The following is a 57,671-nucleotide window of genomic DNA, read 5'->3' as shown; positions in this document are numbered from 1 at the left end:
CGTGCCGTGGTGGGTACCTTGATAGAAGTGGGCCGACATCGCATGACCCTCGATGAGTTTGATGCCGTCGTTAGGAGTGGAAACCGTACCAAAGCAGGCGAGAGCATGCCCGCCAATGCGTTGTTTTTAGAAGACGTTGAGTACTGATGGAGTGGTTGTTGCTTGCCTTCTTGTCGGCATTACTGCTGGGCTTTTATGATGTTTTCAAGAAAAAAGCCTTGTCAGGCAATTCCGTCATCCCTGTATTATTTCTGAACACACTATTCTGTTCGTGCATTTTTTTGCCCTTCATCATCCTGTCTGCAACGACCGGTGTGTTGGACAACACCATTTTCCATGTTTCTTCTGGAGGGTGGGAAGCCCACCGATATATCCTATTGAAGAGTTGTATCGTACTGTCTTCTTGGATATGTGGCTATTTTGCCATGAAGCATCTTCCGCTTACCATTGTTGGTCCCATCAATGCCACGAGGCCCATGATGGTACTTGTTGGTGCCATGTTGGTGTTTGGTGAAGAACTGAACCTGTATCAGTGGATTGGCGTTTTGCTGGCCATCACGTCGTTCTACCTGCTGAGTAGGTCGGGCAAGAAAGAGGGAATAGATTTTAAGCACAATCGCTGGTTGTTCCTTTTGGTGCTTGCTGCACTGTTGGGAGCGGTGAGTGGTTTGTACGACAAGTATCTCATGGCTCCGGTAACAGCTGGGGGAGTAGGGTTGGACAAGATGATGGTACAGGGTTGGTACAATGTTTACCAGTGTTTCATGATGGGAGTGGTGTTGTTACTGATATGGTATCCTACTCATCATCATACCACACCCTTTCATTGGTCGTGGTCGATAGTGAGTATCAGTGTTTTTCTTTGTATGGCCGACTTTGTCTATTTCTATGCCTTGAGTAAGCCAGAAGCCATGATATCCATTGTCTCCATGGTGCGACGAGGCAGTGTATTGGTGAGTTTCTTGTTTGGGGCCTTTGTCTTTCATGAGAAGAATCTCAAGGGAAAAGCGGTCGACTTGGCTTTGGTGTTGTTGAGTATGGTGTTCTTGTTCCTGGGTAGTAAGTCGTAAATAAAATGTTTTTTTCTATCTTATGATTAGCTTTATCGGCTAAAAGTGCTATATTTGCAATTAAATCGTAAGATTAAAAGGCATTTATGAGATATCACATTTTTCGAGGACTTGGTGTGGCAGTAGTTACCCCTTTTACGTTGGATGGCGCAGTAGATTATCCAGCGTTAAAGCGACTGATTCGTTATCAACTGGATAGTGGTGTTGATTTCCTATGCATCTTGGCGACAACCGGTGAGACACCGTGTCTGACGTTGGATGAGAAAAACAAGATCACAGAGTTGGTTAAAGAGGAGAACAAGGGGCTGGTTCCAATCTTAAAGTATTGTGGAGGCAACAATACGGCACAAGTGATTGAAGAGATGAAAGCCACAGACTGGACTGGAATCGATGGCATCTTGAGTATCTGTCCCTATTATAACAAACCCTCTCAAGAGGGATTGTATCAACATTTCAAGGCCATAGCTTCAGCCAGTCCGCTTCCTGTCGTGATGTACAATGTGCCGGGGCGTACGGGTGTCAACATGAAAGCCGAAACAACGGTTCGGTTGGCCCACGACTGTGAAAACATCGTAGGCATTAAAGAGGCAGCTGGAAGTCTTGAGCAGGTGGACGAAATCATCAAGGGTAAACCCGATAGGTTTGACATTATCAGTGGGGACGACGCACTGACGTTCTCCATGATTGCCAGTGGTGCAGCCGGTGTGATATCAGTTATTGGGAATGCGTTGCCCAGAGAATTTTCCAGAATGATTAGACTTGAGTTCCAAGGCGAATATGAAGCTGCGCGGAGAATACACCACATGTTTACCGAGCTATATAGTCTTTTGTTCGTTGACGGTAACCCTGCTGGCGTCAAGGCTTTGCTCAACGACATGGGGTACATTGAGAATGTGTTGCGTTTGCCATTGGTACCCACAACGATTAAAACCAAAGAAAAGATGGCTGACATCCTAAAAGAGATAAGAATTTAAGGTATAGCTGGATTGTTGGATGAATGATTTGAATGCAATTTGATGGGCATGGAGGAGGAAACGTCCCTGACTGAAAGCATTCAAGATAAATGACAAGACTTTCGCATGTGCGAGTGAAGAGTAGACTGGATGGATATCAATAAGATGAAAGGCGATTATGACCGCTATGAGGTGGCGCAAGCTGACACGCTGTTAAACTGGTTGCTGAATCATGTTACCAACCTAAGCAAGAGTAAAATCAAAGCGACGTTGGCTGGAAAAGGCATCATCGTGAATGGCAAATGCATTACGCAGTTTGATTATCCGCTTGAGGCGGGTATGAAAATTGCTGTGAGCAAGTCTAAAAAAAACATCAACTTCAAAAACCGCTATTTGAAGATCGTCTACGAAGATCGTTATTTGGTTGTGATTGAAAAGCACGTTGGCATCCTGTCCATGGCTGCGGGTCATTCTTCATTAAACGTGAAAAGGGTTCTTGATGATTATTTTAGAAACAGTAAACAGAAATGCACGGCACACGTTGTCCATCGGTTGGATAGAGAAACCAGTGGTCTGATGATTTACGCCAAGGATATGGCGACAGAACAAGAGTTGGAACACAACTGGCACGACATCGTGTACGATCGCCGTTATGTGGCGGTGGTGTCTGGCGAAATGGAAGACGACGAAGGGGTTATCACGAGTTGGTTGAAAGACAACAAGGCCTACGTTACCTATTCAAGTCCGGTAGATAATGGCGGAAAGTTTGCCATTACCCATTTTCATACCTTAGATCGTACCACCGAACATTCGCTGGTAGAATATCGCTTGGAAACAGGACGAAAGAATCAGATACGCGTACATTCTGCGGATATAGGGCATCCTGTGTGTGGAGATTTCAAGTATGGCAATGGTGACAATCCCCTTGATCGGCTATGTCTGCATGCCTACATGCTTTGTTTTACCCATCCAGTGACTCGTCGGCCTATGGAATTTGAAACGCAGATTCCTCCTGCTTTCAGGAAGTTATTTAAATAAACGAATGAGTATTTGATGTTTGAAAATTTTATAGCAAACGCAAGTATGAACATGTTTTTAGCGTAATTGATTCAATGAGTTCAAACTTTTCTTTGTATATCTTTTGTATAGTTGCCATCGCTTTGGCCATTTTTTTTATTAAAAAAGTGACCAGCTGCTTAATCAAAACTATCTTATTCTTGATTTTACTTGCTGTGCTCGTCTATATTGCGTTCACCCTTGGGGTGTTGTAGGCATTCCAAGTAAATTGTTGGTTCTTTGAACGCCATCATACATGGGCGTGGTTCTTTGGGATATCTTAATAAATCTTAAAGCTATTGACGTGTATGATAATATTCTATATATTTGCAAAGTGAGCTATATTCTCATGCAAGTTGTTTTCCTGTTAGCCGATAGTTACGAATAACTACTTTGCAAAACGCATAAAAAACAATTTTAAAAGATTCGTGTAATCCTATTAATAACATATCATCTCGTTATGACAAATTGTGAATAGTGGTTTTTAGGAAATTTATTTTCATACTCTTTAATAGTTACGAAGAGTATTCTAAAATGTCAAGCGAGATACAAACTGACCTTATTCTTCAATAGGGTTTAACGGAGGTCGGTGGAGTGGAGCTGATATCATATCAAAGCTCCACTTTTTGTGTCAGATGGGAATTGGTTCATTCTTGATACTTGTTGTAGTTAGGAAATATTTATTTTGCTGGTAAAGGAACACATGTTAAAGCAAGCAATGTGCTTAATCTTTTCGGTAAATTCTTTATTAAATCTAAAAGAGGAACCGATACCGGCACCAATAAAGAGATACAAGCGATTTGGTTGTTAAATACATCTGATGACACTATTTGAGGCAGAATAATTTTTTCGCTGCCTCCATTTTTATTCTCCTGCTTTATTTCCTGCGTAGTGATTTTGCTCTGAATTTACTTGTTACAAAAAGGGAAGAGGCAGATATTTGTAAACTTTTGTTCTTATTTTCAAGTACATTTTTCCTCTGTTAAAGCATTGAGATAAGCCTAAGAAAATAGCTCGAGTTTTCTATGTTTTAGAATTTTGAGGGAGCCGAAATAGTGACTTGTTCTCTTATCTTATTGCTTTAAACTGCTTATCTGCATGCTTTTGGCATCTTAAAACGTTGCTTTAACACCCTAATTGCATGGTTCTAAGATGCCAATTTCGCCCCTTTTGATGCCTAAAGCATGGAGTTAACCTCCATGCCTTCTGCTATCTGGTTCGTAAGTCTTTCTATATCAACATTTTGTAAAATTCGCATATTTGTCGTCAACCATGAGGTTGGTGGAAAAAATCGCCAGGATTTCGCCCTAAAATCCGAGAGTTTTCTAATGTATTGTGTTAAGAATTTTCAAATATTATATACCTTTAAATACTATCAACTTTTTACTTTTATTTGTATGATGTTGGTGGAAGTTGAACAAGTGCATTGAAGATCAAAAAATAAAATAATTACTCGAGAATCTCATTTTGCAATCTGAAGTTAGCAATTTAACCTATTTTTTTTGTCATATCTTGTAAAAAATCTCAAAATAATGATTAACTTTGCATCGCATTTGTAAAAATGTATGTGTTTCGACAGAAAGCGAGAACAATTATAATTATAATAATTTTTATGAATTTTACTTTATTCGTTACCGTTTTGTTGACGGCCGTAACCTTGGTAGTGGCAGCTTATGTCATTGCAAAGTTGATAGGTCCGCGCTCGTATAATGCGGTAAAAGGCGAACCCTATGAGAGTGGTATCCCAACGAGAGGTTCTTCGTGGCTTCCCATGCACGTTGGTTATTACCTCTTCGCTATCCTTTTCCTCATGTTCGATATCGAGACTGTGCTGCTCTATCCGTGGGCGGTAGTTGTGCGAGATTTTGGAGCTATGGCTTTGGTTAGCATCGGTTTCTTCCTCGTGGTACTTGTCTTAGGCTTGGCGTATGCTTGGCGGAAAGGAGCTTTGGAATGGAAATAAAGAAACCGTATATCAAGAGTATTCCATACGAGGAGTTTAAGGACAACGAATCGTTGGAACGCATTGTTGACGAACTCCATGAAGGAGGCGTGAATGTTGTCACAGGGTCGCTGGACCAATTGATTAACTGGGGGCGTGCCAACTCGCTCTGGAGCTTGACCTTCGCCACCAGCTGTTGCGGTATTGAGTTTATGGCAGTGGGATGCGCCCGTTACGATTTCGCTCGTTTCGGATTCGAGGTAACGCGTAACTCTCCACGACAAGCCGACCTGATTATGTGTGCTGGAACCATTACCAACAAAATGGCACCTGCTTTTAGGCGTTTATACGATGAAATGGCAGAACCCAAATACGTTATTGCGGTAGGAGGATGTGCCATTTCTGGTGGTCCGTTCAAGAGCAGTTATCATGTGGTAAGAGGAATTGATGAGATTGTCCCTGTTGATGTCTTCATACCGGGATGTCCGCCACGCCCAGAGGCTATCATGTATGGCATGATGCAGCTGCAGCGCAAAATCAAAGTAGAAAAATTCTTCGGAGGTGTCAACCATAAGCAAGAGGCTCACCACCACGGATTGAGTAACGCAGAGGTGTACCAACAAAAACTGAAGGAAAACAAGCCTATCGTAGTGACTCACGTTCCCGAAGACTTTCATCCCCAAGAAGAGTTAGAACATCAACATTAAATAAGGTATATCGGATATGAAATTAGAAAATATAGAAATTGCATTCAGTAACTTGGCACAAGAGATGTCAAAACTGAAGAACGACAAGCATTTCGATTACCTTGTTACCATTGTTGGCGAAGACTTTGGCGAAGAAGGGTTAGGATGTATTTATATTTTAGAAAACACACAAACTCACGAACGTACATCGGTCAAGGCGATAGCGCAGCAAATAGGGGAGGAGTATGTTCTCGATACCGTTTCCAACCTATGGAAGGCTGCCGATATCTTAGAGCGTGAAGTTTACGACTTCTTAGGTATTAAGTTCTTGGGGCATAAGGATATGCGCCGTCTTTATTTGCGCAATGATTTCAAGGGCTATCCACTTCGTAAGAACTTCGATGTCTCGCCCGAGAACAACCAGTACACTTTGGAAGAGGATGTGGAGTTGGATTACACGTTCCAATATTCGCTCGACAAGAACGGTAACTTGGTAGAGACTCGCGTTCCGTTGTTTACAGACAACGATTTCGTTATCAACATTGGTCCTCAACACCCCAGTACGCACGGCGTACTTCGTTTGCAAAGTGTGTTGGACGGTGAAACCGTGAAGCGAATTTATCCGCATTTGGGATATATCCACCGTGGAATGGAGAAGATGTGTGAGGCATACACCTATCCTCAAACCTTGGCGTTGACCGACCGAATGGACTACCTCAGTGCCATGATGAACCGCCATGCGTTGGTGGGCGTCATCGAAGAGGCGATGGAAATAGAACTGACCGAGCGCATACAGTACATCCGTACCATCATGGACGAGTTGCAGCGTATCGACTCGCACTTGCTATATTTAGGTTGTTGCGCACAGGATTTGGGCGCTTTGACAGCCTTCTTGTACAGCATGCGCGACCGCGAACACGTGCTGAACGTCATGGAGGAGACTACAGGTGGACGACTCATCCAAAACTATTACCGTATTGGCGGTTGCCAAGATGATATCGATCCCAACTTTGTGGAGAACACCAAGAAACTGTGTGCTTATCTCAAACCCATGTTACAAGAGTACATGGATGTGTTTGGAGATAACGTCATCATGCAACAACGCTTCAAGGGGATTGCGCCCATGAGTCTCGAAAACATCATTAGTTACGGTGTGACGGGTGCCTCTGGACGTGCTTCTGGTTGGAAAAACGATGTGCGCAAGTATCATCCTTATGCCATGTACGACAAGGTAGAGTTTGAGGAAGTGCTCAACGAACATTGCGATTCGTTTGGTAGATACCTTAATCGTATTGAGGAAATCAAGCAAAGTATTCGTATCATCGAACAGCTCATTGATAATATTCCAGCAGGCGACTTCTATGTAAAGCAGAAGCCAATCATCAAAGTACCTGAAGGACAATGGTATTTCTCTTGCGAAGGCTCGCGTGGTGAAATAGGAGTTTACTTGGATTCCAAGGGAGACAAGATGCCTTACCGCTTGAAATTCCGTCCTATGGGCTTGAATCATGTCGCTGCCATGGATGAGATGTTGCGAGGACAGAAGATAGCTGACCTTGTTACTGCAGGTGCGGCGCTCGACTTTGTCATTCCAGATATTGACAGATAGCAGGTATATATAAGTTGAAAACTTGTAGCAATGCTTTGCTTCGTGTTAGCAACTTGTTCAATATAAATAACTTAAATAGATCATGTTTGATTTTAGTATAGTAACCACATGGTTCGACACCCTTCTTCGACAAACCTTAGGTTTGAACGATTTTTGGACGATATTCATTGAATGTGTTATCGTTGGTGTCGCCATTCTCACTGCCTACGCCTTGTTGGCGATAGTGTTGATATTCATGGAACGTAAGGTGTGTGCTTACTTCCAATGCCGTCTCGGGCCTATGCGTGTGGGCTTTTGGGGAACGCTTCAGGTGTTTGCCGACGTGTTTAAGATGCTCATTAAGGAAATCTTTGCCGTTGACAAAGCCGACAAATTCTTGTATTATATTGCGCCATTCTTTGTTGTGATTGCCTCAGTGGGCACCTTCTCGTTCCTTCCTTGGAATAAGGGAGCGCACATTCTCGACTTTAACGTGGGCATCTTCTTGGTGACTGCCATATCGAGCATTGGTGTGTTAGGCGTCTTTTTGGCAGGATGGGCATCGAATAACAAATATTCTGTTTTGTCTGCCATGCGTGGAGCGGTGCAGATGATTTCGTATGAAATGACCTTGGGACTGACCCTCATTGCGGCTGTTGCCTTGACGGGAACGATGCAGATGAGTGGAATTGTGGAAGCACAGACAGGACCATGGAACTGGTTAATTATCAAAGGACACCTTCCTGCTATCATTGCATTCTTGCTGTTCTTGGTAGCTGGCAACGCTGAAGCGAACCGTGGACCGTTCGACTTGGCAGAGGCAGAGAGCGAGTTGACTGCTGGATACCATACAGAGTATTCGGGAATGGGTTTTGGTTTCTACTATTTGGCAGAATACCTCAACCTATTTGTTATCGCAGGATTAGCCACTGCTGTGTTCTTAGGCGGTTGGGCACCTTTCAATATTGGTGTCGAAGGCTTCGATGCGGTGATGAATTATATTCCTGGTATTGTGTGGTTCTTAGGCAAGACCTTTGTTGTAGTTTGGCTTCTGATGTGGATTCGCTGGACGTTCCCACGTTTGAGAATTGACCAAATCTTAACTTTAGAGTGGAAGTATCTCATGCCATTGGCATTGGTAAATCTCATACTGATGACCATTTGTGTGGCTTTTGGTATCCACGGTTAAAACGTTTCATTTCTTGAAGATTCAGTAAGATGGAAAATAAACAATCATATTTTAGCGAAGTCTGGTGTGGAGTCAAGTCGCTTGTAACGGGGTTGAGGGTTACCTTGAAGGAATACTTCACCCCAAAAAGCACCGAACAATATCCAGAGAACCGCAAGACGACACTGCATGTGGCTCAACGTCACCGTGGACGCTTAGTGTTTAAGCGTAACGAAGACGGCACTCACAACTGTGTAGCGTGCACTATGTGCGAGAAAGCCTGTCCCAATGAGACCATACTCATTAAGAGTGAAATGGTTGTCAACGAAGAGACGGGCAGGAAAAAGAAACAATTGGTAGACTATCAGTACAAATTAGGCGATTGTATGTTCTGCCAACTCTGTGTTAATTCTTGTAACTTCAACGCCATTGAGTTTACCAACGACTTTGAAAACAGTGTGTTTGAGCGAGATTCCTTGACCATGCACCTTGACAAGGAAGTGTATCAAGGCGGAAGTTTGCCAGGCTTGATAGACGGTGGGGCACCGCTGACCATTGGACAATTTAATACCAAAACCAAATAAAAGTAGTAACGTATATGGCTAATTTAATCATGTTTTGCATTTTGGCAGTCGTCATTTTGGGCTCTGCCATTATGTGTGTACTAACAAAAAGGATTATGCGGGCGGCTACCTTTCTGATATTTGTTTTATTTGGTGTTGCAGGTATCTATTTCCTTTTAGGATATACATATTTGGGAGCAGCACAGATTGCTATTTATGCAGGGGGCATCACGATACTCTATATCTTTGCAATACAGTTGGTATCCAAGCGTACGCTCCAAGGATTAGTAGAACATCTCAAAGGTTCACGCGTCATTCAGGGGGCTTTGCTCTCATTGATAGGACTGGCTACCGTGATAGGTGTCTTGGTGAAGAACCAGTTTATTCATCAAGCAGCGCAGGTTGCCGACGCAGAAGTCCCGATGAATGTCATTGGACAAGCATTGGTAGGCTCTGAAAAATATCAGTATGTTTTGCCCTTTGAACTCATTTCTGTGTTCTTGTTGGCATGTATTATTGGCGGTTTGTTGATTGCCAGAAAGGAGGATGATAAATGATACCCGTTGAATGTTTGATAGGTCTGAGTGCGCTATTGTTCTTTATTGGCGTATTTGGCTTCGTTACCCGTCGTAATTTATTGGCTATGTTAATCTCCGTAGAGTTGGTTCTTAACTCAGCAGACATCAACTTTGCCGTGTTTAATCGCATCCTGTTCCCCGAACAGTTGGAGGGCTTTTTCTTCACGTTGTTCTCTATTGGCATCAGTGCTGCCGAGACAGCGGTGGCGATTGCCATTATTATAAACGTTTACCGAAACTTTGGTAGTGATCAGGTGAACAGTATTGAAAACATGAAATTATAAGATGATGGATTACAGTTATGTATATTTAATACTTCTTCTACCTGCACTCAGTTTCCTGATACTTGGACTGTTGGGTATGAAGATGAGTCATAAGGTGGCTGGACTCATTGGCACCGTGGTGCTTGGTACGGTGTTCTGTCTTTCTTGCTACACCGCTTATGAGTATTTTATAGGTGTTGGGCGTGGCGTTGACGGATTATATCCCACCATTACACCTTTTAATATAACGTGGTTGAAGTTTACCGAACTGCTTACCTTTAACATCGGTTTAAGGTTGACACCTATTTCTGTGATGATGTTGGTGGTTATCTCTACGGTCAGTTTCATGGTGCACATCTATTCCTTTGGCTATATGCACGGAGAGAAAGGTTTTCAGCGTTATTATGCTTTCCTTTCGCTCTTCACCATGTCAATGTTGGGCTTGGTAGTGGCAACCAATATTTTCCAGATGTATTTGTTTTGGGAGTTGGTGGGCGTTAGCTCTTACCTACTCATTGGTTTCTATTATCCTATGCACACAGCTGTGGCGGCTTCTAAGAAAGCCTTCATTGTGACACGCTTTGCCGATTTGTTCTTTTTAATCGGTATCTTGTTTTATAGCTTCTATGTAGGTACATTCAATTACGATTTAACCGCTACGCCAGAATTGGCAACTCATGCTGCTCATGCCGCTTGGGTGATGCCGTTGGCTCTGTTCCTGATGTTTATTGGTGGTGCAGGTAAATCTGCCATGTTCCCTTTACACATTTGGTTGCCCGATGCGATGGAAGGTCCGACGCCTGTTTCGGCATTGATTCATGCTGCAACGATGGTGGTGGCAGGTGTGTATTTGGTGGCAAGTATGTTCCCCTTGTTCGTGGCATATGCGCCCGAACAGTTGCATTGGATTGCTTATATTGCTGCCTTTACCGCCTTTTATGCGGCTGCCGTGGCGTGCGCACAGAGTGATATCAAGCGTGTCTTGGCATTCTCAACCATTTCGCAGATTGGTTTTATGCTCGTTGCCTTGGGCGTTTGCTTGCCCGATCCTGCCACAGGAGCGGTAGCAATGACCGAAGAATATGCCGACGTACAAGGCTTAGGATATATGGCAAGCATGTTCCATCTGTTTACGCATGCCATGTTCAAGGCTTGTTTGTTCTTGGGAGCAGGTTGTGTGATACATGCCGTACACTCCAATGAGAAGTATTATATGGGAGGACTTCGCAAGTACATGCCCATCACGCACATTACGTTCTTGATTTCATGTCTTGCAATTTCGGGCATTCCACCATTCTCTGGATTCTATTCAAAGGATGAGATATTGGTGGCTTGTTACAACTTCCACCCCGTGATGGGAATGGTGATGAGCGGTATTGCCATGATGACCGCCTTCTATATGTTCCGTTTGTATTACGTTATCTTCTGGGGTAAGAGCTATTACGAGTCGCATCAGGGTGAACCCGATGTACACAAGCCTCACGAAGCTCCAGCAGTGATGACCTTTCCGTTGATATTCTTGTCGCTCATCACTTGTACTGTCTTCCTTTGGGGGACACGTGCAGGACAGCTGGTGTCTGCCAATGGCATTGGGTTTAATACGCATACCAACTGGACGGTGGCGATTACCAGTACCGTATTGGCATTGCTTGCCATCGGTCTTGCTACCTTTATGTATAAAGGAGAGAAAACGCCAGTGGCAGACAAGTTGGCAAGTACTTTCCCAACCTTGCACCGCGCTGCTTACAAACGTTTCTATATGGACGAGGTTTGGCAGTTCGTGACACACAAAATTATCTTCCGTTGTGTCAGCCGCCCCATTGCTTGGTTCGACCGTCATGTTATCGATGGTTTCTTTAACTTCTTGGCATGGGGTACTCAGGAGGCAGGCGAAAGCATCCGACCTTGGCAGAGTGGCGATGTGAGACAATACGCCATTTGGTTCCTTACAGGTAGTGTGGCATTGACGTTAGCATTGATTTGCTTGTTGTAATGCTTTAGTTAGAAAGATTTAATGAATAAAATACAAAAATGAGTATATTAACATTATTCGTCGTTATTCCCGTCTTGATGCTGTTCGGGCTTTGGTTGGCTCGCAACATCCGTCAAGTACGTGGCGTCATGGTGGCTGGTTCTACCGCTTTGCTGGCACTCTCTGTTTGGCTTACTATTGCATTTATCCAAATGCGTCAGGCAGGAAATACCGAAGCCATGCTGTTTATGTACAGTGCACCTTGGTTCAAACCGCTTAACATTGCCTATACGGTAGGAGTGGATGGTATCTCGGTTGTCATGTTGCTCTTATCAAGTATCATTGTCTTTACGGGTACCTTTGCCTCTTGGCAGCTCAAACCCATGACTAAAGAGTACTTCCTTTGGTTCACCTTGTTGAGCACCGGTGTGTTTGGCTTCTTTATCTCTATCGATTTATTTACCATGTTCATGTTCTACGAGGTGGCACTTATCCCGATGTATCTGCTCATAGGTGTGTGGGGAAGTGGTCCCAAGGAATATGCCGCTATGAAGTTGACGTTGATGCTCATGGGCGGAAGTGCCTTGCTGATTATCGGTATCTTGGGCATTTACTTCTATAGTGGAGCCACCACGATGAACGTACTTGAGATTGCTGCCCTGCACAACATTCCCGTTGATGTTCAGAAAATATTTTTCCCATTGATATTCATTGGCTTCGGTGTGTTAGGTGCCTTGTTCCCCTTCCACACATGGTCACCCGATGGACATGCTTCTGCGCCCACTGCTGTTTCTATGCTCCATGCTGGCGTGTTGATGAAGTTAGGAGGCTACGGCTGTTTCCGCATCGCCATGTTCTTGTTGCCCGAGGCGGCACAAGAGTTGGCTTGGATCTTCCTTATCCTCACCACCATCTCTGTAGTTTATGGCGCTCTCTCGGCTTGTGTGCAAACCGACTTGAAATATATCAACGCCTATTCTTCGGTAAGTCACTGTGGTTTGGTGTTGTTCGCTCTGTTGATGATGACCAAAACCGCTTGTACGGGTGCGATTCTCCAAATGCTCTCGCACGGTTTGATGACCGCTTTGTTCTTTGCGCTCATCGGTATGATTTACGGACGTACGCATACACGTGATGTCCGTCAGTTGGGTGGATTGATGAAAATCATGCCTTTCTTGGGCGTAGGATATGTAGTGGCAGGTTTGGCGAACTTGGGATTACCTGGTTTCTCGGGCTTCGTTGCGGAGATGACTATCTTTGTAGGCTCGTTTGCCAACAACGACACCTTCCACCGCACCGCTACTATTATCGCTTGTACCTCCATTGTTGTCACCGCAGTTTATATCTTGCGAGTTGTTGGAAAGATACTTTATCAGAAGGTAGCCAATCCTCATTTTGAGCAACTCACTGATGCTACATGGGACGAGCGTGTGGCTGTGATGTGTTTGATATTCTGTGTAGCTGGCTTAGGTATCGCACCTCTGTGGGCAAGCAATGTCATCAATGATGCCGTAGGACCTATCCTACTCAATATAATACACTAAAGTTTAGAAGAAGATGAATTACAGTCAATTCCTATATATGATGCCAGAGGTCACCTTAGTGGTGCTTTTGCTGGTTACGTTTGTTGCCGACTTTGCTACATCGCAGAAGATTAGGACGCTTGCGCCCACCGACAAGCGTCGCTCATGGTTCAATCCCATGATTTGTCTGCTTATGTTTGCGCACATCCTCATCAACCTGTTCCCCATAGAGACGCACACAGTTTTTGGGGGAATGTACATCGCTACGCCTGCCATAGGGGTGATAAAGACGATTTTGGCTTTTGGAACGCTCATCGTTCTCATTCAGTCCAAAGAATGGTTGTCACGTCCCGATACCGCTTTTAAGGAGGGAGAGTTCTACTTATTGGTGATAGCAACGTTGTTGGGAATGAATATGATGGTAAGTGCCAACCACTTTTTGCTCTTTTTCTTAGGCTTGGAAATGGCGAGTGTACCTATGGCTTGCTTGGTTGCGTTTGACAAATATCGTCACGACTCAGCCGAAGCAGGAGCCAAATTCATATTGACAGCCACCTTTTCAAGCGGAGTGATGCTCTACGGTATCAGCTTTATCTATGGTGCGGTAGGCACGCTTTACTTTGAAGACATTGCCACACAGCTCACCGCCACACCGTTTACCATTCTTGGTATGGTGTTCTTTTTCAGTGGATTGGGCTTTAAGATTAGCTTGGTGCCTTTCCATTTCTGGACTGCCGACTCGTACCAAGGTGCACCAACCACCGTTACAGGCTATCTCTCGGTAGTAAGTAAAGGTGCAGCAGCTTTCGCCCTTTGCACTATTCTGATGAAAGTATTTGCCCCCATGGTCATCTATTGGCAATATATGTTGTACATCGTTATTGTGTTGTCAATCACGGTAGCCAACTTGTTCGCTATTCGTCAAACCAATCTGAAACGCTTCATGGCGTTCAGTTCTATCTCTCAGGCAGGTTATATTGTCTTGGCGATTGTTGGAAACTCGGCGTTGAGCGTCACTGCATTGAGCTTCTATGTGTTGATTTACGTGGTAGCCAACATGGCTGTATTTACCATTATCAGTGCGGTAGAGGAACATAACAACGGTACGGTGATGATGGACAGTTACAATGGTTTTTATCAAACCAATCCCAAGCTGGCGTTCCTCATGACCTTGGCATTGTTCTCGTTGGGCGGTATTCCACCGTTTGCTGGAATGTTCTCTAAGTTCTTTATCTTTATGGCAGCCGTGCAGGATGCCGATTTAAGTACTTCAGTAGGGGCATGGGCGTACATCGTGTTGTTTATTGCGTTAATCAATACGGTAATCTCCTTATATTACTACCTTTTGATTGTGAAGGCGATGTACATCAAGAAAAGTGAAAATCCATTGCCAACATTCAAGAGCCACACCAATACCAAGTTGGCATTGGCTGTATGCACAGCTGGTGTAGTGTTGTTTGGCGTGTGCTACATGGTGTTCGACTGGATACATGCGGCTTCGGTAGCCATTTCGTAGTTTTACGAATTTATATATAAATGAAGTCCCTATCCTTTGGCATTTGTAATGCCATCGGGTAGGGACTTTTTTTCGTTGCGTGATTGCCTTTCTATTTGTCAAGGGTTTTGTCATTTGCAAACCCATTGACTTTGGGCATCAAACCCGTTGACTTTGGGCACCAAACCCATTGACTTTGGGCATCAAACCCATTGACTTTGGGCATTAAACCCATTGACTTTGGGCATCAAACCCTTTGACTTTGGACATAAAGCCTTTTGACTGATTCGCCCAAACGCATTGACAGAAAGTTGTGGAAATGAAATATTGCTATTATTCGTATTGGTCTTATCTCATACACTTCTTTCATGCGTGCAGTCGACTTACACTCTCTCTATCGCAAGATATGCCGAACCGTTTTAAGCTATTTCAATGGTAAATGACAAGATATTTTGTCTACATTTTTGTCTAAATCAATTATACAAACATCAAAAACAAGACATAGTGTTATATATTTTATAATGCAATTATCACTAAAAAGCATATAGACGAGTTAAGACTATCCATTAAAAACGTTACCAATCCAATGCAGGTATTGTTTTAATCTGAATGTGATAACTACTTTTTTTAAGCAAAAAAAATGATTTTATGCTTTTCAAGTTCAAAATATAGAATAAATTATGTAGATTTGCAATATCAAACCTAAAGAAAATATGAAAAAAACACTACTAATCACTTACATTTTTTGCATGATAGTTGCCACTGGGCATGCCTGCACGGCCGCGGTAATAACGGGCAAAGCCACCAAAGACGGTCGGCCTATGATATGGAAAGTGCGTGATACAGATGCCCTACAAAACTGCATGCGTTTTTTCAAAGGACAGAAATATGACTTTATTGGCGTTGTAGATTGCCAACCTCGATCAAAAGAAGAAGTGTGGTTGGGAACAAACACGGCTGGATTTTCCATTATAAACACACAATCATTCAACCTTGAGAAAACGGTTAACGGTATAGAGCCGGGTGGGAAAAATGGTGAGTTCATGTACAAAACGCTTAGCGTTTGCGCCACCGTACAAGACCTAAGGCACTATCTTGACACCACTAAGCTCGAAGGACTGTGCGCCAACTTTGGTGTAATCGATGCTGAGGGTGGAGCCGTGTGGGTGGAAGTGAGCACCCGAAGTTATCGTTTTTTTGACGTAAACGACCCCAAAATAGCACCCAATGGATATGCCGTGAGAACAAATTTCAGTTTCACAGGAGAGCCCAACGAGGGGTTGGGATACGTGCGTTATAAAACGGCCGATGATGCTTTAAGCCAAGCCGCAAAAGCCAAAGCTATCACCCCCGACTGGATATTCGAACATTTAGACCGCTCTTTCCGTAACCCCAAACTTGGCATAGACCTACACGATGGCGCCCATAACATTCCCAACACATCCGGATGGTTTGTTGACCACGATTTCATCTCAAGAGTGGGAACAGCTTGCTCGGGTGTTATCGAAGGGGTAAAACCGCACGAAACCCCTGAGCTAACAACCATGTGGACCGTCATTGGCTATCCACCTGTGAGCACAGCGTTTCCCTTTTGGGTTAAAAATGCGGATAAATTGCTGCCAGCTTTATACACGATTGGGGCAGGCCAGAAAGTGACAGCTTTCGGAAAGAAAGTGGACACGCTGAAAGATCGGGTTTATTCCTATCACCAAGGAATTGGTTCTGACAGATATTTCAATTGGGAAATGCTCTACAACAAACAGGGCGATGGAATTATGCAAAAATTGAAACCTGTTGAGAAAGAAATTTTCAACAAGACCAACGCCGTGTCCATGAAATGGTATGAGAACGGTAAAGTTAACACAAAAGAGCTCGAATCATTATACCTTACGCTAACCAATTATGTCACATCAAGTTACAAGCATCTGTTCGATTTGTAACACACGACTGCTTAATGTATGACAAATAAGAAACGGATTGAAATATTTATATCTATCTTTGTCATAAGAGAGAGTGTGTAAGGTTATATCTCAAAGTATGGCAAAAAAATGAGAAATTATAATCTCTGAAGCTCTCTATGCATCCAAATAATTCAAGAAACATTGATGTTGTCCACATATAAAAACAAAAACTATGGAAACAAATTCTATTCATGAGGCATCGCCCAAGCTGTCGTTTACCGATGCCGTTCGTCAAGTTTTTAACAAGTATGCAACCTTTAAGGGGCGTGCGCGCCGGTCAGAGTATTGGTGGTTCGTACTATTTTAGTCTTTGGTTTTAATTGCAGCAGCTTTATTGGATAACCTTTTTGGCATCACCTTTGAGTACGCCTTTTACGGAGCGATTTATTGTCTTGCGGCACTCGTATTGTTCTTACCTAATTTAGCTGTTACAGTTCGGCGCTTGCATGACATTAACAAGAGCGGTTGGAATATTCTTTGGGGAATCATTCCGTTGATTGGAAGTATCTTATTGATTGTTTGGTGCTGCCAAGATTCGAAAGCAGAGGCCAATCAATACGGTGAATCTCCTAAATATTTGTAACATTTAAGTATAAAAAATAAAGAAGCAGGGACGTTCCTGCTTCTACAAAATAAGGCTGGCTCTATAGGAAAGGGAGTTAGCCTTTAAGTTCTTGTTTTAAGAATTTTGGGGTGTATCCCTTACTACTTTTGGCCACTTCTTCAGGCGTTCCCGTGGTTAAAACCATGCCGCCGCCACGTCCACCTTCTGGTCCCATGTCAATGATGTAATCGGCCAACTTGATGACATCCAGGTTGTGTTCGATGATGATAACCGTGTTACCGCGATCAACCAATTGTTGAAGCACGTCCATCAAGATGCGGATGTCCTCGAAGTGCAATCCAGTGGTTGGCTCATCGAGGATGTACAGCGTCTTTCCCGTGTCGCGTTTAGATAGTTCGGTAGCCAACTTCACCCGCTGACTCTCACCGCCCGAAAGGGTAGTGGAGGGCTGTCCCAGTTTGATGTAGCCTAAGCCAACATCCTGAATGGTTTTGATTTTGTGTAGAATGTTAGGCACGGCATCGAAAAATTCTACTGCCTGATTGATGGTCATGTCCAGAACGTCGGCAATGCTTTTGCCCTTGTATCTCACTTCAAGTGTCTCGCGGTTATAGCGTTTGCCATGGCAAACCTCGCATGGCACCATCACATCGGGCAGAAAATTCATTTCTATCGTCTTGTAACCATTGCCTCCGCAGGCCTCACATCGTCCACCTTTCACGTTAAACGAGAAGCGTCCAGGTTTGTAACCTCGTATTTTAGCCTCGGGTAGGTTGACGAAGAGCGAGCGAATGTCGCTGAACACGCCAGTATAGGTGGCAGGGTTGCTGCGAGGAGTTCGCCCTAACGGACTTTGATCTACATCCACCACCTTATCTATATAGTCGATGCCTTCTATCGAATCGTACGGCATTGGCTTTTTCAGCGAGCGATAAAAATGCTTGGACAGTATGGGCTGTAGCGTTTCGTTAATGAGGGTAGACTTGCCAGAACCCGACACTCCCGTCACGACGATGAGCTTTCCAAGCGGAAACTCCACGTCAATATCCTTCAAGTTGTTACCTTTCGCACCCTTTATCCAAATGCTTTTGCCGTTGCCTTCACGCCGTTTCGCGGGTAACTCAATGACTCGTTTGCCATTTAGATAATCGGCCGTGATGGTATGTTGCTGGAGCATTTGCCGCGGAGTGCCTTGAAAAACCACCTCACCCCCTTTGCGTCCAGCCTTTGGACCAATGTCTATAATGTAGTCGGCAGCCAGCATCATGTCTTTATCGTGTTCCACAACAATGACAGAGTTGCCCATGTCGCGCAATTCTTTCAGTGAGTGGATGAGTCGTTCGTTATCTCTTTGGTGCAAACCAATGCTGGGTTCGTCGAGAATATACAGCACATTGACCAGTTGTGAGCCAATTTGAGTGGCCAGTCTGATGCGCTGGCTCTCGCCTCCGGACAAAGAGGCAGATGCGCGGTTGAGTGAAAGATAGTCGAGACCAACTTCCAGTAAGAAGCTCACGCGTGCTCTCAATTCCTTCACGATCTCAGTAGCAATGGTTCTTTGCTGTTTGTCCAGATGCTCCTCCACATGGTCGAGCCACTCTTTCAGTTCGGTGATGTCGAGGTTGGCAATCTCTGAAATGTTTCGGTTCCATATCTTGTACGACAGAGATTCTCGCTTGAGCCTCATCCCGTTGCATTCGGGACAAGTGGTCGTGGCAAGAAACTGGTCAGCCCATTTCTGTCCGGCTGTCGAATCATCATTCTCCATGACCGTACGCAGGTATTTGATGATGCCTTCAAAAGTCACAAAATAGTCACTGCTGGTACGAACTAAATCTTTGGAAATCTTGATGTTTTCAAGGCTCCCGTAAAGTATTTCGTCAACTACATCCTGCGGTATGTCTTTGAATGGAGTTTTGAGTGTCAGGTCGTATTTGTGCAAGATGGCATCGATCTGCCAGAATATCATCTGGTTCTTATATTTCCCCAATGGAACGATGGCACCATCATGTATGCTGAGTTTGTCATTCGGAATGACTTTTGAAAGGTCAATCTCGTTGACATAGCCTAAGCCTTTGCAACGCTGACAGGCGCCCTCTGGCGAGTTGAAAGAGAAGATGTTGGGCGCTGGTTCTCCATAAGAAATGCCGCTGACGGGGTCCATGAGGCGTTTAGAGAAGTTGCGTATTTCGTCTGTTTCTTTGTCCATGATCATGATGACACCGTCGCCTTGCCTCATGGCTATCTGTACTGTTTTCTTCAGTCGCTCATCATCTTTTCCACGCACCTGCAACTTGTCAATCACCACCTCAATGTTGTGGTTCTTGTACCGGTCAACCTTCATGCCGCGAACAATCTCTTTGATTTCTCCATCTACCCGCATGTAGAGATAGCCTTTGCGACGCATACTCTCGAAAAGTTCGCGATAGTGACCTTTTCTTTGCCTTACCAATGGGGACAAAATGTAGATGCGCTTGTCGGCATAGTCGTTGAGAATCATCTCAATGACCTTCTCTTCGGTGTATTTTATCATTTTTTCACCCGACAAATAGCTGTATGCCGTACCGGCTCGGGCATACAGAAGGCGCAGGTAGTCGTATATTTCAGTGGTTGTACCTACGGTAGAACGGGGATTTTTGTTGGTGGTTTTCTGCTCGATGCTGATGACAGGAGACAGTCCTGTAATTTTATCTACATCGGGTCTTTCAAGGTTACCAAGGAAGTTTCTGGCGTATGCCGAGAACGTTTCAATATATCTTCGTTGGCCTTCGGCAAAAATAGTGTCGAATGCCAAGGATGATTTTCCTGAACCTGATAAGCCTGTAATAACGGTGAGTGCATTACGTGGAATCTCTACATCGATGTTTTTAAGATTGTGTACGCGTGCACCCCAAATATTGATTTTTTCGTCTTCGCGAGTCATTTGTATCCTGTTGCTTCCTAAATTGTTTTATTTACCCATATTGGAACCACCATCTTCATTGTATCCTCTCAGTAAATTTACGTCTGTTTTGATGTTGAACGTTCTTCCGTCGGCACCCTTTGCTTTGACTAAACAGAAGTAAACGCCTTGCTTCACGTCTTTGCCTTGGAACTTTCCATCCCAACCATCGGCTGGATTTGTCCACTCGAACAACTTTTGTCCCCATCGGTTAAAAATGTATGCCTTGAACTCTGTCAGGCTTTGCCAACCGTCTTTTGCTTTATAGATGTCATTGATGCCATCACCATTAGGAGAAAAAGCATTAGGCATTTCCAGCTTACTTTCTGAAATAGCAACAGTTATCGGTGATGCTTCAGCCCAATATTCCTCCGTATACTTCACCGAGTCAGTGCCATGAGTGAAGATGGCGTAGAGCACAACTCGATGCGATCCCGCCTTGGTGAAGGTCACTTCGGTATCTTGTTCGTAGCGTATGAGATATGGTTTCTCTTCACCTTCAAGGGTAAATCGCCATTCGTAATAAGCGTTCCAGTTGCCTTGGTTTGCTACATTTGCTGAAAATTTGGCCTTTAAGGGTGCTGAACCACTAAATTCTGTGACCGCCTCACTCGTTTCGCCATCTACTGTTGTGAAGATGGCAGATGGACTTATTGTGGGTGTTTCTTGTGCCATGATGTGCAAAGAGCTTAGCAGTATGAAGATGAATAGGGCTGTCTTAATTTTCATTTTTGATTCGTTTTGAACAACAAGGATAGTGCAATCCGAAGACAAAGATAGTAAAAGATTCATGACTAATGGTGAGGTGTTGAATATTTTTTTGTATTTTTGCAGTTAAATAAGGATGAAAACGATGAAGATGAAAACTATATTTAAATATATATTACTTGCAGTTTTAATGCTTTTCAGCATTGATACCATTGCGCAAGTCAATCAATGGCGTGACATATATGAAGCCAAAAAGAAAGATACTGTATTTGGTATTGCTCGAAAGTATGGTATTTCCGTTCCTGATTTGATGGATGCCAATCCTGAAATGAAAGAGGAAGGATATGAGTTGAAGAAGGGGGATACCGTTTTCATACCATTTGTTAAAAAACAGACTACTGCGACAACTGGGTCTGTCAAGGCACAAACACCTTCGTCAAAAGAATCTGCCAAACCGCAATCGGTTAGCAATATGGACATCACCAAGCGTGCCATTCGCATCGGTGTGATGCTACCTTTGCACGATGTTGATGGTGATGGCAGGAGAATGGTGGAATATTATCGTGGCTTGTTGCTGGCTTGTGATGATTTAAAGGCAAAGGGTATTTCAACCGATATCCATGCGTGGAATGTTCCAATTGATGTCGACATCCGCCAAACGTTGTTGGATCCGAATGCCAAAAGTTGTGACATTATTTTCGGTCCGTTATACACCAAGCAGGTAAAACACTTGGGAGATTTTTGCAAGAAATTTGGAATTAAAATGGTCATTCCGTTCTCTATCGAAGGTGGTGAGGTGGCCAATAATCCTCAGATATTCCAAATATACCAGTCGGCAGACAGTCAAGCACAAGATGCCATACGCGCTTACCTGGATCGTTTCCCTAATCATCATCCGGTATTCATTGACTGCAATGATGCTGCGAGTACAAAAGGTATCTTCACTTTTCCGTTAAGAAAGCAGTTAGAGGCCAAAGGCATCAAGTATAACATCACCAACTTGAAGTCCAGCGAGGAAGCTTTTGCAAAGTCGTTCAGCTTGTCAAAGCCTAACGTTGTCATTTTGAATACCGGGCGTTCACCAGAATTGAACGTGGCTTTGGCAAAGATTGATGGGCTGAAGGCAGCCAATCCCGCACTGTCTGTGTCGTTGTTTGGTTACACAGAGTGGCTGATGTATACGAAAGTGTACTTCGATTACTTCTGCAAGTACGAAACTTATATACCGACAGTTGCTTATTACAACGCCCTCTCTCCTCAAACCAAGCGGATTGAATATAAGTATCGTCAGTGGTTTAAGGAAGAGATGCAAGGCGCTCTTCCACGATTTGCACTAACTGGTTACGACCAAGCAAGTTATTTTTGTCAAGGACTTCATCGGTATGGCATGAACTTCTCAGGAAGCAAAGCGGAGAATATGCATACGCCATTGCAAACTCCATTACATTTCAGGCAGGTCGCTAACGGTGGCAGACAGAATGCCAATTTCATGTTGATTCATTATAAGAACAATCGAACCATCGAGAGTATCACTTATTAAAGAATCGCTTTTGAAAGATTTTTAAATGAAAAAGTCGGTATTTTCTCTACTGTTCATCTTGTTTCCTTTGTGGCTTTTTGCCCAAGTAGGGAACTATCGTAACGAGTTTGCTGTGGGCGTTAATGGCGGCTATGTCCTCAGTAATGTCGGCTTCGTACCCAAAGTTACGCAAGGCTTACATGGTGGTATGACGGGAGGACTCACGTTGCGTTATACTTCAGAGAAGTATTTCAAGACCATTTGCTCTATTTATGCCGAGGTGAACTATACACAAGGTGGATGGAAAGAAAACATCGTTGACTTGAAGGATCAACCAGTTGTGAACAGTGAAACAGGCCTCGCTGAGGAATATAGCAGAACCATCAATTATATACAAGTACCCGTTTTCGCCCATTTGGCATGGGGAAAAGAGGGTAGAGGCTTTCAATTTTTCTTTCAAGCTGGTCCCCAGTTCGGTTATATGCTGAATGAAAGTACCAGCGTAAACTTTGACTTGGACCATGCAAACATGAATGACAGAGCTAATAAAGAGACAACACAATATAGCATGCCCGTGGAACACAAGTTTGATTATGGAATTGTAGCGGGCATCGGCGTGGAGTATTCGTTGCCTAAGTTGGGTCATATCTTACTTGATGCGCGTTATTATTATGGTTTGGCAAATATCTATGGCGATACCAAGAGAGATTATTTTGCCAAGTCCAACTTGTCTAATATCGTCGTGAAGCTATCTTATCTTTTTGATATAACTAAAACCAATTTAAAAAATAAATCTATGTTTGAAAATCAACCTAAAGGCCTTTTTGCTTTGGCACTGGCCAACACCGGCGAACGATTTGGTTATTACACCATGATTGCCGTGTTTGTATTGTTTTTAAGAGCTAACTTTGGATTGGATCCTGGTACGGCTGGTATGATTTACAGTGTGTTCCTCGGACTGGTTTACTTCCTTCCACTGGTGGGTGGTGTGCTTGCCGACAAGTTCGGTTTTGGCAAGATGGTCACCATTGGCATCGTGGTGATGTTCCTGGGTTACCTGTTCTTATCCATCCCATTGGGCGGTGAGACGTTTGCACTCTTAGTAATGTTACTGGCTTTGCTGTTCATCAGCTTTGGTACAGGCTTGTTCAAAGGCAACTTGCAAGTAATGGTAGGTAATCTTTACGATGATCCGAAGTATGCCGACAAGCGCGATTCAGCTTTCTCCATCTTCTACATGGCTATCAATATTGGTGCTTTGTTCGCACCAACGGCAGCCGTCCGAATCAAGGAGTGGGCCGAGTCTGTTGGCTATGCCGAGAACGATGCTTACCATTTCTCTTTTGCTGTAGCATGTGTATCCTTGATTATTTCTATGGCTATATATTATGGTTTCCGTTCAACATTCCGTCATGTGGAAGGGAATGGCACGGCAGCTAAGACAGACGATGGTAAAGCTATCGAGACCGAAGAGTTGAGCAAAAAAGATGTAAGGGATAGAGTAGTGGCATTGTTGTTGGTGTTTGCAGTGGTTATTTTCTTCTGGATGTCATTCCACCAGAACGGACTTACCCTGACTTACTTTGCCAATGAGTTTACTCAAAAGACTTCTTCTGGTGTTCAGAGCATGGCTTTCGATGTGGTGAACCTTGTGATGATTGTCTTTATCGTTTATGCAGGATTCTCATTCTTCCAGTCAAAAACACAGAAAGCTAAGGGAATCTCTTTAGCTGTCATCGTGGCAGCAATCGCTGTGTTGATTTATAAGTACACACAAGTAGAGGGAGCTATTGATGTGAGTGCGCCTATTTTCCAACAATTCAATCCGTTCTATGTAGTTGCCTTAACACCTGTCAGCATGGCCATCTTCGGTTCGTTGGCAGCCAAGGGCAAAGAACCTTCGGCTCCGCGCAAGATAGCTTATGGTATGGTAATTGCAGCATTTGCCTATACCATCATGATTGTGGGATCACAAGGCTTGCTTACTCCTAATGAACAGGCGTTAGCTGCCGAGGCAGGTACAGCCAATTACGCATCTGCCAACTGGTTGATTAGTACTTATCTGGTACTGACGTTCGGTGAATTGCTGTTAAGTCCAATGGGTATCAGCTTTGTAAGCAAGGTTGCACCTCCCAAGCTCAAGGGAGCCATGATGGGTGGATGGTTTGCTGCTACCGCCATTGGTAACTTGTTGGTGAGTGTAGGTGGATATCTTTGGGGTGACTTACCAGTATGGGCTGTTTGGTCTGTATTCATTGGAGTCTGCTTACTCTCTGCTTTATTCATGTTCTCTGTGATGAAGCGATTGGAGAAAGTTTGTTAGTCGAATAACACCATTAAATAAAAAAGGCGTTTCGAACATCATACTTCGAAACGCCTTTTTATCTTGATGATTAAGCATCTATTCTATATCATTCAATATGATTCGTGTATCATTATTCAACGGTGTACAACCAGATAACCGCAATCATGATGAGTGCTGCAATGATGGATAAGGAAATGAACAGAACGTTACTAATCATTTTTCTTCGTTTCTTAGAAAAACGATTGTTGTTCTTAAACTTTGATGACTCGTGGGGGCTTCGATGGTGATGGTGTTGAGAATGAGAATAATGTCCATGAGCTTCATCTCTCGTTGTAGATTGATTAGGGTTGTGTTCTGTCATTGTCGTTGTCATTATTTCTATTGCAAAGATAATGAAATATTCTTTGCAAACAAGAATCACCCCAAGAAACTCATCCAATTTTACAACATTGATTGAGTTTCTTGGGGTAATTTCCAAGCATTAATATCCTATGTGTTTAGATCAAAGCTGCCGTAAGTCCAGCCATCACGATGCTGACCATAGACATCAACTTAATCAGAATGTTTAAGCTTGGTCCGCTTGTATCTTTGAAAGGATCACCTACGGTGTCGCCAACGACAGTAGCCTTGTGACACGCAGAGCCCTTGCCACCGAAGTTACCTTCCTCAACCATCTTCTTGGCATTATCCCATGCGCCACCTGCGTTTGCCATGAATATGGCCAGCGTAAAGCCTGCAGACAATCCGCCTACTAACAAACCTAACACGCCTGCGACACCTAATACGATGCCAACAACGATAGGAATGGCTATAGCCAGAATGGATGGTAACAGCATCTCGCGTTGTGCCGACTTGGTACTAATCTCCACACACCTGCTATAGTCGGGAGTAGCTTTGCCCTCTAAAATACCTTTGATTTCTCGGAACTGTCGACGAACCTCATCTACCATCGCACCTGCCGCTCTACCTACAGCACCCATAGTGAGTCCGCAGAACAAGTAAGCAGCCATGGCACCTATGAAGGCTCCTACTAAAACGCGTGGATTCATCAGGTTCACTTGGAAGAATTCCATGAAATCTGACATGCTTGCCGTGTTGGGTGTAAATACGTTGCCGGCAGCATTTACAAATTGATGACCTTCGTCTACCATTCTGACCATGGCTATTTTCACCTCTTCTATATAGGATGCCAAAAGCGCCAGCGCGGTTAAAGCGGCTGAGCCAATGGCAAAGCCCTTACCTGTAGCCGCCGTGGTGTTACCCAAAGCGTCGAGTGCATCGGTGCGTTCTCTCACTTCCTCACCTAGTTCGCTCATTTCTGCGTTACCACCTGCATTGTCAGCAATGGGGCCATAGGCATCTGTAGCCAAGGTGATGCCCAAGGTGGAAAGCATGCCTACTGCCGCAATGCCAATACCATACAGTCCATGACTGATGGATTCGGCACTCATGCTCATATCAAATCCGTTGGCACAAAGATAACTCATAATGATGGCAACGGATATGGTTACTACCGGAATGCTGGTACTAATCATTCCAGTACCAATGCCTTTGATGATCACGGTAGCTGCACCTGTTTGCGAAGAAGCTGCAATCTCTTTGGTTGGCTTGTAGCTATGTGAGGTGTAGTATTCGGTGGCTTGACCGATGATGACACCTGCTGCTAGACCTGTTACTACTGAGAAGCTAACGCCCAACCAGTTGGTGATGCCCAAGAAATACAAGATGAGGAAGGTAGCAATGGCAATAAGTACCGCAGCAACATTGGTACCAATGCTCAAAGACTTCAGCAAGTCTTTCATCGTTGCTTCTTCTTTGGTACGTACCAAGAAAATACCAATCAGGCTCAAGAAAATACCTACTGCCGCAATAATCATAGGAGCTACCACGGCTTTGAGTTGCATGTCACCGCTTGCCACAAAGGCTGTGGCACCTAATGCAGCCGTAGACAAGATACTTCCGCAATAACTTTCATAGAGGTCAGCACCCATACCAGCAACGTCGCCCACGTTATCGCCCACATTGTCGGCAATAGTAGCGGGATTTCGAGGGTCGTCTTCAGGAATATCTTGTTCTACCTTGCCCACCAAGTCAGCACCTACATCGGCTGCTTTGGTGTAGATACCTCCTCCAACACGTGCAAACAGCGCTTGTGTAGAGGCACCCATGCCGAAGGTCAGCATTGTTGTAGTGACGGTAACCAGTGCCATGTTGCTGCCATGATAAAGATAGGTGAGGAGTATAAACCACATGGCAATGTCCAACAGACCTAAACCAACCACAACGAGTCCCATGACTGCGCCCGACCGGAAGGCTATCTGCAGACCCTGATTTAAGCTCTTGCGAGCTGCATTGGCGGTTCTACCCGATGCATAAGTGGCGGTTTTCATGCCAAAGAAACCACAGAGTCCGCTAAATAAACCTCCTGTGAGGAACGCAACCGGTACCCATGGATTTTGAATTTTGAGCACGTAAGCCATAAAAGCAAACAGGATAGCTAATGCGATAAATACATACAGCACCACAGTGTACTGTTGTTTGAGGTACGCCATGGCGCCATGGCGCACATGTTGCGCAATTTCTCGCATACGAGGTGTGCCTTCATCATACTTCATCATACTTTGAAAGAAGTACCATGCCATGGATAGTGCAACCACAGAGGCCACTGGCACAAGCCAAAAAATAAATGGAATGTTCATGGTTTTAATGTGTTTTAAGTTAGTAGATTTTTCGCAAATGTAGTGAATAATTTTAAGTTTGCAAATATTTCTTACATATTTTCCCAATTTGAAAACCAGAAAGTTTAGAATGGCGAAATATGGGTTGTTCATTTATCGGGATGTGATGTACTGAACCAGCGTAAAAGAACGGAGTGAGCATTTGTTGATTCTTTTGCTCATATTTGGCCCTCAAAATGGCCCTCAGAATGTGCAATCTATAAGAAAATACTAGGCATGGAGGATGCACACAGGACGTCAAAGACGCTTTAGAATTGTGTTTTTGCTGCAATGTCAATGTGTTTTTCGCTGAATATGCATCATTTCGGTGGGCAAGTTGTAGCTTATTGCTCGCCAAAAGCATGTTAATTCCATGCTTAACTCAATGCTTTTGCCAGCAAAAGAGATATTGATAGGTAGATAAAACGCAGGAAAGATTTATAAACTATTGTGTATGAGGTATATACAAATAATGCTCATGCTTGCCGTATTTGCAACAACCGGCATGTTTGTTTGCAAATATGCGAAATATGAACGCGTACGTTGTCAAAAAAAATCAGTAACGTTGGCCGTCATGATTTGGGTAGGACCAACGAGCATATCTTTTGATAGAAAGGTGGCATTTAGATGGGGTTCTCAATGGATTAGTCCATCCAGTTGTACCAAGAATAGCTCATAGCGTTTTGATCGCTATTGCATGACAGGGGAGCGATTCATCATGTTCGGCCGACTGGTGGCTGATTTAAAAATTAAATGCCATACCGAATGAAAAACTGGGTTGATGCATGGGAGTCCGACGTTTAAAGGTGTCAGTAAGAAAAGTCCGTGTGCCATCCTGTGATTCTTGAACACGGTTCCTCAGTTCATAGGTGTATTCAGGTTCAGCGTAGTCATAATTAAGATTTGTCTTGAACGACATGCCATGCTTGTAGGCCCACGTCAAGGAGAGCCCCGTGCTGTATAGGGGCGTTTTGTTCGACTTAATCGTTAAAAACTTACCATCATGGATGCCTCGTCCATCGCCCAGGTCATCCAACCATCTTGTCAGCTCTCCCTTTTCATCTGGGCTCTTAAAATATTGTTTGTCATTTGCGGAAATTGGAGCAAGGGCATTGCGCAGACCCTCAACATCCACATCGGCGATGGCATCGATGTCATAGTCGGTCGTGTGTCTTCTACCAATCAGCACCTTGCTGCCTAAGCGCAATCGGCTGGTAAGGGGATAAGAGAAATAGGCACCCGTACTGAAATCGAACATGCCCACATGATTGGATTCCAGTCCTACGAAGTTCACGAATTTTTCTTTTAAATCATTTTGCAGGCCATGTGCGTATATATTATATTTGAACCCATGCGACAAATCAACGGTAGAAGTAACAGGCATGGTCGTTACGCGAAGTCTTCCGCCTATTCCGATGTAATCATTCAAGAAATAAGCACTCTCAACCGCTACGCCTATGCTGGCACCCAAGTTCAGTTTCAATCCCAAAGGATGACTTGATCCTTGTGAGCTGCCAGGAGCATAAGGTTGCATGTTCTTATCATAGTGGTCGTATACTTCTGGTGCTTTGAAGCGTTGCATCCTGGCTGCCATGTCTATGTTGATGGCAAAAAATGAGGGCCGGTTTGAGATGTTGGGTGTAATATCTTCCAGATTGCTTCGCCTCAGGCCTTTATCCTTGAATATCAGGTCACCCAGGGCATAGCCAATGTCTGTGGCTAAAATGCCTATTCCCGCTCCAACCAACACGTCGTTTACCCAATGCCTGTTGTTCAAAATGCGGCAAATGCCCGTTGCTGTAGCAACTGAATACCCAGCTATGCTGTACCATGGGCTACGCGTAAGTCCATACTCTTTGTGCAAGATGGTTGCAGCAACAAACGCTGTAGCCGTGTGCCCCGAAGGGAAAGAGTTGCGTTTAGTGCCATCTGGACGAAGCTCTTTTGTGGTGTGTTTCATGGTGTTGACTATTCCTGCCATCATGACAAACGACATGGCGTTGCTTACCGCAAGACGTTGAAGTGAGCTTCGTCCTTGAACGCCAGCCGTGTTCAGCACCCACGTTGTTAGCAGAGGGCTGTATTGTGCGTAGTTGTCCCAAGTGGTCTTGAACGTTGGTTGAAAATAATGTCGGAGAGAGCGAAAGTCTTCTTTGTGAGATTTCACGATAAATCCCGAGGCGATGAATCCCAATCCCATGTATGTGAAATCTTGTTTCAATGCCTTCTTCGCATTGAAATTAGTAACAGGTGTGAGGATGGGGGATGGTGTTAACGCCGTAGTGTCAGTCACAGCTGAAAAAACAGCTTTCGATAGCAGCAAGAACAGCGTCACGCATACAATGAATTGACGTGAAACAGGATGATGAATGTTCATTTACGATGATATAATAGTTGCTCACAGACCATTGTAGAATAATGGAATCTGTTTGAGTTTGCAAAGTTACATCATATTTTTGTAGTACGCAACCAGATGTAAAATGAAGAATATAAATTTGACACATTTCATGACATTATCAAATATTTTTTCTACTTTTGTACAATATATATTACTCGATAATACGAAAATGTCAATGCTACACCATGTAGCTTTCAGCGTTTTCTACATCAGTTCACGCACAAAACAGACATGCGATCATACCTATTTATCCTCAGTTGCATCATTGCTTTTTGCTCCTGTTCTCACAATAAAACAGAAGAGGGAATCGCTCCTATGGATACGATTCCAACCATGGTGATGCAGATACAAAAGTGTTCAAAACTGTATACCACAGAAGTGCATGTTCACAAGATTGTTACACATGACGACCAGCTGAAGCTCAACGGTTCTTTCATGAAGAAAGATTTTAGTGTCAACCTTCCATTGGGCAGGCGGAAGATTGCCATTCCAATGGATGCCACCCTGAAAGCATACATCGATTTCAGTAATTTCAGCGAAGAAAACGTGCAAAAGAAGGGACAAAAAATTGAGATTATCTTACCGGATCCTCGGGTGACACTCACGTCTACTCGCATCAATCATGAAGAAATCAAACAGTATGTAGCCCTCACTCGTAGCAACTTCTCTGACGAAGAACTCGCCAGCTACGGTCAACAAGGGCGTGACGCCATCATCCATGACATCAATTCACTGGACATTATTGACATGGCTCGTGAAAGTGCTGCTCGTACGTTGATACCGATGATAGAGCAAATGGGGTATCGCGAGGAAGACATCACCATCTCTTTCCGAAAGCAATTCACATTGGATGACATTAAGACTCTTCTTGACAAAACAACGATTGAACATGGAAACGAATAACAATAAAAGACACAACTTGCTCAACCGCCTGTCCAAGATATCAAGGAAGACTATTTTTTTCGTGATTACGATCTTGCTGTTGGTGGGCATTGTGTTAGTGTATCTTAATAAAGACAATAGGTTCGAACTGTCAAAGGATGACAAAATCAATATCACCCCCACGCAGATACAGAGTATTCGTGACATTGGACAATGGGAGTTTTTGACCATCAACAACGAAGAAATCATTGACACAGTTAGGCATGGCTTCTTCGGTGATGCCGAATTGGTTCGTATTTATTATGGTACTTTGCGGTTGGGTATTGACTTACAAGATGCAGGTGAAGATTTTATAGAGCCTCAAGGAGATTCTATCGTCGTTATGTTACCACCCGTCAAACTGTTGGATCACAACTTTATCGATGAGGCTCGCACCAAGTCTTTCTTTGAAAAGGGCGAGTGGAAGGCTAAAGATCGTGACGATCTTTACCGAAGAGCCTATCAAGCTATGATTGACCGATGCTTGACAACACCAAACATCAAGAGTGCAGAGCGCAACGCCTCACGCCAGTTCTACCAGTTGATGAAATCCATGGGATTTGAAAATGTCATCATTCGCAATAAGCCATATACAAAAGAAAAGCGCAGTCAATAAGCCATGCTCGATTGCTGAAAACACACAATAAGGCAACTGATTCTTTTCGGAAAAGTAAAGTATCTTGCGCATATTTTCGTTATTTAATTTGGTGGAGTCATTAAATTCGTTTAACTTTGTGCACATCTTGAAAGGTTTTATAACAAATAAATCTCATTGCCTATAGATATACATTTACTTAGAATCAAATTTTTAAGAAAATGAGGAAGCTGAATGAGCTGTCAGATGAGGAATTGGCAGTGGCCTATATCAATGGTAATAACTACGCTTTTGATTTATTATTGTCGCGCAATCAGTCGAAGATATTCTCTTATATCCTGTTTGTTGTAAGGGATAGGGATGTGGCTGACGATGTCTTTCAAGAAACCTTTGTGAAGGTCATCACCAAGTTACAGCAGGGGAAGTATACCGTTACGGGTAAGTTCTGCGCATGGGTCATGCGCATTGCCCATAATATCATCATGGACATGTACCGCGAACAGAAGTCTGAAAAGATTGTCGAGGCTACAGAAGACAATGACTTGTCAAACTTTGGCAGTAAGGAATTGTTGGACGAGAACATTGAGAGCAAGTTTGTCAACGAACAGATTCTCTGCGATGTCAAGAAGATGATGAACCTTTTACCCACCGCTCAGCGTGAAGTTGTGTACATGCGATTCTATCAGCAGCTGTCGTTTAAAGAGATTGCTGACACCACAAATGTAAGTATCAATACAGCCTTGGGGCGCATGCGTTATGCCATCATCAATCTGAGGAAGATGGCTCAGGAGCATCAGATGGAATTACGAATGATGTAATCAGGCCGCTCATGCACTCCAATTGAGCAAGAAGAATTCGAATTTTTCTTCTTCTTGCTCCATGATTATGTTAAGTTCTCGAGGGTCTTTCTTCACTTTCTTGGCTTGTAGAAAGTGACTTCAACTGTTTGATGGTATTCTCTGGATCCTCTGATTTGAACACATAGCTGCCACTCACCAGTACGTCTGCACCTGCTTGAACAAGTCGCGGAGCGGTTTCACCCTGTACACCTCCATCAACCTCAATAAGAGCTTTAGATCCACATTCATCCATGAGCTTGCGGAGACGCTTTACCTTATTGATGGTGTTCTCGATGAATGTTTGTCCACCAAAGCCAGGATTGACGCTCATAAGCAATACCAAGTCAACGTCACAGATGATGTCTTCCAGCAGATGAACGGGCGTGGAAGGATTCAATACCACGCCGGCTTTCATGCCAGCCGCATGGATTTGCTGAATGGTACGGTGCAGATGGGTGCACGCTTCGTATTGAACGGACATGATATAGGCGCCAGCCTTGGCCGTTTGTTCGATGTATCGCTCGGGTTGTACAATCATCAAGTGAACGTCGAGCGGCTTCTTACAGATTTTCGAGACGGCACTGATGACGGGAAAACCAAATGAAATATTTGGCACAAACACGCCATCCATGACATCCATGTGAAGCCAGTCGGCCTCACTGCGGTTAATCATTTCGACGTCTGACTTGAGGTTTGTAAAGTCAGCCGATAGGAGTGAGGGAGAAATAAGAATGTTCTTCATTTGCGTTTTTGGGCATTAATTGAGACAATAGGATGCCTTCTTGTTATCAATGTCAACTACCCTGTATGTGCGAGCCAACTGTCTGAGCAAGTTCAGCGTGACCTCCGAGGGTTTCAGTTCTTCCGATGTAAAATACTTCATAGGCTGTATTTTTGATAATGTCTTTGTTATTATCATAACGTTCCAGCTATATCTTTATTACATTCTTACTTCAATATTTTTGTGTGGCGGTTAATGATGAGCCTCTTATATAATAAGGTGAAAGTTTTTTTTGCGGCTCCAACCAGATTCATTTCATTCTCTTTCGCACCTTCTGTCGCCTTCTGTAGGGCTTTAGGATGCGGGGTAAGAGCCTCTAAATCCAATTTATATGAATCACTTCAAGATGTTTGTCGAAATAAATTCGTACATTTGTCGAGTTCAACATCATTTTAACATTGAATGAACAAAATGAAAATAAAAGTGTGCGGTATGCGTGATACCGACAACATTCGCGCCGTATCAGCCTTGGACATCAACATGATGGGCTTCAACTTCATTCCCCATTCTCCTCGTTATGTGGAGATGATCAGCAGCATGGCCGGCATCATACCCGATTATAGTGAAGAACGCTTGGCCAAAGGAATGCAAAAGCAGGAGCCACAGTCTGTCGCTGATCGCATTGAACGAGTAGGCGTGTTCGCAGACGACATGCCGCAGACCATCGTGACGCGCGTCTACAATTACAGTCTTGATTACGTTCAATTGAACGGAAACGAAAGCAGGGTGATGATAGAGAATCTGCTTCGTACACTCAAACCCGATATCCAACCAAACATCAAGATTATCAAGACCTTGTCCATATCATCCCAAAAAGATTTGGAACAGTGTAAAGAGTTTGAGGGCGTAGTCGACCTGTTTCTTTTCGTTCCGTCTGCCGAAGAGGAGGAATGCCAAGGTAAAAAGCCCAACTGGACACTCTTGGAGAAGTACGAAGGCACTACGCCATTCTTATTAGGAGGCAGCATTGGCCCCGAAGATGCGCAACGCATCAAGCTGTTCAATCATCCTTTGTTCGCAGGTGTTAACTTGAATCGTTGTTTCGAAACAGCACCTGGCGTGAAAGATGTGGAGATGCTACGCTCTTTTATCCAAGCAATACGGTCGTAGTTATGGAAAGCAAGCCAGATTGTCAACCAGGGGAAAATACGTCATCAGCTTCCATCTTTCCTCAACAGCATGAAGAAGATACGTTGCCATGGTTTGCCGTAAGGCTGTTCATGGCAAAGCCTCAGTTGGTGATGGATTATCTGACTGAGCAGCAGTTGCATTATTTCATACCGATGGAATATGTGGACGTTGAGGACAAAGACCATCACATCCGTCAACAACTGCGGCCTGTCGTTCGAAATTTGGTATTCATTAAGAAAAGCAAACCCGAAAAGGCCATACGGCAATTGCTGATGGATGCACCCTTCAAATCTTCTGTCATCCGTAAAAGCAAGGATGACAGTAAGTATTATGAGATTCCGGCTAAGCAGATGTTTGAGTTCCAAGCCATGTGCAATCCCGAGATTGCTATGCGTAAATTCTTGAGCGAAGAACAAGCAAAATTAAAGCCTGGCACTCCTGTTTATGTCAAGTATGGCCCGCTGAAAGGCCTGAGTGGCAGGTTGGTCCGCAGCAACAAAAAGTATTTTCTCTTGAAGGAGATACCCTGTATGGGCGTGATGCTGAAGGTGGCCCGCTGGTGTTGCAAGCCTTTGCAGCCTTGATGAAACCACAAATTAATCCAGTGTTAGTCAAGTATCTGCTGGGCGTGTTCCTTCACCTTGATTTCTTTCGGCGTGATAATGCGCTCTATCTTTCCTTCCTCATCAATGATGAAGGTGGTGCGGAAGGTTCCCATGTACTTTCTTCCATACATGTTTTTCTCGCCCCAAACACCAAAAGCATTATTGAGCGTCTTTTCTGTGTCAGCAATCAGCGGGAAGGGTAGCTGGTGCTTCTCAATGAACTTCTTGTGCGATTTCTCGTCTTGCACGCTAACGCCCACTACGGCATAGCCTTGGGCTAAAAAGCGTTCATAGTTGTCGCGCAGGTTACAAGCTTCGGTGGTACATCCGGGCGTGCTGTCCTTTGGGTAGAAATACAACACCAATTTCTGGCCTTTGAAATCATCCAACTTCAGTTCATTACCGTCTTGGTCGCGTCCCAATATCTCGGGCGCCTTGTCTCCTATCTTCATATTTATATTGTTTTTAAGCATTCGGGTCTATGCCCGAACGTGTGATGAATATTGATGTTACGAAGATAAGCAAAATATATGATATATCCTTTGTACGTTGCTCTTTTCTTTGAGTTTTCTGTATTTGTCCAAAAAAATAACCAAAAAACTACCTTTGAAAAATCTCCTTATAGAAAAAATCAATAGGCCAACAGGGAGTAAGAAAGCTCTTTTTTTGGGAAAAAAGACCGAGTGTTGGGACTAAAGCATAGAGATTATGCTGATAGATGTAGCTTTTTAGGAGCCAAGTGTCATGCCATTGAAGGACAATAGCTATGACTTTAGGCTCTTAAAGCAATGCTTTTGTTCCGTAACAGCGTAATGAACGGTCTGGAAATTAGGTAATGGCTCCGCAATGAATTGTGCTTCAATGTGATAGAAAATTGCGCCATATTTCGCTTATTTGAGCCGTGCGGACCGTTTGCTTGTTTACAAGCGAAATATGAGCAGGGTGTTGTCAAGAAAATTCAGCATTGAAGAAAGTTGCGAACATCATTCAACATCCATGGTGATATTTGCGGATGGATGCCATAACTTTCCTTGCCATGTGTTCCGTTCAATCATTCTTTGGGTCAACAAATTCATCCATTCATAAGGCTTCAGTCCCCATTTGGGTGCGACGACTCTGTTGGCTGGCGACGTGCTTACAAAGCGTTCGAGTACCAAGTCATTTCGAAGACGCTCTATGTAGCGGATGATGACGTCAATATATTGGTCTACCGTGTAGGTGTGGAATGGGGCTTCAGCGTATTGTTTTGCCAGTTGCGTATGCCGTATCACCTGCATTTGGTGAATTTTCAGCACATCGATGGGCAGCGATGAGATGATGGGAGCTTGCCCAATGCTGTCTTCGGTCGACTCGCCCGGCAGTCCGATGATGACGTGTGCGCCTGTCAGGATGCCCCGCCCGTGCGTCTTTTCGATGGTCGCTTTGCTGCATTCAAAGGTGTGTCCTCGGTGAATGCGCTGCAACGTGTCGTTGTTGGTCGTTTCTACACCATATTCTATTAAGAGAAAAGTGTGCTTGTTCAGTTGTTCCAAATAGTCCAACAGCTGGTCGCTCATGCAGTCGGGACGGGTTCCTATGACGATTCCCACGACGTCTTCCACCAGCAACGCCTCCTCATACATGCGCTTGAGTGATTCAAGAGAAGCGTAAGTATTGGTGTAAGCTTGAAAGTAAGCGAGGTATTTCATGCCGTGATACTTGCGTGAGAAGAATGCCTTCCCATCTTCCAACTGTTCTTGTATGGTCTTCCTGGGATCGCAATAGGAGGGATTGAACGCTCGGTTGTCACAGTAAGTGCAGCCACCTGTTGACAGTTTGCCGTCCCGATTAGGACAGGTAAAGCCCGCGTCAACGGAAATCTTCTGCACCGGACCATCAAAATACGTGCGAATCCACGAGCCAAAGTCACGATATAATTGTTTCATTCACTTGCAAAAATACGCAAAATTGCCTATCTTTGCAATCATTAGCATTAAGAAATCAAGCAGAATGAAAAAGATCATTTTAGGGATTATAACACTGTTCATGGCAACCTCAAACATCCATTCGGCCGAACGAATCACCCTGAAGGCCATCCAAGATGGCACTTTTGCGGCAGAGCGTTTGAGTGGAATCAAACCCATCGCGGGTACCGACCAGTATGCAAGAATCAGCAAAGACGGCGAACGTGTTGTCAGGTTCTCGTTCAAGACGGGGAAACAGACGGCCGTATTGTTTGACGTGAACCATACGATGGGTGCGAAAATCGATTCGTTCGACGGGTACATCCTGTCGCCAGACGGAGCGAAAATGCTCATCCAGACCAAGACCGAACGTATTTATCGCCGTTCGTTCAAGGCACAGTATTATATCTATACCATTGCCAGTACAAAGTTGGAACCCCTTTCAGAGGGTGGACCGCAGCAGGTTCCGGTGTGGTCGGCCGACAGTAGGCAGATTGCTTTCGTGCGTGACAACAACATCCATCTCATTAAACTCTTGTACGATAACGCCGAAAGTCAGGTCACGAAAGATGGTAAGTTTAACGAAATCATCAATGGAGTGCCTGATTGGGTGAATGAAGAAGAGTTTGGACACAATCTTTCATTCTGCTTCAACGCCGATGGAACCAAGATTTGTTGGATTAAATACGACGAGTCAAAAGTGAAGAGTTATGCCTTGCAGCTTTTCAAGGGCTTGCGACCTGAGCAGCCTCAATATGCTGATTACCCGGGACTATATACTTATAAATATCCCAAGGCCGGTCAGGACAATTCAAAAGTGACGGTGTGGAGCTATGATGTAAAGAGCCATCAAACCCGCCAGTTGCAGGTTCCGTTGGATGCCGATGGTTATGTTCCCCGCATCAAGCCAACGACTGATCCCAACAAGATTATCGTTTACACCTTGAACCGCCATCAGGATGAAATGCATTTGTATGCCGTTAACCCATCGAGTACCGTGGCCACGCTGTTGATCAAGGAGCGTGTGCCGAAGTATGTCAAGGAAGAGGCCATGGAAGGTGTCATCATTGGTGAGAATAGCATTCTGTTGCCCAGTGATCGGGACGGGTACATGAAAGGGTATCTGTATAACATGAACGGTCAGATGATTAGAACCATCGGGAATGGTTCCTATGACATTACCGCTTGGTATGGCTACGACGAAAAAACCGGTGATGTTTACTATCAAGCTGCCGCACTGAATGCTCACGACCGTCAGATTTATGTTTCGCACAAGAATGGTAAGACCGATCGACTGACGCAGCAACAAGGGTGGAACGTTGCGCAGTTCTCTGGCGATTATCAATACTTCATCAATACATGGAGCGATTACGATCATCCGTATGTATATACCGTTCGGGACAATAAAGGAAAGGTGATGTCCACGCTGATTGACAATGCTTCATTGCGGAAAAAAACAGCAGACTACGGTTGGACACCCAAGGAAACTTTTTCTTTCACCACATCTGAGGGCGTAAAGTTGGACGGATGGATGGTGAAACCCGCTCAATTCAATGCTTCTAAACAATATCCGGTTATCCTCTTTCAGTATAGCGGACCTGGTAGTCAACAAGTGATTAACTCATGGAATGCGGGTTCCTTGGGGCAGGGAGGTGCTTTTGATTATTATCTGGCACAACAGGGTTTCATTGTCGTTTGTGTTGATGGCAGAGGCACTGGCGGTAGAGGTTCTGAGTTCGAGAAAGTGGTTTATCAGCGGTTAGGAGAATTAGAATCCAAAGATCAGGTGGAAACAGCTCTGTGGCTTGGCAAGCAGTCGTATGTGGACAAGAACCGCATTGGCATTTGGGGATGGAGCTATGGCGGTTTCAATACACTGATGAGCATGAGCGAGGGGCGTGGCGTGTTCAAGGCTGGTGTTGCCGTAGCGCCTCCTACCAATTGGAAGTTTTATGACACGGTTTATACAGAGCGATACATGCGAACACCTAAAGAAAATCCCGATGGATATGCCGTTAATCCGATAGAGCGGGCGGCAAAGCTGCATGGCGCTTTGTTGATTTGTCATGGTCTGGCCGATGATAACGTGCATCCGCAAAACACATTTGAGTATGCAGAGGCATTGGTTCAGGCTGATAAAGACTTTAAAGAGATTTATTATACCAACCGCAATCATAGTATTTATGGCGGTAATACTCGCAATCACTTGATGCGGCAGATTGCAAACTTCTTTATTGACGAACTGAAATAACCCTATCGGGTGGTCTGTTGATTGAACGTTTGTAATCAGTAACGCCATGGCGTAGACATTTGTCTTATCGCCATGGCGTTACTGGTTAATAGATGAGAGGGAATGAACTATTCGCAAATTCCAGCTTCGAGCCATTGGTTGGTCAACGCTTGTGCGTCTTTGCGAGCCGTTTGTTCGTCTACATCATACTCTTGCGTGAGCAATTCTACCAAGTCGTCAACGGTAAAATCCTTGTCCTGAATGGCATTCCACAAGTAAGCTGAGGTTTCATTCATGGATATGATGTTACTGAAGTCGATGTTTTCTCTACCTTCAGCAACGATAACTTGCTCACCACAAACGTTGCGTAGATTAAATCCTGTTTTTGCTTTCATATTATTTATTATTGTTTTCTGATTAAATTGGCCCAAATAGCGGAATCCATATTCTTCTGTACGCAGCCAACAGGTAGCGTCTGATGGGATAAAGTGCCATCCAAATGTGCGAATAGGTGCGCCATTTGATGTCGTTTGTCTTATCGAGTTTGGTGCGGCCTTTGCGGTAAAAGCCAATCGCATACCCATGTACGTCATTGACATGACACACCTCTGTGCCTAAGTTTCCGTCTCCTCTTAGTGTGACCGTTTCTCCTTGAATCTTGATAATTCGGTGTAAGACATAATGCTTCGGGGCTGTTTCTGCTAAAACCGCATCACCCACTTGTATGTCTTTGGCCTTGGTCAGGAGTGCTTTGTCACGATTGTCCTCAAGAAAAGGGCGCATGCTGAAGCCTCTCAATTGCAAAGTTACCGTATGTCCTTCGTTCAAAAGTTTGATAACTTCAGGGAGAAACTTACGGTTTTCAATCTGCAACTCTTTAGCAGCAGGTTGATGACTATGCGTGTTTTTGGGATTTGAAGACATGGCCGCTCTCTTTTGTTATCCTCCTTTTTATTGTTTTGCAATAGCCTCATGGCAAACTTCGGCAGCCTCTTTGTTGGGCAGGCAGTGCAGAATGTAGATGCCAGTTGTTTCGATAATGTGGGTGACGGTGTCACAGATGCGGTTGAATATGTCTTTGTCCCATTTCATCATGGAGCATGAAACGAGCATGGAGGCAAAGGCTTCGACGGGTTTAAGTGGCTCAATGCTGTTTGCACTGGCACGGTCTATTTGTGTAATGGCGCCCAATTTGGCTTTCACATTTCGATAACAAGGCGTCTTCCCACTCCATGGACTGCCATAAATATAGGGCTTGCCATCGATTATTCGGATGACGGGGTTGTCGTCGTTCATCAAGTCGCAGCCTTCGAGGTATCGCAGCCACATGCTCACTTGTGTACTTTTTCCAGTTCCACTCTTGGCGATAAAGGCATATCCATAGCCTGCCTGTCGAACCAGTGAAGCGTGAATGAGGAGGGTTTCTTTGCGACTTCCTGCAAAAGCAAAGATTAACATAAGTGCGTTACTCAAGCCAAAACAGCGCATGTTGTAGTTCCCATTGAGTGCGCACTTGCAGTGTTTGAAGTCTTTGTCGGTTTGTAGCATGCAGCAATCTGCACCCTTTACATTCTTAATAATATACTGATAGCCGCCGTTGTCGAGCAAATCCACGGTGGTATCACCATTCCCTGTTTCGAACTTTCTGATGAGTTCGCGCTTGTCTTTGGCGATGGGTTTTAAGTTGTCATCTACTGTCAGTTCAAAAAAAAGCTCATCATCTTCTCCGAATTTTTCACTTCTGAAAGGTTCGAAAGAAGGGATGAGGTGCATACTATTCTTCTGTGATGGAAGAAAACTGATGCAGAGATGATGGTCAGCTATGGTGAAATAATTTGTTTGCAAGTCCATGAAAGCTGGTTTTCTTCAGGTATGAATCTATTGTTTTGTATCTTTAGCTGTCACAGGCTGGTTCGTTTCAATGATTCCTTTCTCTGCCAATTTTTGTTTTCTTTTGGCTTGTTTCTTCGCTATCTTAGCCGCTTTTTTAGCCTCTTTGGCTTTTCTTTTAGCTGCTTTTTCTTGTTCCAAGTCGCTCGCCTGAGGCATTATGCCCTGATACCTGAAGTTTGTTGCTGTAATATATTTGATGGTATACTTTCCACTCTTCTCATATTTCTTCCGCATGGAAAGATATTTTTTTTCAATTTTCTTCTGATCTTTGGCGAAAGTTGTGATGCAAGTGGGGGTTACAGCACCAATAGAACGTAGGTAATTTTGCAGTTGATAGGAATAATTCTCTCTGCTGAACAAGAAGTTTGATTTGCCAATATAGGCCGAATCAACATATTGTATCTCCGTGATGTAGATGGTAGAATCGTTAAACGATGCAGCAAAACCGAACATGTGCGTACCTGTTATTTCTTTTGCGGCATTGACATGTATGGAAATCACAATGGTGAAAATAATCAATAAGAGTTTTCTAACTTTCATATTTCTAACTGTAAAGATGCTTATCCATAGGTGAAATAGCATCTAAAAAAATAATCTTTTTACCTGTTTACGCTCATCTGCCTAAGTAGGCTTTGAGCTGTTTACTCTTCGTATTTTGTCTGAGCCGGCGCAAAGCCTTCTCCTTGATTTGTCTGACGCGCTCTCGTGTGAGGCCAAATTTATCCCCAATTTCTTCCAGTGTCATCTCTCTTTGGTTGATGCCATAGAAGCATTCGATGATGTTTCGTTCACGTTCATTCAGGACATTCAATGCACTGGCAACCTCTTCTCGCAACGATTCCATCACCAGCTCGTTGTCTGCCATGGGTGATTCCGTGTTAGGAAGCACGTCTAAGAGACTACTATCCGCTCCTTCCATGATGGGTGCGTCAACGGAGATGTGCTTGCCATTGACTTTCATGGCCTCTACAATCTTGTCTTCTGGTAGGTCTATCTGGTCAGCTATCTCATCAACATTTGGTCTTCTTTCGTGTTCTTGCTCGAATTTATTCAGAATCCGATTGATTTTGTTGACAGAGCCTACTTGATTCAAGGGTAGCCTTACGATTCTACTTTGTTCGGCTATAGCTTGCAAGATGCTTTGTCTAATCCACCAAACGGCATACGATATAAATTTGAACCCACGTGTTTCGTCAAATTTTTCTGCGGCTTTAATCAGCCCCAAGTTACCTTCATTGATCAAGTCAGGCAGACTTAAACCTTGATTCTGGTACTGCTTTGCCACTGAAACCACGAATCTCAAATTGGCTTTGGTCAACTTCTCTAATGCTTTTCGGTCACCTTTTTTGATGCGTTGAGCCAATTCAATTTCTTCTTCAATGGAGATTAGGTCTTCATGTCCAATCTCTTGAAGATACTTATCGAGAGCAGCACTTTCCCGATTCGTAATTGATTTTGTGATTTTCAGTTGTCTCATTGTTGGTTTGCCCAATTTGATGGATAGTTGCAAATGTAGTTGTTTTCAACGGAATGTACAAATTTTGTCCCATAAAATACTTATTAGCTATCTATTTTTGACTTTCGATTTTGAATCTACATTTATTTTCTTTGGCATCCATCAGAAAAAGTTTACCTTTGTATTGATAAATATTGAGTTTTATGACATATAGTATCGAAAAGGTTACCACACTCATAGGTGCGCGGCGTTATGGGACAAAAAATGCACAGATAGGCTTCATCTTGACAGACAGCCGATCGCTTTGTTTTCCCGAAGAAACTTTATTTTTTGCTTTGGTGACCGATCGTAACAATGGTCATCATTATATTCCGGAACTCTATCAGCGTGGTGTTCGCAACTTTGTGGTTTCGGCTGTGCCGGTTGGTTACGATAAACTTTATCCTGAAGCCAACTTTCTCAAGGTTGTTGACACGCGCAAAGCTCTGCAAAGGCTTGCAGAACGGCGTCGTGATGAGTTTGATATTCCCATCGTTGGCATCACAGGTTCCAATGGAAAAACAATGGTGAAAGAGTGGTTGTATCAGCTTCTTTCACCGCAATTTTATGTCACTCGTTCGCCTCGCAGCTACAATTCACAGATTGGTGTGCCTCTTTCGGTTTGGTTGATGAATGAACAAACGCAGGTTGGCGTGTTCGAAGCGGGAATTAGTAAGCCTGGGGAGATGAATGCTTTGCGTGACATCATACAACCCACCATTGCCGTGTTGACCAACCTTGGCGACGCGCATCAGGAGAATTTCGGACTCATCGAGGATAAATGTCGTGAAAAACTTATCCTCTTCCACGATGCTGAAACCCTAATTTATCCTGCTGACGATGAAATTATCAGCAAGGTCATCACTGAATACGACTATCCTGGCGAACGCCTTTATTGGTCGATGAAGGACAAAGAGGCACCGTTCTTTGTGAAATTTGTCGAGAAGAAAGAAACCATGACGACCGTTACCTATATTTATAAAGGTAAGGAAGATTGGTATTCGCTGCCCTTCATCGATGAGGCTTCTGTGGTCAATTCCATTGTCTGCGCCATCGTGTCACTACACTTAGGTGTAACACCAGACGTGCTGGATCAACGCATGCAGCAACTGGAACCTGTAGCCATGCGCCTTGAGGTGAAAGAGGGACAGCATGGGTGTACGCTCATTAACGACTCATACAACTCGGACATCAATTCATTGGACATCGCACTCGACTTCATGAACCGTCGCCCTGACCACCAAGGGCGTAGTCGAACGTTGGTTTTGAGCGACATTGATCAGAGCGGACGAGAGGCATCCGAACTGTACAGAGAGGTTTCCAACTTAGCCGTAAAGCGTGGCGTGACCAAGTTGATTGGTATCGGTCCGCAGCTTACTGAGCAGCAAGATGCCATCAAAGTGACGCAGAAGTATTTCTTTCCAACGGTAGAAGCTTTTATCAAGAGTGGCGTGTTCCAGGCGCTGCGCGATGAGGTAATCTTGCTGAAGGGTGCCCGCAGGTTTGGATTTGACAGTCTTAGCGAGTTGCTTGAGCAGAAAGTGCATGAGACAATCCTTGAGGTGAACCTCAATGCGGTGGTCGACAACCTGAATCATTTCCGTTCATTCTTGAAGCAGTCCACGAAGTTGGTCTGCATGATCAAGGCAGATGCTTACGGCGCGGGTGCGGTAGAGATTGCCAAGACATTGCAAGACCATCGTGTGGATTATTTGGCTGTGGCGGTTGCCGATGAAGGTGTGACACTCAGAAAGAATGGCATCACGGCCAATATCATGGTGATGAACCCCGAAATGAGCTCGTTTAAAACGCTTTTCGATTACGACTTGGAACCCGAAGTGTACTCGTTCCGCTTACTGGAAGCACTCGTCAAGGCTGCCGAGAAAGAGGGTATCACCGACTATCCTGTACATATCAAGCTTGATACGGGCATGCATCGGCTTGGATTTGATCCCAATAATGACATGGAGCGGTTGATAGAACGGTTGAAGCATCAGGATGCCATCATTCCTCGTTCGGTATTTTCGCATTTCGTAGGGTCGGATAGCGATGACTTTGACGACTTCTCCGCACGGCAGTTCGCATTGTTTGACATGGCAAGTAAACAGTTGCAAGCTGCTTTTCAACACAAGATTTTGCGCCATATAGACAACTCTGCCGGTATTGAACATTTCCCCGAGCGGCAGCTGGATATGTGCAGGCTGGGCTTAGGACTGTATGGCATCGACCCTCGAAACAACCAAGTAATCAATCACGTCAGTACCTTAAAAACCACAATTCTGCAAATGCGCATGGTCAAAGCTGGCGATACGGTAGGTTATAGCCGAAAGGGAAAGATTGAACACGATAGCATGATTGCTGCCATTCCCATCGGTTATGCCGATGGATTGAACCGGCGTTTGGGCAATCGGCATGGCTATTGTTTGGTTAATGGGCAACGTGCCTACTATGTGGGTAACATTTGTATGGACGTGGCCATGATTGACGTGACGGGAATTGATTGCAAGGAAGGCGACCAAGTGGAGATTTTTGGCGATCATTTGCCTGTGACCGTGCTCTCAGATACGCTCGAAACCATCCCTTATGAGGTGCTTACGGGGGTAAGCAACAGGGTGAAGCGGGTGTATTATCAAGATTGATGAATAAGTTTTGAATAAGTTGAAGTCAAGGAAGGCTTCAACTTTTTTGCTATAGAACAAGAGAAATGAAGACATGAACACACTGTGTTTAAAGTTCTTCGTTTCTCTTGTATTGTTTGTTAAGCCGATTATCTTGGCAGTATCAGAGGCACTCTTCATGTATGGATAGCCACTCATTCTCAATTCTTCAGCGATGGTTTCTCTGTGGCCGAATAGTTGATACGCAGGGCGTTAGCCTTTCTTAGTGCCAGCTTCACCTCGTTTAATGTGCTCATTCGCACTTGTCTGTCGGCTTTAATAGATACCGTCATCTGCTGCAAGTCTTCGGGTAACATGCGATGACGCTCCTCAGTGATGTAGTCCACAAGGTCATCAGGTGTGACAAACTTGTCATTCAATTGGATGCGGACATTTCTTTCATTGGCCGTCCCACTAGTAGAAAGGGGAACGCCAATGTAGACATACGAAACGGCCGACTTCTTGGTAAGTCGCGTTAATTCGGTTCCTTGCGGCACACGATACTTCACTTTAAGCGTCACCTCACGCATGTGAGTGACGATCATGAAGAAAAACAGCACCGTGAAAATCAAGTCGGGAAGGGATGACGTGTTCAGGTTCGGCACGAAATGTTGTCGTTTTCTGAAGCTGATCATGGCTTGGCTCCTTCCTCGCTCGTCTGGTATGTCTCTGCAATCCGTTGCGGACACTGTTCTAAGATGACATTCCGTTGAGCCTCGTTGCATGCTTCGAATGCTTGCCCATATTGTTGGCGGGCCAGGCGGTTGCGCACGTTTTTATACGCAGTCATCAACTCGTTTTGCAGATTGAAGTACGTTTCGTATGCCGCCTCGGGTGATGCGCTTACCGATATGAGATGCTCTTTGCCTACTCTTGTGATGAATTCCTCCGTCTTGATGCGCAACTCGTCCCTGTTGATAGGCTGCCCATTGAGCAGTAACACATTGTCTGCCGTTACTTTCAGCTCCATCAGTTTGCCCTTATCTACCAAGCTCTCTTGTTCAATCTTTTCCTGCTGTGCCGGTGGCAACTGCCTGCGCAGTCCTTTATCCACGTCCATAGAGGTGGTTACCAAGAAGAATATCAGCAGCATAAACGAGATGTCGGCCGTTGAAGTGGTGTTCAGTCCTGGGATGTCATGTCTTCTTTTCCTAATCAGCATGTTCTCTTTTTTGCTTACGATAATATCTTGTCATGCCAAAAGCCACGGCCAAGGCAGCCGCTATCAATAGGAGGATGGAGGTGTTAATGAACTGGTCGGCCATGCGAAGGAGCATGCCGTCCGTGAAACTCTTTCCGTTAGTCATCAGCGGTTGTGTTGAACCCGATACAAATGTCAGGACGAAGACCATCAGCGTTCCGCCCGCCACACAGCGGCTGATTAGTGACGTGGGTATGCCATTGCTTACCTTTGACTCGCTGCGCCGACGTTTTGTTTCACGCAAGATTGACCAAACACCGATGCCAACGGTCGTGGCCAACAACGTATACATAAATAAGAGTAGGGTGGTAGTGAGTAAAGGTTCGTTGAAATCGGGGTTCTCAACGTACGGCTGGTCATATCCAATAAGATAGTAGAGGGCGAACAGGCAGGCCGTCAGAGCAGACAAAGCGTACAGCACCCACCTGGAGAGCTGTTCCGTTGAACGATGCTGTAGGTCTAAGTGCTTCATTTCGATAGTTTGTGTTTCATCAGCGCATCAAGCAATGTGATGGCCGACTCTTCCATCTGCGCCGTGATATGGTCTATTTTTGACAGGATGTAATTGTAAAACACCTGTAAGATGAGGGCCACGATGATACCAAAAATCGTTGTGATGAGCGCCACTTTCATACCCGCAGCCACGATGGTGGGACTGATGTCGCCGGCCATCTGTATCTGGTCGAACGTCATAATCATGCCAATGACCGTTCCTAAGAAACCCAACGAGGGAGCCATGGCGATGAACAGGGTAATCCACGAACAGCCTTTCTCCAAGTTGCTGGCCTGGACAGATCCATATGATGCCACCGAACGCTCAATGTTCTCAATCGGCTCATCTACACGGTTTAACCCCTCGTAGCACAGCGAGGCCACGGGACCGCGTGTTGTCTGGCACTGTTGCTTGGCTCCTTCCAAATCCTTGCTCTCAATCTTTGTGGTCACATCGGTCATGAATCGCTTGGCATCTATCTCTGACAAGCTAAGGTAAATGATACGCTCGATGCAGAACGCCAAGCCCAAGATGAGCACTAAGGCCACCAACGACATGAAGCCGGCGTTGCCTTCTATAAATTTTGTTTTCAAAAACTGATGCACGCCATTGCTTTCTGTGACCATGCCCATACTGTCGGTTGCGGCCTCCAGGTCTTCGTTCATCGCAGCCTGTATGACACTGTCGTTTTGCGCAACTGATATAGAATCTGCATGGCTGGGCTGTTGGGCTGACAAAGCCATGGTATGAGCAAAGATGAAAAATGAGGCTATAAAGAGCTTGGTAAACAATATTTTCATTTTCAAGTTATTGTTTCAAGGTGCAGACGGTACGGTCTGTTTACCTTATTTTATAATGAGGTCAAAGGTACGTATTTTGACTAATAACGCCAAGTGATGTTCTCATAAATATCTTTAAACGCCTTCAATTCGAGCGAATGCACAAGAACGGGATAGCGCTATTTTAGTAGAATCTGATAAAAAGACAGGCTGAAGGGCTGCGTGTATCTCCGCATTCAAAAGTAGGAATGTTTTATTTCGAGGGTGAAGAGTTGTCATTACGGGATAAATTAGATTTTCAAATCTGTTGATTAGATGTTGGCATTTGTAATCGTCTTATTATTAGCCTCTTACAAAGAAGTTTAATCTGATGGTTGATGAACGCTTGCTTTAGCCTTCAATGTCAATGACTTTGGTAGTTAAACTCAATGACTTTGGTCTTCAAACTCAATGACTTTGGTCTTCAAACTCAATGACCTTGGTCTTCAAACTCAATGACATTGTCTTTTTTCTAAAATCGGTTTAAATTCCAAGCACTTTGACTAAAAGTAGGAAAAATGAAAAAAGGATGGCCTTCAAGACCATCCTTCTGTGTGACTCCCGCGGGATTCAAACCCACAACCTTCTGATCCGTAGTCAGATGCTCTATTCAGTTGAGCTAGGGAGCCGTTAGCAATTCTCTTTTTGTGATTGCGAGTGCAAAGGTAAAAGGTTTTTATGTAACCGCCAAATCTTTTTCTGATTTTTTTTAGAACTTTCGTGAAAATAGGTGCAAAATGTCAGCTGGTGGGATGGATGCTGTCTGGCTTCACTTTTCGTCTACTTGCTCGTACAAATAAAAACGCCACCCGTAGAGGATGGCGTCTTATTTGACTTGGGTTTATAAATCTTACTTCTTCCGTATTGATGACCGTCTATTTAATCAAATCAACACTGCGTTTGAGGAAGGCGTCGAGTGATGCTCCCTTGAGCATGCCATTCTGCAGCAGGCCAAGGTCGATGAGTTGATGCACCACTTGGTTGTCCTTGGCAGCCTTGGCGATGACGGCCGTTTTCTTCTCTTTCTGCTCCTTGAGGGCTTTTTCTGTGTTCTGCAAGTCGTCTTTTTCTTCTTGCGTCACCTCTTCCGGCTTCTTCTTGTCTTGACTCTGGTGCAGTGCGGCCAAGCGAGCTTCCTGACCTTTTATCTCACTGAGTATCGGTTTCAGCTCTGCTTCGGTTGCCTTGTTGCTCTTGGCAAGAACGTCCTGAATGAGTCGGTGGTCGCTGTTCAGCACCAAGGTGTACATGTCGGGCATGCTACCATAGAAGGCCATGCCAGCCTGGAACTTGCTCATGTCCTTCATACGACGCATGTACTCGCTCTGTGTGATGACCAACGGAGATGCTGTTTCACCCAAAGGCTGAACTTCTACGTTGAACTCAACCTGGACCATCTTTGGCATTTGCGACTTGAATACTTGTGACAGATTGTCGCTTTCCTCGCTCGACAGTTTGTTTTGTTTGGCATCCTCCTTCACAATCAGACGGTCGATGATGTCGCCATCCACACGTGTGAATCGGCATTTCTCGAATTTTTGTTCATACATGGATACGGTGGCCACATCCAATTGTCCGTCGAACAGCAAAACATTATACCCCTTAGCCTTGGCAGACTCGATGAATGAGTACTGCTCATCCTTGTCGGTGGCGTAAAGATAAATCAGTTGTCCGTCCTTATCTGTTTGCTCATCCTTAATCAAGGTCTTGTACTCATCGTATGTGAAGAACTTCCCATCAACATCCTTGAACAATGCGAAGTCTTTCGCACGCTCATAGAAATCTTCCTGTGTGAGCATTCCGTAGTTGATGAAGATTTTGAGGTCATTCCATTTATCCTCATAGTCCTTGCGGTTTTCCTTGAAGATAGCCTGCAAGCGGTCGGCCACTTTCTTGGTGATGTAGGTGGAAATCTTTTTCACGTTCGCATCACTTTGCAGATAACTTCGGCTCACGTTCAACGGGATGTCCGGTGAGTCGATGACGCCATGGAGCAGCGTGAGGAATTGCGGAACGATGCCTTCTACCTGATCGGTGACATATACCTGATTGCTGTAGAGTTGTATTTTGTTTGGCTGCAATTCGATGTTCGACTTTACTCGTGGGAAGTAGAGAATGCCGGTGAGGTTGAACGGATAGTCAACGTTGAGGTGTATCCAGAACAAAGGCTCGTCCTGCATGGGGTAGAGGTTCTGGTAAAATTTCTTATAATCTTCATCTTTCAGCGTAGACGGTGTCTTTGTCCAAAGCGGTTCGGTGTCGTTGATGAGATTGTCTTCCTCGGTATCCACCTGTTTTCCATCTTCCCACTTGGTCTTTTTGCCAAAGGCGATGGGTACGGGAAGGAACTTACAGTACTTGTTCAGCAAGTTTTCGATGCGCGACTTCTCAAGAAATTCCTTGCAATCGTCATCTATGTAGAGCACGATGTCGCTGCCTCGGTCGGACTTCTCAACGTTCTCAATGGTAAATTCCGGGCTTCCGTCGCAGCTCCATTTGACAGCTTGCTCGCCATCGCGATAGCTTTTCGTGATGATTTCTACTTTCTTGCTGACCATGAACGCAGAGTAGAAGCCCAGACCGAAGTGTCCAATGATGGCATTGGCGTTATCTTTGTACTTCTCCATGAAGTCGTTCACGCCAGAGAACGCAATCTGGTTGATGTATTTGTCTATCTCCTCAGCGTTCATACCAATGCCTCGATCGCTGATAGTCAGCGTTCCTTGCTCTTTGTCGAGCTTGATACGAATGGTCAAGTCGCCCTCTTCGCCCTTGAAGTCGCCTTGTTTGGTCAGCGTCTTGAGCTTTTGTGTGGCGTCTACAGCATTGCTGACAAGTTCGCGTAAGAATATTTCGTGATCTGAATACAGAAATTTTTTAATGACGGGGAATATGTTTTCTGTCGTAACCCCGATGTTACCTTTTTGCATATAATGATATGTTAATTATTTTTCCAATAACATTAATGCAAATAATGTGCCAAAGTATAGTTAAAAATAAAGGAGCAAGACAAATTGAAGTATTTGGACCTTGCGCTTTGGTTGAATATCAACCCTGGCTCAAGCTCCATGGTGCACGAAATGCACCCGATAACTCCAATCTTGTCTTACTCCTCCTATTGTTGGATTGATGGGCCCTTGAAGGCTGCCGCATCCTTCCTAACCGATGGCCATGTCCTGTAAAATCTCACCCAAAGTGGGGTGAGTGTGGATGATGTCCTTCAGTCGGTCGAGCGTGATGTCCATGTTCATCAGTGCCGAAATCTCTTGCACCAATTCAGCGGCATGGGCACCGTAGATGTGGCAACCAATGATTTTGTTCTGTTCGTCAACAATCAGTTTCGCCATACCTTCAGGCTCTTCCATCGACAGGGCGCGGCCATTGGCGCGGTAGTAGCCTTTTCGAACCGTATAATTTAGTTCTCCGGCCTTACAAGCGTCTTCGGTCTTGCCCACTGAAGCAGCCTCCGGATGGGTGAACACGGCAGCAGGCATGATGTCGAAACGAATATTGTCGCTCTTGCCAAGGATGTGGTTCACAGCCCTGAAGCCTTGGAAAGTCGCAGCATGGGCAAGCATCTGACGGGCGTTTGTGTCGCCGATGGCATAAATGCCGTTGATGGAAGTTTCCATGTTGTCATCGACCAAAATGCCCTTTTTGTCGTAGGAAATGCCCATAGCGTCCAGATTTAGTGAATCCATGTTGGCCGCACGACCTGTTGCAATGAGGATGGTATCGGCCTCTACGGTCAGTTCTTTGCCTTTCCGCTCAAAGGTCACTTTACCTTCATGAATGCACTTCACGCCAGCTTGCAGGTAGAATTCAATGCCTTTCTTCTCCATGCACTTACGCAAACGCTTGGCAATGTCGCTGTCGAGCGTTGGCAAACATTCTTTCATGAACTCCACGACGGTCACCTTACTGCCGAAACTGGCGAATGCAGAAGCAAATTCCATCCCGATGACCCCAGCGCCTACGATGCACAGTTTCTCAGGAACGTGGTCGATGTTCAACAGTTCTGTCGATGTTACAACATTCGATTCTCCTCCCTGTTGATACACCAATCCCTCAATAGGTGGCATCTTTGCGTGTGATCCAGTGGCGATGATGATGTGCTTTGCCTGGTATTCTTCACCGTTGGCAACCACCGTATGGCGGTCTTTGAAAACGGTTTTGCCCCGCACCAGTGTGATGTTGGGCTGTGAAAGTAGAGTCTGCACGCCCTCTCTCAACTGCTGAATGGTCTGTTGCTTGCGTTCCATCACCAACTCAAACGCTGGTATGGACTCTTTCGAGGCATCGTGCGCTAAACACTTTGTCGGTATGCAACCACTGTTGAGACATGTGCCACCGACCTCCAGTTCTTCAAAAACCAGAACTTGGAGGCCGTTTTTAGCGGCATAATCGGCAGCCCGGTAACCTCCGGGGCCGCTGCCGATGATGATGAGATCAGTTGTTGTCATGGATGAGCTGTTGATAGGTGAGTATCGGATGTTTAGCTGCTTCCACATCATTCACACGCTTGACAGGTGTTTCGTGTGGTGCGCCCTTAACGATATCAGGGTTGGTCTTCGCTTCCTCTGCTATCTTGCGCATCACATCAATGAAACCATCAATGGTGTCTTTGCTTTCGCTTTCGGTTGGCTCTATCATCATTGCTTCGTGGAAAAGCAGTGGGAAATAGATGGTTGGAGCGTGGAAACCGTAATCTAACAGGCGTTTGGCTACGTCCATTGTGGTGACTCCCGTGCTCTTATCTTTCAATCCATCGAAAACAAACTCGTGCTTGCAGACCTTGTCAATAGGCAGTTCGTACACATCTTTCAAGCTATTCATGATGTAGTTGGCATTCAGCGTCGCGTATGGACCTACCTTCTTTACGTTTTCCCTACCCAGAGAGAGAATGTAAGTATAGGCTCTCAGGTAGGTTGCAAAATGACCATGATAAGGATGAATGGTGATGGCTGTGCCTGTATGGCCTTTCGCCTTGCAGTTGTTGGTGGGTAAAAAATCCACCAATTTCTCACAAACGCCAACCGGACCCGAACCTGGTCCACCTCCACCATGGGGCGTAGAGAAGGTTTTGTGCAGGTTGATGTGCATCACATCGAAGCCCATGTCGCCTGGTCTACATTCGCCCAAGAGCGGATTGAGATTCGCTCCGTCGTAATACATCAAACCACCACAGTCGTGGATGAGTTTGGTAATCTCGGGGATATGCACCTCGAATAGTCCAAGTGTGTTGGGGTTTGTCATCATCATGCCTGCGATGTCGTCACCCAAAAGGGTCTTGAGGTGCTCAACATCTACCAGTCCATCGGGTGTACTCTTCACCTCTACCACATTCAATCCGCATACGGCAGCCGAAGCAGGGTTGGTGCCATGAGCAGAGTCGGGCACGATGACCTTGGTTCTCTGATGGTCGTTACGACTCTCATGATAGGCCTTGATGATCATCAACCCCGTCAACTCACCATGTGCACCGGCACAAGGATTCAGGGTGAAACGTGACAAACCTGTCAGCTCAGATAATGACTGTTGCAGGTTTTCATACACTTCCTCGGCACCTTTCACCGTCTCAGCCGGTTGAAGGGGATGCAGATTAGCGAAGGCAGGGTGTGCGGCAATCTCCTCGTTGATGGGCGGATTGTATTTCATCGTACACGATCCCAAAGGATAAAAACCGTTGTCAACGCCGAAATTGTTCCCACTGTGATTGGTGTAATGGCGCACCACGGTCATCTCATCACACTCCGGAAGCTCGGCATCGGCTGTCCTTTTCAGTTCGGCGGGTATTTCATGGTGGCCAAATTGATTCTTGGGCAGACTGTACCCACGTCGTCCCGGATGCGACAACTCAAATATCAGATTGCTATATAGTTTATGATTCATGACACAAGTTCTATTAGTTTGTCTATTTCATCCTTGGTTCTCTTCTCGGTGACAGCCAGCATGAGCAGGTCGTCTCCAACCTGTATGCCTCCGAAGATGCCGTTGTCTATCAGTCGTTGTTGCAGTTGTTTGATGTCACCATCATACCGTACGCAGAATTCATTGAAGAAAGGCTGGTCGAAAGCCAATGAGAAATGGCCTGTCTTCACCAGTTCTTCGCACAGATAGTGAGCGCCGTCGTACGACAGTTGGGCTACTTCTTTCAGACCTTCCTTACCCATCAGTGACAGGTAAATGGTCACCCAAAGCGCCATGAGCGACTGATTGGAACAGATGTTCGATGTAGCTTTCTCTCTTCTGATGTGTTGTTCGCGAGCCTGAAGGGTCAATACAAACACGCGTTGGCCATCCTCATCGACGGTTTTGCCGACGATTCGTCCCGGCATCTTGCGCATCATTTTCGTGGTACAGCACATGTAACCCACATAGGGGCCGCCCCAATTCATCGGGATGCCCAATGATTGACCTTCGCCAACGGCGATGTCTGCTCCCAATTCAGCTGGTGTCTTCAACAAAGCGAGGTCTGCCGGATTACTGTTCATGATGAACAATGCTTTCTGCTCATGACATAGGTCGGCCACGCCAGTGTAATCTTCTACGATGCCATAGTAGTTGGGATACTGAACCACCACGCCTGCCACGCCGCCTTCCGACAGCTTCTGTTGCAGCTGTTGTTGGTCGGTGACACCCTCTTTCTGCGGAATTAGGTCAATTTCTATGTTCTGATAGTGAGCATAAGTCTTGACAACGGCCAGGATTTTAGGATCCACCGTCTCAGAAATCAACACTCTGTTGGCTTTCTTGTTGTTGGCCTTTGCCATCAAGACAGCCTCGGCTGTGGCTGTAGCACCATCGTACATGGAAGCATTAGACACTTCCATACCGGTGAGTTCGGCCATCATACTTTGAAACTCGAAGATGTAATGCAGGGTGCCTTGTGAAATCTCGGCTTGATAAGGTGTATAACTGGTTAGAAATTCAGAACGTTCTACCAGATAAGGCACTGCCGAAGGGAAGTACTTATCGTAAACGCCGGCGCCGGCAAAGCAGGTCAGTTGCTTGTTTTTGGCGCCCAGCTCATTGAAGAACTGACGAATCTCAAGTTCGCTCTTTGCTTCCGGCAGCTTGTATTCTCCCTTGAACCGCACTTCTTCCGGAATCTCTTGATAAAGATCATCGAGCGACTTGACGCCAATCTTCTCCAACATCTGAGCTACATCCTCTTCCGTATGTGGAAAAAACTTGTAAGTCATTGTATTTATTTGTTACAGAATTCTTCGTATTTCTTGGCATCCATCAGGTTGTCCAGCTCACTGGTATCTGACAGTTCTACCTTGATAATCCATGCACCGAAAGCATCTTGGTTAATCAACTCTGGTGTGTCTTCCAAAGCCTCATTCACCTCTACGACCGTTCCACTCACGGGAGTGCTGAGGTCACTGGCAGCCTTGACGCTCTCAACGGCACCAAAATCGTCGCCTGCTTCTAACTCATCGTCAACGTCTGGTAAATCCACATAAACGATGTTGCCCAATGCCTGTTGTGCATAATCGGTAATACCGATGCTGGCGATGTTGCCTTCTACTTTTACAAACTCATGTGACTCACTGTAATAGAGTCCTTCAATCACTTTTGCCATAATATGTTATATTAATTAATGTTATACTTTATAATTGCTTAACTGTGTTCTCCGTTCATTCCCTCATCGTTGAAAAAAGCGATTTGGGAAACGGTGACAGGCTTCCATACTCTTCGGACTTGTCCTGTTGATGGAAAACACCGTTGGGAGAAATCCACAGCCATGTCAGTCTTTCTTATAATGTTTGTCGTAGAATCTCTTCTTCACGACCACACACTTAAATGTCTTTTTGCGAATCTGTATTTCCAGTTCAGTACCTAATTTTGCATCAGGCTTGTTCACCAGAGCGAAGGCCACACTCTTATCCACGCTGATGGCATGGTAGCCAGTGGTTATCACTCCGACCTGTTTTCCATCCCTCAGAACGGCATAGCCATGACGAGGGATGGCCTTTTCTTGCAGCTCCAGACCGATTACTCTTTGTTTGACGCCTTCTTCTTTCTGCTTCACAATGGCCTCTTTGCCGATGAATTCTTCCTTATCCAGTTTGCAGAACATGCTCAAACCAGCCATGACAGGCGAAATCTCTGCAGACAGTTCGTTGCCGTAAAGCGGCAATCCCACTTCGAAGCGCAGGGTGTCGCGACAGCCAAGGCCACAGGGTACGCACCGCTTGCTTGCCATCAAGGCATCCCATGTATTAATAATGTACGCGTGAGAGCCGTAGATTTCAAATCCGTCCTCGCCCGTGTAGCCCGTACGACTGATGATAACATTCTCGCCGTCAACATCTACTGTTTTCGCTGTATAGAACTGTAGGTCTTTGCAATCCAGGTGCAACACCTCTTTCATCACGGCTTCAGCCTCGGGTCCTTGCACGGCCAGCTGTCCATAATAGTCAGAGCAGTGGTCAATGGTTACATCAAAACCCTCGGCGTTTTCGCGCATCCAGGCCACATCCTTATCGATGTTGGCAGCGTTGAAGACGAGGAAAAACTCGTTTTCACCCATCTTGTAAACCAACAGGTCGTCCACCGTTCCACCGTCAGGATAGAGCATCATGCCATAAAATACCTGATTGATGGGTGCACCTGCCACATCGTTGGTGAAGATGTGGTTGACATATCGTTCGGCATCTGCGCCTGTTATGTAAGCCTCGCCCATGTGTGATACGTCAAAAACGCCACAGTGTTGGCGTACCGCCTGATGTTCTTCGATGATGGACGAGTACAGTATGGGCATCTCAAATCCTGCAAAGGGTTGCATCTGCGCACCCAATGCCACGTGTTTGTCATACAAACAAGTTTTTTTATTTTCCATGTTTTTGATGTTTAAGTGTAGATTTTTCGTATTTTGTTTTCATTTCTTAGCAGTTTGTTGTTGGTGTCAAGTCAGGATGGTTGCATGGCAGTTTTCATTCAGCCAATATCAAATCAACCAACTGTTGCTTCTTCAGATTTCTGATGATGTCGTCCAAACGGTCGGGCAGGGCGTTGTCTATGGCCTGTGCGTTGTAAGGCACATGGCGCAGCTTCTTAAGGATGCCGTTGTCCAGGTCGCCCGTCAGGAAGTAATCGCCCATGATGTTGGCCTCTTTGATGACATTGTTTTTCAGTTCAAGTCGCACCTCCAGTTCGCCAACGCCTTCAATCCGTTTTTTGTGAACGATGGAGTAACGGGGATTGTTGCCGTATGTAAAATCGTCCGACAGGTAGTCTTGTTCAATCTCCTCGATACCCTTCACGTCATCGGCTGTCAGGGTAATTGTCGATGAGCAGAGGTTTTGGCGTGCAAAACGTTTAACCTCTTCGAGAGTAAGCGTGGTGTGATCCTTGAGCAGAGCGATGTGCTGGCGAATGCTCTGCACCCCTTTGCTGATGAGTTTTTCTTGGCTGGGCGTTATGCTGGCCACCATGTTTTGTATATTGGTGTCGTAGAGCATGGTGCCATGAACGATGCTTCGCCCCGGTACATGATAGAATGCGTTGCCAGACACCTTTTTATCGCCAATGAGAATGTCGTTGCGTCCACCCGAGTGGGCATCTACCCCCATGGCCTGAAGCATGTCTACCACGCGCTTGATGTATTGGGCGAATACCATGTTCACCTGGTCGTCGTGTGTGATGCAGGAGAACAGAATGCAGCCCTCGTCAACGTAGATGCAGCCACCTCCGCTTTTTCGTCTGATGAGGTGGATGCCTTTTTCCTGACAATACTCGGTGTTTACTTCATTATTGATGAGTTGGTTACGTCCAAACATCACCGTTGGCGGCACTTGCCACATGAAGAAACAATCCTCCGTACTGTCGATATGTCGTGCGATATATTCTTCCATCGCCAGGTAGAAGCTGGTGAGTCTGTTAGGTTCTGATACTTCGACGTAGACCATTTGATTGTTTAGGATTAGTTATTTCTGCATGCAAATATAATGAATTCTTGCAGATTAATTCAAGAAAATTCAATAAAAGTTTTTTCAATTTATCCAACCAGCAAGTTCAAAATTAATCATGAACCTAAAAGATTGCATTTTTTTGTGTGGAAAAGTACGGATGCTCCCTTGATGTTAT

50 protein-coding genes, 1 tRNA gene and 1 pseudogene (1 of these 52 running past the window's edge) are annotated in these 57,671 nt (G+C 44.8%); 27 read left to right on the top strand and 25 right to left on the bottom strand.

Annotated elements, in window-relative coordinates:
• The 17 genes from truA to HMPREF0650_RS04340 all read left to right on the top strand — a co-directional run.
• A protein-coding gene (truA, locus tag HMPREF0650_RS04420) for a tRNA pseudouridine(38-40) synthase TruA (RefSeq protein WP_004348647.1) crosses the window boundary here: on the top strand, positions 1-147 show its 3' portion. 585 nt of this gene lie to the left of the window's left edge; the window shows 147 of its 732 coding nt (coding positions 586-732); its start codon lies off the left edge, out of view; its stop codon occupies positions 145-147.
• Complete coding sequence (locus HMPREF0650_RS04415) at positions 147-1,070, top strand: DMT family transporter (RefSeq protein WP_004348645.1); 924 nt, start codon at positions 147-149, stop codon at positions 1,068-1,070. The genes truA and HMPREF0650_RS04415 overlap by 1 nt, the downstream gene beginning before the upstream one ends.
• Before the next feature lie 86 nt (positions 1,071-1,156).
• Complete coding sequence (gene dapA, locus HMPREF0650_RS04410; RefSeq protein WP_004348643.1) at positions 1,157-2,044, top strand: 4-hydroxy-tetrahydrodipicolinate synthase; 888 nt, start codon at positions 1,157-1,159, stop codon at positions 2,042-2,044.
• Between the two features lie 129 nt (positions 2,045-2,173).
• Positions 2,174-3,061: an RluA family pseudouridine synthase gene (locus HMPREF0650_RS04405; RefSeq protein WP_004348641.1), complete on the top strand. Its 888-nt coding sequence runs from the start codon at positions 2,174-2,176 to the stop codon at positions 3,059-3,061.
• A gap of 1,630 nt (positions 3,062-4,691) precedes the next feature.
• Positions 4,692-5,042, top strand: coding sequence for an NADH-quinone oxidoreductase subunit A (locus HMPREF0650_RS04395; RefSeq protein WP_040562444.1), 351 nt, complete (start codon positions 4,692-4,694; stop codon positions 5,040-5,042).
• Positions 5,033-5,728 (top strand): NADH-quinone oxidoreductase subunit B, encoded by a 696-nt coding sequence (locus HMPREF0650_RS04390; protein ID WP_004348639.1) that lies wholly within the window; start codon positions 5,033-5,035, stop codon positions 5,726-5,728. Before HMPREF0650_RS04395 ends, HMPREF0650_RS04390 begins: the two co-directional genes overlap by 10 nt.
• Positions 5,729-5,744: 16 nt before the next feature.
• The gene (locus HMPREF0650_RS04385; RefSeq protein ID WP_004348637.1) at positions 5,745-7,316 is read left to right on the top strand and encodes an NADH-quinone oxidoreductase subunit D-related protein; all 1,572 of its coding nucleotides are present in this window, start codon (positions 5,745-5,747) and stop codon (positions 7,314-7,316) included.
• A gap of 82 nt (positions 7,317-7,398) precedes the next feature.
• Positions 7,399-8,484 (top strand): NADH-quinone oxidoreductase subunit NuoH, encoded by a 1,086-nt coding sequence (gene nuoH / locus HMPREF0650_RS04380; protein WP_004348636.1) that lies wholly within the window; start codon positions 7,399-7,401, stop codon positions 8,482-8,484.
• Between the two features lie 29 nt (positions 8,485-8,513).
• On the top strand, positions 8,514-9,047 hold the full coding sequence (locus HMPREF0650_RS04375) for a 4Fe-4S dicluster domain-containing protein (RefSeq protein ID WP_004348634.1): 534 nt from the start codon (positions 8,514-8,516) through the stop codon (positions 9,045-9,047).
• 14 nt (positions 9,048-9,061) lie between these two features.
• Positions 9,062-9,583: an NADH-quinone oxidoreductase subunit J family protein gene (locus HMPREF0650_RS04370; protein WP_004348633.1), complete on the top strand. Its 522-nt coding sequence runs from the start codon at positions 9,062-9,064 to the stop codon at positions 9,581-9,583.
• The gene (gene nuoK / locus HMPREF0650_RS04365; protein ID WP_004348632.1) at positions 9,580-9,888 is read left to right on the top strand and encodes an NADH-quinone oxidoreductase subunit NuoK; all 309 of its coding nucleotides are present in this window, start codon (positions 9,580-9,582) and stop codon (positions 9,886-9,888) included. Before HMPREF0650_RS04370 ends, nuoK begins: the two co-directional genes overlap by 4 nt.
• A gap of 4 nt (positions 9,889-9,892) precedes the next feature.
• Positions 9,893-11,860, top strand: a complete 1,968-nt coding sequence (locus HMPREF0650_RS04360; RefSeq protein ID WP_004348631.1) for an NADH-quinone oxidoreductase subunit 5 family protein — start codon at positions 9,893-9,895, stop codon at positions 11,858-11,860.
• A 38-nt stretch (positions 11,861-11,898) separates the two neighbouring features.
• Positions 11,899-13,383 (top strand): complex I subunit 4 family protein, encoded by a 1,485-nt coding sequence (locus HMPREF0650_RS04355; RefSeq protein ID WP_004348630.1) that lies wholly within the window; start codon positions 11,899-11,901, stop codon positions 13,381-13,383.
• A gap of 13 nt (positions 13,384-13,396) precedes the next feature.
• A complete protein-coding gene (locus tag HMPREF0650_RS04350) occupies positions 13,397-14,878 on the top strand; it encodes an NADH-quinone oxidoreductase subunit N (RefSeq protein ID WP_040562426.1) in 1,482 nt (493 codons plus the stop codon).
• 692 nt (positions 14,879-15,570) lie between these two features.
• Positions 15,571-16,797 carry a hypothetical protein gene (locus HMPREF0650_RS04345; protein WP_050774839.1) on the top strand — a complete coding sequence of 409 codons (1,227 nt, stop codon included), beginning with the start codon at positions 15,571-15,573 and terminating at the stop codon, positions 16,795-16,797.
• A 193-nt stretch (positions 16,798-16,990) separates the two neighbouring features.
• Positions 16,991-17,125 (top strand): DUF805 domain-containing protein, encoded by a 135-nt coding sequence (locus HMPREF0650_RS13475; protein WP_004348627.1) that lies wholly within the window; start codon positions 16,991-16,993, stop codon positions 17,123-17,125.
• A 3-nt stretch (positions 17,126-17,128) separates the two neighbouring features.
• Positions 17,129-17,401 carry a DUF805 domain-containing protein gene (locus HMPREF0650_RS04340; protein ID WP_004348626.1) on the top strand — a complete coding sequence of 91 codons (273 nt, stop codon included), beginning with the start codon at positions 17,129-17,131 and terminating at the stop codon, positions 17,399-17,401.
• A 76-nt stretch (positions 17,402-17,477) separates the two neighbouring features.
• Here the strand turns inward: HMPREF0650_RS04340 and uvrA are convergent, their stop codons facing one another.
• Positions 17,478-20,306, bottom strand: coding sequence for an excinuclease ABC subunit UvrA (uvrA, locus tag HMPREF0650_RS04335; protein ID WP_004348625.1), 2,829 nt, complete (start codon positions 20,304-20,306; stop codon positions 17,478-17,480).
• A 27-nt stretch (positions 20,307-20,333) separates the two neighbouring features.
• Entirely contained in the window at positions 20,334-21,053 is a 720-nt protein-coding gene (locus tag HMPREF0650_RS04330) for a T9SS type B sorting domain-containing protein (protein ID WP_004348624.1), read from the bottom strand.
• Between the two features lie 124 nt (positions 21,054-21,177).
• Here HMPREF0650_RS04330 and HMPREF0650_RS04325 point away from each other — a divergent pair, with 124 nt between their 5' ends.
• The 3 genes and pseudogenes from HMPREF0650_RS04325 (at position 21,178) to HMPREF0650_RS04320 (ending at position 24,874) form a co-directional block, all read left to right on the top strand.
• Positions 21,178-22,572, top strand: a complete 1,395-nt coding sequence (locus tag HMPREF0650_RS04325; RefSeq protein WP_040562440.1) for an amino acid ABC transporter substrate-binding protein — start codon at positions 21,178-21,180, stop codon at positions 22,570-22,572.
• 25 nt (positions 22,573-22,597) lie between these two features.
• A pseudogene (locus HMPREF0650_RS12695) lies at positions 22,598-23,329 on the top strand (porin family protein); the annotation flags it as partial.
• A gap of 18 nt (positions 23,330-23,347) precedes the next feature.
• The gene (locus HMPREF0650_RS04320) at positions 23,348-24,874 is read left to right on the top strand and encodes a peptide MFS transporter (protein WP_040562439.1); all 1,527 of its coding nucleotides are present in this window, start codon (positions 23,348-23,350) and stop codon (positions 24,872-24,874) included.
• Between the two features lie 479 nt (positions 24,875-25,353).
• Here HMPREF0650_RS04320 and HMPREF0650_RS04315 read toward each other — a convergent pair whose 3' ends face one another.
• Together HMPREF0650_RS04315 and HMPREF0650_RS04305 are read right to left on the bottom strand one after the other, a co-directional pair.
• Positions 25,354-27,555 (bottom strand): sodium-translocating pyrophosphatase, encoded by a 2,202-nt coding sequence (locus HMPREF0650_RS04315; RefSeq protein WP_040562425.1) that lies wholly within the window; start codon positions 27,553-27,555, stop codon positions 25,354-25,356.
• Positions 27,556-28,315: 760 nt separating this feature from the next.
• Positions 28,316-29,950: a phosphatase PAP2 family protein gene (locus HMPREF0650_RS04305; RefSeq protein WP_050774838.1), complete on the bottom strand. Its 1,635-nt coding sequence runs from the start codon at positions 29,948-29,950 to the stop codon at positions 28,316-28,318.
• A 336-nt stretch (positions 29,951-30,286) separates the two neighbouring features.
• Between HMPREF0650_RS04305 and HMPREF0650_RS04300 the strand changes: the two genes are divergently transcribed.
• From HMPREF0650_RS04300 to HMPREF0650_RS04290, 3 genes are all read left to right on the top strand, one after another.
• On the top strand, positions 30,287-30,874 hold the full coding sequence (locus tag HMPREF0650_RS04300; RefSeq protein ID WP_004348615.1) for a DUF4230 domain-containing protein: 588 nt from the start codon (positions 30,287-30,289) through the stop codon (positions 30,872-30,874).
• Positions 30,861-31,508 carry a DUF4230 domain-containing protein gene (locus HMPREF0650_RS04295; RefSeq protein ID WP_040562421.1) on the top strand — a complete coding sequence of 216 codons (648 nt, stop codon included), beginning with the start codon at positions 30,861-30,863 and terminating at the stop codon, positions 31,506-31,508. Before HMPREF0650_RS04300 ends, HMPREF0650_RS04295 begins: the two co-directional genes overlap by 14 nt.
• Positions 31,509-31,708: 200 nt before the next feature.
• Positions 31,709-32,305, top strand: coding sequence for an RNA polymerase sigma factor (locus HMPREF0650_RS04290; RefSeq protein ID WP_004348613.1), 597 nt, complete (start codon positions 31,709-31,711; stop codon positions 32,303-32,305).
• 70 nt (positions 32,306-32,375) lie between these two features.
• Here the strand turns inward: HMPREF0650_RS04290 and rpe are convergent, their stop codons facing one another.
• Positions 32,376-33,068 carry a ribulose-phosphate 3-epimerase gene (gene rpe, locus HMPREF0650_RS04285; RefSeq protein ID WP_004348612.1) on the bottom strand — a complete coding sequence of 231 codons (693 nt, stop codon included), beginning with the start codon at positions 33,066-33,068 and terminating at the stop codon, positions 32,376-32,378.
• Between the two features lie 15 nt (positions 33,069-33,083).
• Complete coding sequence (locus HMPREF0650_RS13640; RefSeq protein ID WP_004348611.1) at positions 33,084-33,209, bottom strand: hypothetical protein; 126 nt, start codon at positions 33,207-33,209, stop codon at positions 33,084-33,086.
• Between the two features lie 309 nt (positions 33,210-33,518).
• Here HMPREF0650_RS13640 and HMPREF0650_RS04280 point away from each other — a divergent pair, with 309 nt between their 5' ends.
• Both HMPREF0650_RS04280 and HMPREF0650_RS04275 read left to right on the top strand, forming a co-directional pair.
• Positions 33,519-34,217 (top strand): phosphoribosylanthranilate isomerase, encoded by a 699-nt coding sequence (locus HMPREF0650_RS04280; RefSeq protein WP_040562434.1) that lies wholly within the window; start codon positions 33,519-33,521, stop codon positions 34,215-34,217.
• 2 nt (positions 34,218-34,219) lie between these two features.
• The gene (locus HMPREF0650_RS04275; protein WP_004348608.1) at positions 34,220-34,822 is read left to right on the top strand and encodes a UpxY family transcription antiterminator; all 603 of its coding nucleotides are present in this window, start codon (positions 34,220-34,222) and stop codon (positions 34,820-34,822) included.
• A 23-nt stretch (positions 34,823-34,845) separates the two neighbouring features.
• On the opposite strand, the gene bcp is transcribed toward HMPREF0650_RS04275, so the two are convergent.
• Together bcp and mnmL are read right to left on the bottom strand one after the other, a co-directional pair.
• Positions 34,846-35,295, bottom strand: a complete 450-nt coding sequence (bcp, locus tag HMPREF0650_RS04270; protein ID WP_004348607.1) for a thioredoxin-dependent thiol peroxidase — start codon at positions 35,293-35,295, stop codon at positions 34,846-34,848.
• A 531-nt stretch (positions 35,296-35,826) separates the two neighbouring features.
• Positions 35,827-36,768: a tRNA modification radical SAM protein MnmL/YtqA gene (gene mnmL / locus HMPREF0650_RS04265; protein WP_004348606.1), complete on the bottom strand. Its 942-nt coding sequence runs from the start codon at positions 36,766-36,768 to the stop codon at positions 35,827-35,829.
• Positions 36,769-36,832: 64 nt separating this feature from the next.
• Between mnmL and HMPREF0650_RS04260 the strand changes: the two genes are divergently transcribed.
• A complete protein-coding gene (locus HMPREF0650_RS04260; protein ID WP_040562418.1) occupies positions 36,833-39,037 on the top strand; it encodes a S9 family peptidase in 2,205 nt (734 codons plus the stop codon).
• Between the two features lie 107 nt (positions 39,038-39,144).
• On the opposite strand, the gene HMPREF0650_RS04255 is transcribed toward HMPREF0650_RS04260, so the two are convergent.
• The 5 genes from HMPREF0650_RS04255 to HMPREF0650_RS04235 all read right to left on the bottom strand — a co-directional run bounded on the left by HMPREF0650_RS04255 (position 39,145) and on the right by HMPREF0650_RS04235 (position 42,386).
• On the bottom strand, positions 39,145-39,411 hold the full coding sequence (locus HMPREF0650_RS04255; RefSeq protein ID WP_004348604.1) for a PqqD family protein: 267 nt from the start codon (positions 39,409-39,411) through the stop codon (positions 39,145-39,147).
• 22 nt (positions 39,412-39,433) lie between these two features.
• Positions 39,434-39,940, bottom strand: coding sequence for a S24/S26 family peptidase (locus tag HMPREF0650_RS04250; RefSeq protein ID WP_004348603.1), 507 nt, complete (start codon positions 39,938-39,940; stop codon positions 39,434-39,436).
• A 27-nt stretch (positions 39,941-39,967) separates the two neighbouring features.
• Complete coding sequence (locus HMPREF0650_RS04245) at positions 39,968-40,867, bottom strand: hypothetical protein (RefSeq protein ID WP_004348602.1); 900 nt, start codon at positions 40,865-40,867, stop codon at positions 39,968-39,970.
• A 27-nt stretch (positions 40,868-40,894) separates the two neighbouring features.
• The gene (locus tag HMPREF0650_RS04240) at positions 40,895-41,449 is read right to left on the bottom strand and encodes a hypothetical protein (RefSeq protein WP_040562416.1); all 555 of its coding nucleotides are present in this window, start codon (positions 41,447-41,449) and stop codon (positions 40,895-40,897) included.
• A 73-nt stretch (positions 41,450-41,522) separates the two neighbouring features.
• Positions 41,523-42,386, bottom strand: coding sequence for a sigma-70 family RNA polymerase sigma factor (locus HMPREF0650_RS04235; protein ID WP_040562414.1), 864 nt, complete (start codon positions 42,384-42,386; stop codon positions 41,523-41,525).
• A gap of 182 nt (positions 42,387-42,568) precedes the next feature.
• On the opposite strand from HMPREF0650_RS04235, the gene HMPREF0650_RS04230 reads away from it, so the two are divergent.
• Complete coding sequence (locus HMPREF0650_RS04230) at positions 42,569-45,043, top strand: bifunctional UDP-N-acetylmuramoyl-tripeptide:D-alanyl-D-alanine ligase/alanine racemase (protein ID WP_004348598.1); 2,475 nt, start codon at positions 42,569-42,571, stop codon at positions 45,041-45,043.
• Positions 45,044-45,222: 179 nt separating this feature from the next.
• On the opposite strand, the gene HMPREF0650_RS04225 is transcribed toward HMPREF0650_RS04230, so the two are convergent.
• From HMPREF0650_RS04225 to lplA, 12 genes are all read right to left on the bottom strand, one after another.
• Positions 45,223-45,696 carry an ExbD/TolR family protein gene (locus HMPREF0650_RS04225; RefSeq protein WP_004348597.1) on the bottom strand — a complete coding sequence of 158 codons (474 nt, stop codon included), beginning with the start codon at positions 45,694-45,696 and terminating at the stop codon, positions 45,223-45,225.
• Positions 45,693-46,223, bottom strand: a complete 531-nt coding sequence (locus tag HMPREF0650_RS04220) for an ExbD/TolR family protein (protein ID WP_004348595.1) — start codon at positions 46,221-46,223, stop codon at positions 45,693-45,695. The genes HMPREF0650_RS04225 and HMPREF0650_RS04220 overlap by 4 nt, the downstream gene beginning before the upstream one ends.
• Positions 46,213-46,734 carry a hypothetical protein gene (locus HMPREF0650_RS04215; RefSeq protein ID WP_004348594.1) on the bottom strand — a complete coding sequence of 174 codons (522 nt, stop codon included), beginning with the start codon at positions 46,732-46,734 and terminating at the stop codon, positions 46,213-46,215. The genes HMPREF0650_RS04220 and HMPREF0650_RS04215 overlap by 11 nt, the downstream gene beginning before the upstream one ends.
• Positions 46,731-47,555, bottom strand: a complete 825-nt coding sequence (locus tag HMPREF0650_RS04210; RefSeq protein ID WP_040562412.1) for a MotA/TolQ/ExbB proton channel family protein — start codon at positions 47,553-47,555, stop codon at positions 46,731-46,733. The genes HMPREF0650_RS04215 and HMPREF0650_RS04210 overlap by 4 nt, the downstream gene beginning before the upstream one ends.
• 573 nt (positions 47,556-48,128) lie before the next feature.
• Positions 48,129-48,202 (bottom strand) — tRNA-Arg (locus HMPREF0650_RS04205).
• Positions 48,203-48,448: 246 nt separating this feature from the next.
• The gene (gene htpG, locus HMPREF0650_RS04200) at positions 48,449-50,503 is read right to left on the bottom strand and encodes a molecular chaperone HtpG (protein ID WP_004348592.1); all 2,055 of its coding nucleotides are present in this window, start codon (positions 50,501-50,503) and stop codon (positions 48,449-48,451) included.
• A gap of 228 nt (positions 50,504-50,731) precedes the next feature.
• Positions 50,732-52,036, bottom strand: coding sequence for a dihydrolipoyl dehydrogenase (lpdA, locus tag HMPREF0650_RS04190; protein WP_004348591.1), 1,305 nt, complete (start codon positions 52,034-52,036; stop codon positions 50,732-50,734).
• Entirely contained in the window at positions 52,023-53,465 is a 1,443-nt protein-coding gene (gene gcvPB, locus HMPREF0650_RS04185) for an aminomethyl-transferring glycine dehydrogenase subunit GcvPB (protein WP_004348590.1), read from the bottom strand. Before gcvPB ends, lpdA begins: the two co-directional genes overlap by 14 nt.
• A complete protein-coding gene (gene gcvPA / locus HMPREF0650_RS04180) occupies positions 53,462-54,778 on the bottom strand; it encodes an aminomethyl-transferring glycine dehydrogenase subunit GcvPA (RefSeq protein ID WP_004348589.1) in 1,317 nt (438 codons plus the stop codon). Before gcvPA ends, gcvPB begins: the two co-directional genes overlap by 4 nt.
• Positions 54,779-54,783: 5 nt before the next feature.
• A complete protein-coding gene (gene gcvH, locus HMPREF0650_RS04175) occupies positions 54,784-55,164 on the bottom strand; it encodes a glycine cleavage system protein GcvH (RefSeq protein ID WP_004348588.1) in 381 nt (126 codons plus the stop codon).
• A gap of 165 nt (positions 55,165-55,329) precedes the next feature.
• Positions 55,330-56,424, bottom strand: coding sequence for a glycine cleavage system aminomethyltransferase GcvT (gene gcvT, locus HMPREF0650_RS04170; protein WP_004348587.1), 1,095 nt, complete (start codon positions 56,422-56,424; stop codon positions 55,330-55,332).
• A 94-nt stretch (positions 56,425-56,518) separates the two neighbouring features.
• Positions 56,519-57,493, bottom strand: coding sequence for a lipoate--protein ligase (lplA, locus tag HMPREF0650_RS04165; protein ID WP_040562407.1), 975 nt, complete (start codon positions 57,491-57,493; stop codon positions 56,519-56,521).
• Positions 57,494-57,671: the final 178 nt, after the last annotated feature.

Source organism: Hoylesella buccalis ATCC 35310 (genome assembly GCF_000177075.1).
In the GTDB taxonomy this organism is placed as follows: Bacteria; Bacteroidota; Bacteroidia; order Bacteroidales; family Bacteroidaceae; genus Prevotella; species Prevotella buccalis.
This window is presented reverse-complemented; position numbering and strand designations above follow the sequence as displayed.

Excerpts from the sequence above, each read along its gene's own strand:
- HMPREF0650_RS04315 (WP_040562425.1), bottom strand. The coding sequence starts at position 27,555 with ATGAACATTCCATTTATTTTTTGGCTTGTGCCAGTGGCCTCTGTGGTT.
- HMPREF0650_RS04235 (WP_040562414.1), bottom strand. The coding sequence starts at position 42,386 with ATGAGACAACTGAAAATCACAAAATCAATTACGAATCGGGAAAGTGCT.
- HMPREF0650_RS04320 (WP_040562439.1), top strand. The coding sequence starts at position 23,348 with ATGTTTGAAAATCAACCTAAAGGCCTTTTTGCTTTGGCACTGGCCAAC.
- HMPREF0650_RS04210 (WP_040562412.1), bottom strand. The coding sequence starts at position 47,555 with ATGAAAATATTGTTTACCAAGCTCTTTATAGCCTCATTTTTCATCTTT.
- htpG (WP_004348592.1), bottom strand. The coding sequence starts at position 50,503 with ATGCAAAAAGGTAACATCGGGGTTACGACAGAAAACATATTCCCCGTC.
- HMPREF0650_RS04250 (WP_004348603.1), bottom strand. The coding sequence starts at position 39,940 with ATGTCTTCAAATCCCAAAAACACGCATAGTCATCAACCTGCTGCTAAA.
- HMPREF0650_RS04345 (WP_050774839.1), top strand. The coding sequence starts at position 15,571 with ATGAAAAAAACACTACTAATCACTTACATTTTTTGCATGATAGTTGCC.
- HMPREF0650_RS04230 (WP_004348598.1), top strand. The coding sequence starts at position 42,569 with ATGACATATAGTATCGAAAAGGTTACCACACTCATAGGTGCGCGGCGT.
- HMPREF0650_RS13475 (WP_004348627.1), top strand. The coding sequence starts at position 16,991 with ATGGAAACAAATTCTATTCATGAGGCATCGCCCAAGCTGTCGTTTACC.
- gcvT (WP_004348587.1), bottom strand. The coding sequence starts at position 56,424 with ATGGAAAATAAAAAAACTTGTTTGTATGACAAACACGTGGCATTGGGT.
- gcvPA (WP_004348589.1), bottom strand. The coding sequence starts at position 54,778 with ATGACTTACAAGTTTTTTCCACATACGGAAGAGGATGTAGCTCAGATG.
- HMPREF0650_RS04350 (WP_040562426.1), top strand. The coding sequence starts at position 13,397 with ATGAATTACAGTCAATTCCTATATATGATGCCAGAGGTCACCTTAGTG.
- HMPREF0650_RS04360 (WP_004348631.1), top strand. The coding sequence starts at position 9,893 with ATGGATTACAGTTATGTATATTTAATACTTCTTCTACCTGCACTCAGT.
- lpdA (WP_004348591.1), bottom strand. The coding sequence starts at position 52,036 with ATGACAACAACTGATCTCATCATCATCGGCAGCGGCCCCGGAGGTTAC.
- HMPREF0650_RS04290 (WP_004348613.1), top strand. The coding sequence starts at position 31,709 with ATGAGGAAGCTGAATGAGCTGTCAGATGAGGAATTGGCAGTGGCCTAT.
- HMPREF0650_RS04275 (WP_004348608.1), top strand. The coding sequence starts at position 34,220 with ATGGAAAGCAAGCCAGATTGTCAACCAGGGGAAAATACGTCATCAGCT.
- uvrA (WP_004348625.1), bottom strand. The coding sequence starts at position 20,306 with ATGACTCGCGAAGACGAAAAAATCAATATTTGGGGTGCACGCGTACAC.
- HMPREF0650_RS04390 (WP_004348639.1), top strand. The coding sequence starts at position 5,033 with ATGGAAATAAAGAAACCGTATATCAAGAGTATTCCATACGAGGAGTTT.
- bcp (WP_004348607.1), bottom strand. The coding sequence starts at position 35,295 with ATGAAGATAGGAGACAAGGCGCCCGAGATATTGGGACGCGACCAAGAC.
- HMPREF0650_RS04220 (WP_004348595.1), bottom strand. The coding sequence starts at position 46,223 with ATGCTGATTAGGAAAAGAAGACATGACATCCCAGGACTGAACACCACT.
- HMPREF0650_RS04240 (WP_040562416.1), bottom strand. The coding sequence starts at position 41,449 with ATGAAAGTTAGAAAACTCTTATTGATTATTTTCACCATTGTGATTTCC.
- HMPREF0650_RS04255 (WP_004348604.1), bottom strand. The coding sequence starts at position 39,411 with ATGAAAGCAAAAACAGGATTTAATCTACGCAACGTTTGTGGTGAGCAA.
- rpe (WP_004348612.1), bottom strand. The coding sequence starts at position 33,068 with ATGAAGAACATTCTTATTTCTCCCTCACTCCTATCGGCTGACTTTACA.
- lplA (WP_040562407.1), bottom strand. The coding sequence starts at position 57,493 with ATGGTCTACGTCGAAGTATCAGAACCTAACAGACTCACCAGCTTCTAC.
- HMPREF0650_RS04325 (WP_040562440.1), top strand. The coding sequence starts at position 21,178 with ATGAAGATGAAAACTATATTTAAATATATATTACTTGCAGTTTTAATG.
- HMPREF0650_RS04280 (WP_040562434.1), top strand. The coding sequence starts at position 33,519 with ATGAAAATAAAAGTGTGCGGTATGCGTGATACCGACAACATTCGCGCC.
- HMPREF0650_RS04305 (WP_050774838.1), bottom strand. The coding sequence starts at position 29,950 with ATGAACATTCATCATCCTGTTTCACGTCAATTCATTGTATGCGTGACG.
- HMPREF0650_RS04385 (WP_004348637.1), top strand. The coding sequence starts at position 5,745 with ATGAAATTAGAAAATATAGAAATTGCATTCAGTAACTTGGCACAAGAG.
- HMPREF0650_RS13640 (WP_004348611.1), bottom strand. The coding sequence starts at position 33,209 with ATGAAGTATTTTACATCGGAAGAACTGAAACCCTCGGAGGTCACGCTG.
- HMPREF0650_RS04395 (WP_040562444.1), top strand. The coding sequence starts at position 4,692 with ATGAATTTTACTTTATTCGTTACCGTTTTGTTGACGGCCGTAACCTTG.
- HMPREF0650_RS04295 (WP_040562421.1), top strand. The coding sequence starts at position 30,861 with ATGGAAACGAATAACAATAAAAGACACAACTTGCTCAACCGCCTGTCC.
- gcvPB (WP_004348590.1), bottom strand. The coding sequence starts at position 53,465 with ATGAATCATAAACTATATAGCAATCTGATATTTGAGTTGTCGCATCCG.
- HMPREF0650_RS04300 (WP_004348615.1), top strand. The coding sequence starts at position 30,287 with ATGGATACGATTCCAACCATGGTGATGCAGATACAAAAGTGTTCAAAA.
- HMPREF0650_RS04245 (WP_004348602.1), bottom strand. The coding sequence starts at position 40,867 with ATGGACTTGCAAACAAATTATTTCACCATAGCTGACCATCATCTCTGC.
- mnmL (WP_004348606.1), bottom strand. The coding sequence starts at position 36,768 with ATGAAACAATTATATCGTGACTTTGGCTCGTGGATTCGCACGTATTTT.
- dapA (WP_004348643.1), top strand. The coding sequence starts at position 1,157 with ATGAGATATCACATTTTTCGAGGACTTGGTGTGGCAGTAGTTACCCCT.
- HMPREF0650_RS04405 (WP_004348641.1), top strand. The coding sequence starts at position 2,174 with ATGGATATCAATAAGATGAAAGGCGATTATGACCGCTATGAGGTGGCG.
- HMPREF0650_RS04215 (WP_004348594.1), bottom strand. The coding sequence starts at position 46,734 with ATGAAGCACTTAGACCTACAGCATCGTTCAACGGAACAGCTCTCCAGG.
- HMPREF0650_RS04370 (WP_004348633.1), top strand. The coding sequence starts at position 9,062 with ATGGCTAATTTAATCATGTTTTGCATTTTGGCAGTCGTCATTTTGGGC.
- nuoK (WP_004348632.1), top strand. The coding sequence starts at position 9,580 with ATGATACCCGTTGAATGTTTGATAGGTCTGAGTGCGCTATTGTTCTTT.
- HMPREF0650_RS04330 (WP_004348624.1), bottom strand. The coding sequence starts at position 21,053 with ATGAAAATTAAGACAGCCCTATTCATCTTCATACTGCTAAGCTCTTTG.
- HMPREF0650_RS04415 (WP_004348645.1), top strand. The coding sequence starts at position 147 with ATGGAGTGGTTGTTGCTTGCCTTCTTGTCGGCATTACTGCTGGGCTTT.
- HMPREF0650_RS04260 (WP_040562418.1), top strand. The coding sequence starts at position 36,833 with ATGAAAAAGATCATTTTAGGGATTATAACACTGTTCATGGCAACCTCA.
- HMPREF0650_RS04375 (WP_004348634.1), top strand. The coding sequence starts at position 8,514 with ATGGAAAATAAACAATCATATTTTAGCGAAGTCTGGTGTGGAGTCAAG.
- HMPREF0650_RS04225 (WP_004348597.1), bottom strand. The coding sequence starts at position 45,696 with ATGATCAGCTTCAGAAAACGACAACATTTCGTGCCGAACCTGAACACG.
- gcvH (WP_004348588.1), bottom strand. The coding sequence starts at position 55,164 with ATGGCAAAAGTGATTGAAGGACTCTATTACAGTGAGTCACATGAGTTT.
- HMPREF0650_RS04355 (WP_004348630.1), top strand. The coding sequence starts at position 11,899 with ATGAGTATATTAACATTATTCGTCGTTATTCCCGTCTTGATGCTGTTC.
- nuoH (WP_004348636.1), top strand. The coding sequence starts at position 7,399 with ATGTTTGATTTTAGTATAGTAACCACATGGTTCGACACCCTTCTTCGA.